Below are 54,743 nucleotides of genomic sequence, written 5' to 3'. Positions count from 1 at the left end.
ACGCCCGGTTACATTCCGAACCCGGAAGCTAAGCCTTTCAGCGCCGATGGTACTGCAGGGGGGACCCTGTGGGAGAGTAGGACGCCGCCGAACAACCCGCCCTTTTAGCTCAGTCGGTAGAGCGTCTCCATGGTAAGGAGAAGGTCAACGGTTCGATTCCGTTAAAGGGCTCCAACAAAAAAGGCCCCCGCCACCAGGCGGGGGCCTTTTTGCGTTCACGGGCTTCTTTCACCGCAACTGGTCGGCCGCCGCGTCGACGAACGCGCGCACAGCCTGCTCGAACCCTGACTCGATCGCGACGACCGTTTGGCGGTCCTCCGCACGGGTGATCTCACCGAGCCTGTCGGAGACGGCCTCCATCAGCCGACGTAGCTGCGGATCGTCCACCACGAGCTGGAGGCGGAACGCGGCCGTTTCGGCCGCGGCTCCCAGGCGGTCGCTTTCCAGGCGAGCCGTCATCAACGACTCTTCGTCGCGCGGGGAGCGGCGCTGCCGGAACCACAGGGTGATCTTCGCGCGTTTGAGATCCGTGACCGCCGCCGCGTAGCCGCTGTACGCGGAGAGACGCTCCTGGCGCAGTCGTTCCCGGCGGGCCACGGCCTCCGCGCGGTCGGCCGTGCGGCGCTGGAACAGGTAGGTGCTCAAGGAGCCGATCAAGGTGCCGGCAACGGCCACCACGCTGGTCAAGACTGTTTCCACGATGGTGAGTTGAGCACGCCGGGCCCACCGGAGGCCAGAGGCGGGGGCCAGTTGTATCGACCCGCAGCGTTGCGGACACGGCGGATGGGCGGGTGTCCGCTCGTGGCTTGAGGTGTAGGGCCGCAAGTATGCCGATTCGTCGAGCAGGGGTAGATGAAGCGTTCGACCTCGCCGTTTGTCTGGGCCGGTCGATGCCGCGGGGATGCCCTGGTTGCGGAGGAACGCGGCCTCGCAGGCCAGGAAGCCCGCGCAGGTCGCAGACGCGGGCTTCCGGTGCCGGCGGGGTGCGGTGTCGCCCTACGTAGCCTGGGCGGCCGGCCACTTGGTGAGGTCGCCCGTGATCTGGTTGATGCCGGTCTCGATGGTGACGTGGCACTCGTGCCGGCTGGTGTCACGCCGGATGGTCTCGTGCCGCCCTCGTCCAGCACTGCGACGGAGGCGAACCATGGATCGCCGCGATTCGGACGGCCGCCTCGAACCGAGATCCCGCCTCTGCGCAGGTCGCTCATTCCGGCGATGCCGAGCCGGCGGTAGCGGGTGGGGCAGCGTTCCGCGGCTCGTCACAGAGGCCGGCCGTCGTCCACGACACAGCGGGCAACGCGCAGGCGGCCGGTCCCGGTCAGCGGGATTCTGCACCGGGTGCGGACCGGCGTGCAGTGGCGTGACCCGCCCGAACGGTTCGGGCCGCGGAAGACGGACAAACGCGCCCGGGCCGCGACTATCTGTGGCGTCGGGGCATCCGGCACACGATCCCGGAGAAGACGTCCAGCCGGGCTGCCCGACTGCGCAATGGCTCATGCGGCGGACGTCCAGCGGGTTTCGACGAAGAGCGGTACAAGAAGCGCAACACCGTCGAGCGGGCCATCAACCGGCTGAAGCAGCACCGGGCGGTGGCCACCCTTACGGCAGGCGCCGTTATGTCTACCTCGGCACTGCGACGGCGGCAGCTCTCACCATCTGGCTCCGAAGCTGAGCCGGCGGACGATCACAGGGCGATCGGGCGGTGAGCCAGGGCCTGGTCGACCACCTCCGTCGCCGAAAGCTCCCTCTCATCAGGCCAGAAGATCAGACCACTGACGTGCCCAGTCGGACACTTGAGGGCTCTGTCGAGCACGCCCAACCAGCCATCGGCTTCGCCTGCATCGGCGTAGTCCGCGTTCATGATCCGCTGCACCAGGGTCACAGCTTCCCCGCGGCTCATCTCCACCACGCCCACCTCGACCCACCCCTCCAGAAGGGGGACTCAGCCCAACGAGCCGCGTGACCGACCGGACAAGTCCTAGTCGCCTTCGCGCTGGTGCGGGACGCGGAAGGCGAGGATCGCCATGTCGTCCGAGGCCGGTTCCGCTGCGAAGCGCTCCACCGCGCGCAGGACGCGGGAGGCGACCGCGCCCGCGGTGAGGCCGGTGCACGTGGTGAGGACCTCCGCGAGGCCGTCGTCGCCGAGCATGCGGGTGCCCTCGCGGCGCTCGGTCACGCCGTCCGTGACGCAGAGCAGCACGTCGCCCGGGTCCAGGGTGAGCGTCTCCTCGTAGAGGTCCAGGTCGTCGATCACGCCCAGCAGGGGCTGCGGCTCCGCGGCCGGGCTGACGTCGCCGTTGGGGCGCAGGCGCAGCGGGAGCGGGTGGCCGGCGCAGACGACCTTCATCAGGGCGCCGCCGTCGGGCTGGGGGTGGAGTTCTCCGTAGAGGAGGGTCAGGAAGCGGCTGCGGGCGCCCTCGTCCAGGATGGCCGCGTTCAGCCGTTCCAGGACCGCCGGGCCGCCGAGGCCCTCGCGGGCCAGGAGGCGCAGGGCGTGGCGGGCCAGACCGGTGACGGCGGCAGCCTCGGGGCCCGTGCCGCAGACGTCGCCGATGGCGAAGCCGTACGCGCCGTCGCGGATCGGGAAGACGTCGTAGAAGTCGCCGCCCACCTCGTTGCCCTCGCCGGCCGCCCGGTAGATCACCTCGACCTCCATGCCGGGGATCGCGGGGGAACCGGGCGGGAGGAGGCTGCGCTGGAGGGAGCGGCTGATGGCCGTGCGCTCGGAGTAGAGGCGGGCGTTGTCCAGTGCCAGGGCGGCCCGGCGGGAAAGGTCCTCGGCGAGTTCGAGGATCTCCTGGCGGAAGTGTTCCTCACTGGGCTTGCCGAGGGTGAGCATGCCGATCACGCGGTTGCGGGCGAGGAGGGGGAGGACCACCGTCTCACCGCCGACCGCCAGGGTTGCTTCCGGCCATGGGCGGGCGCCGGCCTCGCGGACCGGCTCGGGCGGGCTGACCCGGGAGAGCAGGTCCTTGAGGCCGTCGATGCGCTCCTCGTCCTCGTGGAGGACGTAGGAGAGGTACGGGTCCGAGGACTGGTCGGCGATGGTGTAGACGGCGCACCAGGTGGCGAGGGTGGGGACGGTCATCTGGGCCATGAGGGCCAGGGTCTGGTCCCGGTCCAGGGTGCCCGCCAGCAGGTCGGAGGCCTCGACGAGGAAGGAGAGCGAGCCGCGGCGCAGGCGCTCCAGCTCGCCGAGGCGGGCGGACTCGACGGCGAGGGCGATGCGGTCGGCGGCGAACTGGAGGCGCAGGGCCTGCTCGTTGGAGTACCGGCCGGGTACTTCGGCGGCGACGCCGAGGGAGCCGGTGAGCCGGCCTTCGACCTTGAGGGGCACGGTCACCACGGAGCGCATGCCGGTGGACTCCAGGAGCGGGACGGCTCCGGGGACGGCGGTGAGGTCGTCGTGGACGGCGGGCATGCGGGCCGAGCCGTACCGGCTGGTGCCGGCTTCGACGGGGACCCGGGCGAAGCGCTGGCGGGTGGAGGGCAGGCCGGTGGTCGCGCGGACCTCGAGTTCGGTCTCGTCGTCGGTGGCGAGCAGCAGGAAGGCGGCGTCGGCGTCGAGGAGGTCGCGGGCCCGTTCGACGGTGCGCTGGAGGAGGCCGTCGAGGTCGTCGGGGGCGGGGGAGCCGATGAAGACCTCGAAGGGGTCGGTGGGGCGGGGCTCGGTGAGCTGGCCGCCGTCGCCCGGTACCCGCACCGGGGTCTGGAGCAGGGCGCGCTCGTCGTCGTGGACGAGCAGGCAGACGATGGAGGGCTCGCCGTGGGCATCGCGTACCCGCAGGTGCGAGGCGTAAACGGGGATCACCCGGCCGTCGGCGCCGCGGATCCCGTAGCTGCCCTCCCAGCGGGACAGGCGCAGGGCCTCGGCGATGCCGGTGCCCGTGCCGGGAGTCTGGGGCCAGGCGGCGAGCTCGGCGAGCGGGCGGCCGACGGCCTTCTCGGCGGGGTAGCCGAAGATGTGCTCGGCGTCCTCGTTCCAGGCGGAGACGGCGTCGGCGGAGTCGATCTGGAGGACCGCGACGCGGACCCGGTTGTCGGCGAGGGGGAGCAGCTGGTCGGGGACGACGGGCCCGGCGGACCGGGTACCGACCGGCCGGTCTGGGAGGTCCAGGCGGAACCACACGTGCTTGTGGGTGCCGGTGTACTCGACGCCCCAGCGGGTGGCGAGGGCGGCGCAGAGCATCAGGCCGCGGCCGCTCTCGCGGTCGGGGTCGGCGTACGGGCGCTCGCCGGGGTGCTGGAGGGGCAGCTCGCGCTCCGGGTACCGGTCGGCGACCTCGACCCGTACGCCGTCCTCGGTGCGCAGGCACAGGACCTCTGCCCGGGTGCCGGCGTGGACCACGGCGTTGGTGACGAGCTCGCTGGTGAGCACCACCGCGTCGTCGACGATGTCCGCGAAGCCCCAGCCCTGCAGGGTGTCGCGGACGAACGCGCGGGCAGCGGCGACCGAGCGCCCGAGGGGGTCGAAGCTGGCAGCCGCCCGTGCCGTGATCACGATTCTCCTTCGACGCGGTTGGACATCGGGTGCCAGGTTACTTACCTTCGCCGTCGGCATGGTGCCGTCGTCGGGGAATCCACCCGCAGGGTACGGCCGGTGTGCGATGGTGCCGAAGTGTTATGGCCGGGTTCGGCCGGGGTGAAACACTGGGCAGGCTTGAAGAGCCGGGCAGGGACATTCGACGCCCGGTGGAACAGCGGTCGACCCTTTCGGGAGGGACACGGTGGAGTCTGGCGCGGTGGTGCGGCGTACGGGAACGCGGCCGAAGGGCGGGCGGTCCCGGCGAGGCGGCACGACGGAGGTCGATACCGCCGCTCTGAACCGGCTGCTCACGGCCCTGGTGTCGATGCGGGACGGAAACTTCCGCAAGCGGCTGACGGTGTCCGGCGAGGGCGTGATGGCGGAGATCGCCGCCGTCTACAACGAGGTCGCCGACCGCAATCTCCACCTGACCGGGGAGCTGTCCCGGGTACGGCGGATGGTGGGCCGTGAGGGCAAGCTGAGCGAACGGCTGGAAACAGGCGCCTGTGAGGGCTCCTGGGCGGCCGCGATCGACGCCTCGAACCGGTTGGTGGACGACCTTGCCCGGCCGGTGTCCGAGGTGGGCCGGGTGCTGTCGGCGGTGGCCGAAGGCGATCTCGACCAGCGGATGGACCTGCGGACGCAGACCCCGGAGGGGGTCGGGCATCCGCTGCGCGGGGAGTTCCTGAAGGTCGGGCGTACGGTCAACAACCTGGTCGACCAGCTGTCCGCGTTCACCGACGAGGTGACGCGCGTGGCGCTGGAGGTGGGGACCGAGGGGAAGCTCGGCGGCCAGGCCCAGGTGCGCGGAATGTCCGGTTCCTGGAAGGATCTGACCGACTCCGTCAACACGATGGCGTACCGGCTCACCGCTCAGGTGCGTGATATCGCTCTCGTCACGACGGCGGTGGCGAAGGGCGATCTGTCGCGCAAGGTCACGGTGCACGTGGCCGGCGAGATGCTCCAGCTGAAGAACACCGTGAACACCATGGTGGACCAGCTGTCCTCCTTCTCCTCCGAGGTGACCCGGGTCGCCCGCGAGGTGGGTACCGAGGGTGAGCTGGGCGGCCAGGCGAAGGTGCCCGGGGTCGCGGGTGTGTGGAAGGACCTGACCGACTCCGTCAACACCATGGCCGGCAACCTGACGGCCCAGGTGCGCGGGATCGCGCAGGTGACGACGGCGGTCGCGAACGGCGACCTGTCGCAGAAGGTCCGGGTGAGCGCGCGCGGCGAGGTCGCACAGCTGGCCGAAACGATCAATCAGATGACCGAGACGCTGCGGACCTTCGCGGACGAGGTCACGCGTGTGGCCAGCGAGGTCGGGGCGAAGGGCCTGCTCGGCGGTCAGGCGCAGGTGCCGGGCGCCGCGGGGACGTGGAAGGACCTCACCGATTCGGTGAACACGGTCTTCCGCAACCTCACCACGCAGGTGCGGGACATCGCGCAGGTGACGACGGCGGTGGCCAACGGCGACCTGTCGCAGAAGGTCACCGTCGACGTGGCCGGCGAGATGCTGGAGCTGAAGAACACCGTCAACACGATGGTGGACCAGCTCCAGTCCTTCGGTGCGGAAGTGACGCGTGTGGCCCGTGAGGTCGGCGTCGAGGGTGAACTGGGCGGTCAGGCGCAGGTGCCGGGCGCCGCGGGGACGTGGAAGGACCTCACCGATTCGGTGAACACCGCCTTCCGCAACCTCACCGGCCAGGTCCGCAACATCGCGCAGGTGACGACGGCGGTGGCCAACGGCGACCTGTCGCAGAAGGTCACCGTGGACGTCTCGGGCGAGATGCTCCAGCTGAAGAACACCGTGAACACGATGGTGGACCAGCTGTCGTCCTTCGCCGACCAGGTCACGCGGATGGCCCGGGACGTGGGTACGGAGGGCCGGCTCGGCGGCCAGGCCCGGGTGGAGGGGGTGTCCGGCACCTGGAAGGAACTCACCGACTCCGTCAACTTCATGGCCGGGAACCTGACCTCCCAGGTGCGCCAGATCGCCCAGGTGACCACGGCGGTGGCGCGCGGTGACCTGTCGCAGAAGATCGACGTGGACGCCCGGGGCGAGATCCTGGAGCTGAAGAACACCATCAACACGATGGTCGACCAGCTCTCGGCCTTCGCGGAGCAGGTGACGCGGGTCGCCCGGGACGTGGGTACGGAGGGTCGGCTCGGCGGCCAGGCGCAGGTGCCCGGCGTGGCGGGCGTGTGGCGGGATCTGACGGATTCCGTGAACGGAATGGCCGGGAACCTGACCTCGCAGGTGCGCAACATCGCGCAGGTCGCCACGGCGGTGGCGCGCGGTGACCTGTCGCAGAAGATCGACGTGGACGCGCGCGGCGAGATCCTGGAGCTGAAGAACACCCTCAACACGATGGTCGACCAGCTCTCGAACTTCGCGGAGCAGGTGACGAGGGTCGCCCGCGAGGTGGGTACCGAGGGCATCCTGGGCGGCCAGGCGGAGGTGAAGGGTGTCTCCGGCACCTGGAAGGACCTCACCCAGTCCGTCAACTTCATGGCGAACAACCTGACGTCGCAGGTGCGCAACATCGCCGAGGTGACCACCGCGGTCGCGATGGGCGACCTCTCCAAGAAGATCACCGTCGACGCGAAGGGCGAGATCCTCGAACTCGTCACGACCGTGAACACGATGGTGGACCAGCTGTCGTCCTTCGCGGAGCAGGTGACGCGGGTGGCCCGCGAGGTGGGCTCCGAGGGAATCCTGGGCGGTCAGGCCCGGGTGCGCGGGGTGACGGGCATCTGGAAGGACCTGACGGACAACGTCAACCTGATGGCGAACAACCTGACCTCCCAGGTGCGCAACATCTCCCAGGTCTCGGCGGCGGTGGCCAACGGCGACCTGACGAAGAAGGTCACCGTCGAGGCGCGCGGCGAGGTCGCGCAGCTCGCCGACACCGTCAACACGATGGTGAAGACCCTGTCGTCGTTCGCGGACGAGGTCACGCGGGTGGCCCGCGAGGTGGGTACGGAGGGCCGGCTCGGCGGCCAGGCGCACGTGCCGGGTGTCTCGGGGACGTGGAAGGACCTCACCGACTCGGTGAACTTCATGGCCTCGAACCTCACCGGCCAGGTGCGGCAGATCGCCATGGTCACGACCGCCATCGCCAAGGGCGACATGACCAAGAAGATCGACATCGATGCCCGGGGCGAGATCCTGGAGCTCAAGACCACCATCAACACGATGGTCGACCAGCTGTCGTCCTTCGCCGACCAGGTGACGCGGGTGGCCCGCGAGGTGGGTACGGAGGGCATCCTGGGCGGCCAGGCCCGTGTGCGGGACGTCGACGGCACGTGGCGGGACCTGACGGAGTCCGTGAACGAGATGGCCGGGAACCTCACCCGGCAGGTGCGCGCGATCGCGGCCGTGGCCACCGCGGTGACCCGCGGCGACCTGAGCCTCAAGGTCGACGTGGACGCGGCGGGCGAGATCCAGGTCCTCCAGGACAACATCAACACGATGATCGTCAACCTGCGCGACACCACCTTGGCCAACAAGGAGCAGGACTGGCTCAAGGGCAACCTGGCCCGGATCTCGGCGCTGATGCAGGGCCGCCGGGAGCTCGACGACGTGGCCTCGCTGATCATGAGCGAGCTCACGCCGGTGGTCTCGGCGCAGCACGGCGCGTTCTTCCTGGCGCTGCCGGCGGGCGGTACCAACGAGATCGGGACGGAGGGCGGCGCGGACGGCTCGTACGAGCTGCGGATGCGCGGGAGTTACGCGTACGCGGGAGGCCAGGTGCCCACCTCCTTCCGGCCCGGGGAGGGGCTGATCGGGACCGTCGCCGCGGAGAAGCGGACGATCCTCGTCGAGAACACCCCGCCCGGCTACCTGAAGATCTCCTCGGGGCTCGGCGAGGCGCCGCCGGCGCACGTGATCGTGCTGCCGGTGCTCTTCGAGGGGAAGGTGCTCGGCGTCATCGAGCTGGCGTCCTTCACGCCCTTCACGCAGATCCAGAAGGACTTCCTCAGCCAGATCGCCGAGATGATCGGCACCAGCGTCAACACCATCAGCGTCAACTCCAAGACGGAGATGCTGCTGAAGCAGTCGCAGGAGATGACCGAGCAGCTGCGCGAGCGCTCCGACGAGTTGGAGAACCGGCAGAAGGCGCTGCAGGCCGCCAACGCGGAGTTGGAGGAGAAGGCCGAGCTGCTGGCGCAGCAGAACCGGGACATCGAGGTGAAGAACACCGAGATCGAGGAGGCCCGGCAGGTCCTGGAGGAGCGTGCCGAGCAGCTCGCGGTCTCGATGCGCTACAAGTCCGAGTTCCTGGCGAACATGTCGCACGAGCTGCGGACCCCGCTCAACTCGCTGTTGATCCTGGCCAAGCTGCTCGCCGACAACGCGGACGAGAACCTCTCGCCGAAGCAGGTGGAGTTCGCGGAGACCATTCACGGCGCGGGCTCGGACCTGCTCCAGCTGATCAACGACATCCTGGACCTGTCGAAGGTCGAGGCCGGGAAGATGGACGTCTCGCCGACCCGGATCGCGCTGGTGCAGCTCGTGGACTACGTGGAGGCGACCTTCCGGCCGCTGACCGCGGAGAAGGGGCTGGACTTCTCGGTACGGGTCTCCCCGGAGCTGCCGGCCACCTTGCACACGGACGAGCAGCGCCTCCTGCAGGTGCTGCGCAACCTGCTGTCGAACGCGGTGAAGTTCACCGACAGCGGTGCGGTGGAGCTGGTGATCCGGCCGGCCGGGGCCGATGTGCCGGCGGCGATCCGCGAGCAGTTGCTGGAGGCCGGTTCGCTGCGGGAGGCGGACGCGGACCTGATCGCCTTCTCGGTGACCGACACCGGGATCGGGATCGCGGCGAGCAAGATGCTGGTGATCTTCGAGGCGTTCAAGCAGGCCGACGGGACGACCAGCCGCAAGTACGGCGGCACGGGCCTGGGCCTGTCCATCAGCAGGGAGATCGCCCGGCTGCTGGGCGGGGAGATCCACGCGGCCAGCGAGCCCGGCCGTGGGTCCACCTTCACGCTGTACCTGCCGCTGCACCCGAGCGAGCTGCCCCCGCAGGGGTACGCGCCGCCCACGCCCGGCGGCGGCCGGGGCGAGCTGTACCGCAGGCCGGCCGACGAGGCGCGGCCCGCGCTGCCTCCGGCGCCGGTGGCGCCCGTACCGGCTGCTCCGGCGCAGGCTCAGCCCCCGCGGGCGGCCCTGCCGGGCTCCGAGCGGGCGGGGCAGGGCCAGGGCGGCGCCGCGCTGTTCCGGCGGCGGCGCAAGTCGCTGAGCGACCTCGAGCCCCGTACGGCGGTTCCGGGGCAGCCGGGTGCGGTGGGGGCCGAGGACGCCTGGGGCAACGCGGAGGCGGAGCCTGCGTCGCCGCCCCGGACGTACGACTTCCACGGCGAGAAGGTGCTCATCGTGGACGACGACGTACGCAACGTCTTCGCGCTGACCAGTGTGCTGGAGCAGCACGGGCTGGCCGTGCTGTACGCGGAGAACGGGCGGGAGGGCATCGAGGTGCTGGAGCAGCACGACGACGTGACGGTCGTGCTGATGGACATCATGATGCCGGAGATGGACGGCTACGCGACGACCTCGGCGATCCGGCGGATGCCGCAGTTCGCCGGGCTGCCGATCATCGCGCTGACGGCGAAGGCGATGAAGGGGGACCGGGAGAAGGCGATCGACTCCGGTGCTTCGGACTACGTCACCAAGCCGGTCGATCCCGACTACCTGCTGTCGGTGATGGAACAGTGGATGCGCGGGAAGTGATCACCGGGTGAGCGGTCCGGCGCCGATCGCCGACCGACCGTGGCGGAGGCGGGTGTGGGAGGGTGGCAGGCGGGGAACCTTCGGCTCTCCCACCGCGTTTCTGCTTCGTGCACAGTGACATCCTGGTGACAGGGTGTGGCGATCTCGGGACTGGGGCTACGATGACCGGCACAAGGACGGACGGCGCAAGGATGCCGTCCTCTGGGGCGGGGCCCGGCGCACAGGCCGGAGCCAGGAGCCGGGGAGGCCCCGTGCCGGGGCGAGGAGGACAGGGCATGGTGCAGAAGGCCAAGATCCTCCTGGTCGATGACCGGCCGGAGAATCTGCTGGCGCTGGAGGCCATCCTCTCCGCGCTCGATCAGACACTGGTCAGGGCGTCGTCAGGGGAGGAAGCGCTCAAGGCGCTGCTGACGGACGATTTCGCGGTCATCCTGCTGGATGTGCAGATGCCGGGAATGGACGGATTCGAGACCGCCGCGCACATCAAGCGTCGGGAGCGGACCCGGGACATCCCGATCATCTTCCTGACCGCGATCAACCACGGTCCGCACCACACCTTCCGCGGCTATGCGGCGGGCGCGGTGGACTACATCTCCAAGCCCTTCGACCCGTGGGTGCTGCGGGCCAAGGTCTCGGTCTTCGTGGAGCTGTACACGAAGAACTGCCAGCTGCGGGAGCAGGCGGCCCTGCTGCGGCTCCAACTGGAGGGCGGCGGTTCGAGCGGCGTGGACGGCAGCAAGGAGACGGCCGGCCTGCTGGCCGAGCTCTCCGCGCGGCTCGCGGCGGTCGAGGAGCAGGCCGAGGCCCTGACCAAGCAGCTCGGCGAGGACTCGGCCGAGGCGGCGGTGGTGGCGACCGCGGCCCATCTGGAGCGCAAGCTGACCGGACTGCGGCGGGCGCTCGACGCGCTGGAGCCCGGGACCGGCGGGGGAGCGCCCGTACTGCCGCTGCAGGGCTGAGCCGCAAGCGGTCTGGCGGGGCGTCAGGTCTGGTGGTGCGTCAAAGCGGCTACGGGACGGGCGACACGAACGGGTGAAGGGGTGGGCACGCGTGTCCACCGGCATGGACACCGGTAATCTCGGCCCCATGGCCTCACGTACGTCCGGCAAGGGTTCCCAGAGCACCGCGGGCACCGCGAAGGGCCGCACCGGCCGTACGTCGGCGCCGGCGAAGAAGGCGGCTCCCGTGCGCAAGCCCCCCGCGAAGAAGACCGCCGCCGCCCGACGCGCCCCCGCCAAGAAGGCCGCGCCCAAGCCCGCGCCGTCCCCGACCGGGGGCGTGGTGCGGCTGGTGCGCGCCCTCTGGCTGGGCTGCGCGCACGCGGTCGGCGCGATCTTCAGGGGGATCGGCCAGGGTGCCAGGAACCTCGACCCCGCCCACCGCAAGGACGGCGTCGCGCTGCTGCTGCTCGCCCTCGCGCTGATCGTCGCCGCCGGGACCTGGTCGAATCTGAGCGGTCCCGTCGGTGATCTGGTCACCATGCTGGTCACCGGTGCGTTCGGGCGACTGGATCTGCTCGTGCCGATCCTGCTCGGCGTCATGGCGGTGCGCTTCATCCGCCATCCCGAACAGACCGACGCCAACGGCCGGATCGGGATCGGGCTCTCCGCCCTCGTCATCGGGGTCCTGGGTCTGGTCCACATCGCCTGCGGTGCGCCCGGCCGGGACGAGGGCACCACCGCCATGCAGAACGCCGGCGGGCTGATCGGCTGGGGCGCCTCCAAGCCGCTGATCTTCACCATGGGCGCGCCACTGGCCGTACCGATGCTGGTGCTGCTGACGGTCTTCGGGCTGCTCGTGGTCACCGCGACCCCGGTCAACGCGATCCCGCAGCGGCTGCGGCGGCTCGGCATCAGGCTCGGGATCATCGCCCCGAACGAGTACGACGAGGGTTTCGGGGAGGCCGAGGCGGGCGCCGACCGGCACGACCCGGAGCAGTGGCGGGCCCGCGCCGGCGCCGGTGCCGGTCCCGCCGACCCGGTGGACTCCGCCGAGGAGGAGGCCCTCGCCCGGCGGCGCCGGCCGAAGCGGGTCCCGTCCCGGCCGGCCATGGAGCGGGAGATGGACGCCGTCGACGTGGCCGCGGCCGCCGCCGCCGCGCTGGACGGCGTGGTCTACGGCGGGATGCCGCCCTCGCCGCTCGTCGCCGACCTCACCCATGGGATCTCCGCCCCGCCGGAGGCCGACGAGCACACCGCTCCCGTGCCGCCCGCCCGCGAGGAGCGCCCCGTGCCGTCTGCCGCGCCCGCCGCCGCCGGCCGGCCGCACGCCACGACCGCCGCGGCTTCCGGGACGCTGTCGGTGCCCGACCTGACCAAGGCCCCGCCGGAGAACCAGCCCCTGCCGCCGCGCGCCGAACAGCTCCAGCTGCGCGGGGACATCACGTACGCGCTGCCGTCGCTGGACCTGCTGGAGCGGGGCGGTCCGGGCAAGACCCGCAGCGCCGCCAACGACGCCGTGGTCGCCTCGCTGACGAACGTCTTCATGGAGTTCAAGGTCGACGCGAAGGTCACCGGCTTCACCCGGGGTCCGACGGTCACCCGGTACGAGGTGGAGCTGGGCCCGGCGGTGAAGGTCGAGCGGATCACGGCGCTGGCGAAGAACATCGCCTACGCCGTGGCCTCGCCGGACGTGCGGATCATCAGCCCGATCCCGGGCAAGTCGGCGGTCGGCATCGAGATCCCGAACACCGACCGCGAGATGGTCAACCTGGGCGACGTCCTGCGGCTCGCGGACGCGGCCGAGGACGACCACCCGATGCTGGTCGCGCTCGGCAAGGACGTCGAGGGCGGCTACGTCATGGCCAACCTGGCCAAGATGCCGCACGTGCTGGTGGCCGGCGCCACCGGCTCCGGAAAGTCCTCCTGCATCAACTGCCTGATCACTTCCGTCATGGTCCGTGCGACCCCGGAGGACGTCCGGATGGTGCTGGTGGACCCCAAGCGCGTCGAGCTGACCGCGTACGAGGGCATCCCGCACCTGATCACGCCGATCATCACCAACCCCAAGCGGGCCGCCGAGGCGCTCCAGTGGGTCGTGCGCGAGATGGACCTGCGCTACGACGACCTGGCCGCCTTCGGCTACCGGCACATCGACGACTTCAACCAGGCCATCCGGGACGGCAAGATCAAGCTGCCCCCGGGCAGCGAGCGGGAGCTCAGCCCGTACCCGTACCTGCTGGTGATCGTCGACGAGCTCGCGGACCTGATGATGGTGGCCCCGCGCGACGTGGAGGACTCCATCGTCCGCATCACGCAGCTGGCCCGCGCGGCCGGCATCCACCTGGTGCTGGCGACCCAGCGGCCCTCGGTGGACGTGGTCACCGGTCTGATCAAGGCGAACGTGCCGTCGCGCCTGGCCTTCGCCACCTCCTCGCTCGCCGACAGCCGGGTCATCCTCGACCAGCCGGGCGCCGAGAAGCTGATCGGCAAGGGCGACGGACTGTTCCTGCCGATGGGTGCGAACAAGCCGGTCCGCCTGCAGGGCGCCTTCGTCACCGAGGACGAGATCGCCGGGATCGTCCAGCACTGCAAGGACCAGATGGCGCCCGTCTTCCGGGACGACGTCACGGTCGGGCAGAAGCAGAAGAAGGAGATCGACGAGGACATCGGCGACGACCTGGACCTGCTGTGCCAGGCGGCCGAGCTGGTGGTCTCCACCCAGTTCGGCTCCACCTCGATGCTCCAGCGCAAGCTGCGGGTGGGCTTCGCCAAGGCCGGCCGGCTCATGGACCTCATGGAATCGCGCGGAATCGTCGGCCCGAGCGAGGGTTCGAAGGCGCGCGACGTCCTGCTCAAGGCCGACGAGCTGGACGGAGTGCTCGCCGTCATCCGCGGAGAGACACAACCGTGAGGCAATTTTGAGGAAATGGCGGGCAACCGTTTCCCCTGGACCCGCGTCCAGTTGAAGGAAGGTGGCGGCACCGCGTACGGCATCACGTACGGCGCGGGGGCCGCCGCACCGGAGGGGATGCTTCCGCGCCATTCGGATGGCGTAGGAAGTGCACCCTCCGGTTGCTCCACCCTTTCGTCACCCCCCTAGACTGGACATCCAGCAGGTGGCTACACGCTCGAAAGGCGCACTCGTGTCCATCGGCAACTCCAACTCCCCCGAAGAAGAGCGGCCTTCGACCGACGACGGGTCCGACGACCGGTCCGAGGACCGCATCGTCGAACGCTCCGTCGAAGGACCGTCCATCGGGACGGCCCTCAAGAAGGCCCGGATCGCCGCCGGGCTCACCGTCGAAGAGGTCAGTTCCACCACCCGCGTGCGCATCCCGATCGTGCACGCGATCGAAGAGGACGACTTCACGCGCTGCGGCGGCGACGTATACGCCCGCGGTCACATCCGTACGCTCGCCCGCGCCGTACACCTCGATCCGGCACCCCTGGTCGAGGCCTACGACGCGGCCCACGGCGGCCGGCCGGCACCCACCCCCGCCGCGCCGATGTTCGACGCCGAGCGGATCCGCCCCGAGAGGCAGCGGCCCAACTGGACCGCCGCCATGGTCGCCGCCATCGTCGCCGTGATCGGCTTCGTGGGCTTCACCGCCTTCGGCGGCGGCGAGGAGAAGACCAAGCGGCCGGTGGCGGAAGGTTCCGCCTCCCCGAAACCCGCGCCCAAGCAGTCCGGCGGCAAGCCGGCCGCCCAGCCCCCGCAGACCCCTCAGGCGCCCAAGCCGGAGCCTTCCGACAGCGCCATCGCCGCCGCGCCCAAGGACCTGGTCACGGTCGTCCTGACGGCCGACACCGGTGAGAGCTGGATCTCCGCGAAGGACCACAGCGGTCGCCTGCTCTTCGACGGCACCCTCGCCCGGGGTGAGTCCAAGACCTTCACGGACAAGGAGTCCGTCGACCTCGTGCTCGGCGACGCCGGGGTCGTGAAGCTGTTCGTGAACGGCAAGGAGATCAAGGACGACTTCCAGCCGGGCCAGGTGGAACGCCTCACATACACGAAGGAAGACCCCCTCCAGGGACAGCCCCAGGCGGGCTGACCCGAGGCCGCCCTAGGGCGGAACGCTTTGATCCGGATCCCCGGGGTGCCGCAGCGCACCCCGGGGATCTTGCGGTAGGGGGACTTGGGGCGGGGGCCGCCGTCGGGACGAAGTAGTCTTGAGTCCATGCCCGAACGCCGTACCGTCGCCCTTGTCACTCTTGGCTGCGCCCGTAACGAGGTGGACTCGGAGGAGCTCGCAGGCCGCTTGGCGGCGGATGGCTGGGAGCTCGTCGAGGACGCCGCCGATGCGGACGTAGCCGTCGTCAACACCTGCGGCTTCGTCGAAGCCGCCAAGAAGGACTCCGTAGACGCCCTGCTGGAAGCCAACGATCTCAAGGATCACGGCAAGACCCAGGCCGTCGTCGCCGTCGGCTGCATGGCCGAGCGCTACGGCAAGGAACTCGCCGAAGCGCTGCCCGAGGCCGACGGAGTCCTCGGTTTCGACGACTACGCGGACATCTCCGACCGCCTCCAGACCATCCTGAACGGCGGCATCCACGCCTCCCACACCCCGCGCGACCGGCGCAAGCTGCTGCCGATCAGCCCGGCGGCGCGCCAGGGCGCCGAGGTGGCTCTTCCCGGCCACGCGCAGGAGACGGCCGAGGAGCCGGCCGCGGCCCCCGCCGACCTGCCGGACGGGCTCGCGCCCGCCTCCGGGCCGCGCGCGCCGCTGCGCCGCCGCCTCGACAAGAGCCCGGTGGCCTCGGTCAAGCTGGCCTCCGGCTGCGACCGGCGCTGCTCCTTCTGCGCCATCCCCTCCTTCCGCGGTTCCTTCATCTCCCGCCGTCCCAGCGACGTGCTGGGCGAGACCCGCTGGCTCGCCGAGCAGGGCGTCAAGGAGATCATGCTGGTCTCCGAGAACAACACCTCGTACGGCAAGGACCTCGGCGACATCCGGCTGCTGGAGACCCTGCTGCCGGAACTGGCCGAGGTGGACGGCATCGAGCGCGTCCGCGTCAGCTACCTCCAGCCCGCCGAGATGCGGCCCGGCCTGATCGACGTGCTGACCTCGACCCCGAAGGTCGTCCCGTACTTCGACCTCTCCTTCCAGCACTCGGCCCCCGACGTGCTGCGCGCCATGCGCCGCTTCGGTGACACCGACCGGTTCCTGGAGCTGCTGGACACCATCCGCTCCAAGGCCCCGCAGGCCGGCGTCCGGTCCAACTTCATCGTCGGTTTCCCCGGTGAGAAGGAGTCGGACTTCGCCGAGCTGGAGCGTTTCCTCACCCACGCCCGCCTCGACGCCATCGGCGTCTTCGGCTACTCCGACGAGGACGGCACCGAAGCCGTCACCTACGACCACAAGCTGGACGAGGACACCATCGCCGAGCGGCTCGCGCACATGCAGCGGCTCGCCGAGGAGCTCACCTCGCAGCGCGCGGAGGAGCGGATCGGGGAGACCCTGGAGGTACTCGTCGAGACCGTCGTCCCGCTGGACGAGGCGGAGGACGGCGAGGGGGCCTACGGGCGCGCCGCCCACCAGGCTCCCGAGACCGACGGGCAGGTCGTGTTCACGGACGGCACGGGACTGGTGCCCGGGCGTATCGTCACGGCGAAGGTGGTCGGCACCCTGGGTGTGGATCTGGTGGCCGAGCCCCTGGGCGCGGAATTTGAGGAGGCGGCCGGATGACCGGAGTCCCGGCATCTGCGGCGGGCGGGACCGGCCGCCGGCCCGCGCCCGGCGCGAAGCTGGGAGCCGCGGCGGTCAATCAGGCCAGCCTGTGGAACATCGCCAACATCCTGACGATGATCCGGCTCGTGCTGGTGCCGGGCTTCGTCTTCCTGCTGCTGGCCGAGGGGGGCTACGACCCGGCCTGGCGGGCCTGGGCCTGGGCGGCGTTCGCCGTCGCCATGATCACGGACATCTTCGACGGGCACCTGGCCCGGACGTACAACCTGGTCACGGACTTCGGCAAGATCGCCGACCCCATCGCCGACAAGGCGATCATGGGGTCGGCGCTGATCTGCCTGTCCTGGCTGGGTGACCTGCCCTGGTGGGTGACCGGGCTGATCCTCGGGCGGGAGCTCGGGATCACGCTCATGCGCTTCTGGGTGATCCGCTACGGAGTGATTCCGGCCAGCCGGGGCGGCAAGCTCAAGACCCTGGCGCAGGGCACGGCCGTGGGCATGTACGTGCTCGCGCTGACCGGCGCGCTGGCGACCATGCGCTTCTGGGTGATGGCGCTCGCCGTCGTGCTGACCGTCGTCACCGGTTTGGACTACATCCGGCAGGCGGTCGTGCTGCGCCGCAAGGGCCTCGCCGCGGAGCGGGCCGCGACGTGACGGATGCGGCGGGGGAATCTTCCGGTGGCTGAGGGTGGAGCCGGGACGGCCGCGGTGGCGGGCGTGGCCACGGACGTGCTGCGGCTGCTCACGGAGAGTGGCCAGACCCTCGCCGTCGCCGAATCGCTGACGGGCGGCATGGTGGCCGCGGAGCTCACCGCCGTCCCCGGAGCCTCGCGCTCCTTCCGCGGCTCGGTCACGGCGTACGCCACGGAGCTCAAGCACCGGGTCCTGGGTGTGGACGCCGGGCTGCTGGCCGCCGAAGGCGCGGTGAACGCGCAGGTCGCTGCGGAGATGGCGGCCGGGGTGCGGCGCGTGATGGGCGCTACGTGGGGAATTGCGACGACCGGAGTGGCCGGGCCGGACCCCCAGGACGGGCAGCCGGTGGGCACGGTCTTCGTCGCCGTGGACGGCCCGGGGGGCAGGAAAACGGCCCGGCTGAGGTTGAACGGCTCCCGTGCGGAAATCCGTAGGGAGAGTGCACGGACAGTACTCGAACTGCTCTCAAGCCAACTTCGTGAGAATGCGCGGGGGCAGGATACGGAACAGAACGGGGGGATTTGATGTTTGCAGCCCTGAGTGAACACGACATCGCTCCCCGCACGGCCGCGGCGCGAGGCGGTACGGTGGGGCGTGAAGGATGCGGCTACACGGTCAGAGGAGGGAGCCACCGATGATTCTGCTCCGTCGCCTGCTGGGTGACGTGCTGCGTCGGCAGCGCCAGCGCCAGGGCCGTACTCTGCGCGAAGTCTCCTCGTCGGCCCGAGTTTCGCTCGGCTATCTCTCCGAGGTGGAGCGGGGGCAGAAGGAGGCATCCTCCGAGCTGCTCTCCGCGATCTGCGACGCGTTGGACGTACGGATGTCCGAGCTGATGCGCGAAGTCAGCGATGAACTGTCGCTGGCCGAGCTGGCACAGTCGGCCGCGGCAAGCGAACCGGTGAGTGTGCCGGTCCGCCCGATGCTCAATTCGGTGGCCATGGCTTCGGTCGCGGGACCGGAGCGGGTGACCATCAAGGCGCCTGCGGAAGCGGTGAATGTCGTAGCCGCGTGAGCGAGTACGTGAGCGTGTGAGTGTGGCCGGAGCCCCGGCCGGTGCGTGAGGCACCGGCCGGGGCTCCCGGCCGTTCTGGGTGCGGCGGCGGGAGGGGTGCGGGAGGATGGGGCCGTCCGGGTCCCGGCCCTCCCCCAGACTCCGTCTGGGGGTACCCCCAGGGAGGTAGCCGTGCGGCGGTTACTGCGCACGCCTGTGGCTTCGACCCTGGCGCTGGCGGTGGGGGTGCTGTGGTGGTGGGCCGTGCTGCGGCTGGTCCTGGCGCCCGATGAGTCCGGGCCCGTGGAGGGCGCGGTGGCCGTGGGCGGGTGGGGCCTGGGGCTGCTGCCGGTGCACTGTGTCCCCGGCCCGGTGCGCAAGGCCACCAGGGCCGCCGGGGACATCGGGGCTGCCAGGGCTACCACGGCATCGACACTCCGCCGTTCGGGCGAAGGATCTGGCCCGTCATGAAGGACGAGGCGTCCGAGGCCAGGTAGAGCACGGCCTGCGCGATGTCCTCGGGCTCGCCGACCCGGCCCAGCGGGGACATGCGGACCATCGTCGCCTCGGTCCGCTGCTGGGCCTCGGGGCTGTGGCGGCCGGTCATCGGGGTACGGATCCACCCGGGGGCGACGGCGTTGACGCGGATGCCGTGCGGGCCGGCCTCGGTGGCGAGCGTCTTGGTCAGCTGGACGACGGCGGCCTTCGCGGCGCTGTAGCAGAGCAGCCCCGGCTGGGCGGCGTCCACCGCTCCGGAGGCCATCGTGACGATCGAGCCGGGGCGCCCCGAAGCGATCATGGACCGTGCGGCTTCCTGGCAGGTGCGCAGGACTCCCTTGAAATTGACGTCCAGGACCCGGTCGAGGTCCTCGTCGGAGGTCTCCAGGACGCTGCTGGTGTGCATGACCCCGGCGATGGCGGCGGCGATGTCGAGCGGGCCGGCGGCGGTGACGGCGGCCCGCAGCGCCGTCCGGTCGGTGACGTCGAGGGGATGGACCGTGGCCGCGCCGCGGCCGGCCCCGGCCACGAGGGCGGCGGTTTCGGCGAGGCCCTGTTCGTCGCGGTCCGCGCAGTGCACGTGTGCGCCCGCCCCGGCGAGGAGGACGGCGGTGGCGCGGCCGATGCCGCTGGCGGCGCCGGTTATCAGGGCGGTGCGGCCGGTGAGGTCGTACGGGGCTGTGGGCATGCCGGGACCGTACGAGTGGAGCTGACGGCCCGTCAACTAGCCTGTCGGGCCTGATTGGCAGCGGGGACACCAGTACGTGGGGCGGCCGTCCTGGGGGGCCTCGCGGATCGGGGTGCCGCACCGCAGGCAGGGGCGGTGGGTGCGACCGTAGACGAAGAGGTCCTGGCCGGGGCGGCGGCTGCCGGTGGTGTTGCGGGGGCCCGGCCGCTCGCCGGTGTTCGCGGACAGCAGGCGGTGGGCCGCGGCGGCGAGGCGGGGGAGGGTGGCCTCGGGGAGGGTGCCGACCGGGGTCCAGGGGGTGACCTGGGCCAGGAAGCAGAGCTCGGCCTTGTAGATGTTGCCGATCCCGGCGAGGTTGCGCTGGTCGAGCAGGGCTTCGCCGAGGGGGCGCCCGGGGGCGGCGAGAAGGTTGGCGGCGGCCCTGTCGGGGTCCCAGTCGGGGCCGAGGAGGTCGGGCCCGAGGTGGCCCACGGCCCGGTCCTCGTCGGCGGTGCGGATCAGCTCCAGGACGGGGAGGCGGTAGCCGACCGCGGTGTGCTCGGAGGTCCCGAGGACGGCCCGGATCTCGTGGGCGGGGCCGCCGTGCCACTTCGCGCCCGCGGGAAAGACGTGCCAGGCGCCGTCCATGCGCAGGTGGCTGTGCAGGGTGAGCCCGCCTTCGAAGCGGGCGAGGAGGTGTTTGCCGCGGGGGGTGACGTCGAGGGTGGTGCGGCCGGTGAGGTCGGCGGTGGCGAAGCGGGGGACGCGGAGATCGCAGCGCGTGAGCTCCCGGCCGGCCAGGGCGGTGTGGAGGCGGGTGGCCGCGCGCCGGATGCTGTCACCTTCGGGCATGGCCCCATTGTCGCCCCGTGGGGCTGTGGGGCTGTGGGGCTGTGGGGCCGTACGGGGCCGTACGGGGCGAGCCCCCGCGGCGGGGTACCGTCGCGGGGGCTCGCCCGGGTATGGCTTCGGGTCTGCCGTCAGACGGAGCGCAGGGCGGGGTGGCCGCTGCTACTTCCAGACGAGGCCCTTGTTGTTGCTCAGCGAGTTGTACGGCTCGCCCCAGTACTCGGCCGCGGAGACCTTCGTCTGGGCGGAGGGGGCCAGGGCCACCGCGCAGCTGGTCTGCGTCTGGCCGTTGGTGAAGCCCTTCGGCAGCGACTCGTTCGGGCACTTCTCGAACTTGCCGATGACCGACAGGCCCTGGGCCTCGCTGCCGTCGCCGAGCAGGCCCTTGATGTGGCCGACCGAGGAGAACGACAGGTCCGTCGTACCGGTGTTCTTGACCGTGTAGCGGATGTAGTACGGGACCTTCCCGCTGACCTTGTCGCCGAGCTTCAGCGCGTCCAGGTCCGAGGGGCTGCCCTGCTCGATCGCGGTGACGGTGAGGGCGATCTGGCCGCCCTTGTTGCTCCCGTAGCTGAACGGGACCGTTGCGGCCTCGCCGAGCTTGAACGTCTGGCCGGACTTGGCCGTGCCCGCCGCCCCGGCGGGGGCGTCACCGTAGCCGCCGGCCGACGGGCTGCCCGAGGTGCTCGGCTGGGCCGGCTGCGAGGGCTGTTCGGACGGGGCGGCCGAAGAGGTCGGAGCGGACGGCTGCGCCGGGAGCTCCTCGTTGCCGTTCTTGCAGCCGGTGAGGGCCAGGGTTCCGGCGACCGCCAGGCCGACCGCGCCCAGGGTGGTTCTGCGCATGCTGATGGTGCTCACTCTTCTTCTCCCCCATGACTGCGCATCGCCCGACGCGATGCCTGTGATCATCTTGATAAAGCATGGATAAGGATCTTTGCCAGCCGAGTGGGGGGTGGCGGCGGTTTCGTGACATGCCCAAGACATAAGTGACTCAGCCGGGACGGTACGGAGCCATCACGAGCGCAGGCGCAGGCCTCTCGGGGTGGCGTGGAAACCGGCCGACTCCAGGGCGCCGCCCAAGGGTGAGCTCAAGGCTGCGGCGGTATTGATCCGTTCCACCGTGAGGGCCGGGAGGGTACCCGCGCGGGAGGCCGTGGCGAGGGCCTCGACGGCCGCGGTGAGGCGGGGATCGCCGGGGTCCGGCCAGGCCAGGAGGGTCTTGCCGCCGCGTTCCAGGTACAGGGTGAGCTCGCCGTCGACCAGGACCACCAGGGAGCCCGCCTTGCGGCCGGGCTTGTGGGTGGCCCCGCCCGGCGGCTCCGGCCAGGGCAGCGCCGCGCCGTACGCGTTCGCCGGATCGGCGGCGGCCAGCACCACCGCCGCCAGCGGCGGAGGGGTCCGCTCGGCGGCCCGCAGGCGGTCCACCGCACCGTCCATCGCGAACTGCGCCGCGCCGAGCCCCTCGACCACATAGCCCCGGCGGGCCTGGCCGCTGTCCTCGAAGGCCGACAGGACGCGGTAGACCGCGCTGAAGCCGCCTTCCACCCCTTCCGCCGAGACCGCGCCCCGGGTCACCACCCCGTGCCGGTCCAGCAGGGTGCGGGCCAGGGCGTGGGCCCGGTGGGTCGGGTCGGGCGCCTGCGAGGGCAGGAGCGACCAGCGGCCCGAGACCGTGGGCGGGCCGGTACGGGACGCGGTCGCGCTGAGCGTGCCGTACCGCCCGCGCGGGACCGTCCGCCGGGCGCGGTGGGCCGTCGAGCCCGCCGTGCGGCCCGAGCCCAGCAGGGCCCGCAAGGGGCTCAGGGTGTCGTTGGTGAGCCGGCCCGACCAGGCGAGGTCCCACACCGCCTCGGAGAGGGCGACATCGGACACCTCGGGGAACGCCGCGCGGACCGCCTCGGCGATCTGGCGGAAGAACAGGCCGTACCCGCCCGAGAGCCGGTCGAGGACCGCCTGGTGGAGGGGGGTCAGCTCCAGGGGGTGCGGCGGGGGCAGGAGCAGCGGGGCGGCGTCCGCCAGGTAGAGGGAGATCCAGCCGTCCTTGCCGGGGAGCGCGCCGGCGCCCGCCCAGACCACCTCGCCGGCCGTGGTCAGTTCGTCCAGCAGGCCGGGGGAGTAGCCGCTCACCCGGGACGGGAGGATCAGGCGCTCCAGCGCGGAGGCCGGGACCGGGGCGCCCTGCAGCTGCTCGACCGCCCGGGCCAGGCCGTCGATGCCGCGCAGGGCTCCGCCCAGGTGCTGCCACTGCGGGAGGAAGGTGGCCAGCGAGGTCGGCGGGACCGGTTCCAGTTCCTGGCGCAGCGCGGCCAGCGAACGGCGCCGGAGCCTGCGCAGCACCGTCGCGTCGCACCACTCCTGGCCGATGCCCGCCGGGTGGAACTCGCCCTGGACCACCCGCCCGGCCGCGGCGATCCGGTGCAGGGCGCCCTCGGTGACCGCCGTGCCCAGGCCGAAGCGGGCGGCGACGGCGGCCGTGGTGAACGGCCCGTGGGTGCGGGCGTACCGGGCCAGGAGATCGCCCAGCGGGTCCTTGACCGGCTCGGTGAACGCTTCCGGGACGCCGACCGGCAGTGCCGTGCCCAACGCGTCCCGCAGCCGGCCCGCGTCCTCGATCGCCGCCCAGTGGTCCGCGCCGCCGATCCGGACCGCAATGGCGCGGCGGGCGGACGACAACTCCCGCGCCCAGGCCGGATCGGCCCCGCGCTCGGCCAGCTGGTCCTCCGTCAGCGGCCCCAGCAGGCGCAGCAGGTCGGCCACCGATTCGGGGTCCTTGGCCCGCCGGTCCTCGGTGAGCCACTGGAGCTCCCGCTCCAGCTCCTCCAGTACCTCCGCGTCGAGCAGTTCGCGCAGCTCCGCCTGACCGAGGAGCTCCGCCAGCAGGCGCGAGTCCAGGGATAGCGCGGCCGCCCTGCGCTCGGCCAGGGGTGAGTCGCCCTCGTAGAGGAACTGGGCGACGTACCCGAACAGCAGCGAGCGGGCGAAGGGCGAGGGCTCGGGAGTGGTGACCTCGACCAGGCGGACGCGGCGCGCCTCGATGTCCCCCATCAACTCGGTCAGGCCGGGCACGTCGAAGACGTCCTGCAAGCACTCGCGTACGGCTTCCAGCACGATCGGGAAGGAGCCGAACTCCGAGGCCACCTGGAGCAGTTGGGAGGCACGTTGGCGCTGCTGCCACAGCGGGGTGCGCTTGCCCGGACTGCGCCGGGGCAGCAGCAGCGCGCGGGCCGCGCACTCGCGGAAGCGGGAGGCGAACAGCGCCGAGCCGCCGACCTGTTCGGTGACGATCTGGTTGATGTCGCCGTGGTCGAAGGCGACATCGGCCGCGCCCAGCGGGGCCTGCTCGTCGTCGAACTCGAAGCCGGCGGGCCGGGAGGGGTCGTGGTCCAGGAGGTCCATGGACAGCAGGTCGGCGTCCGGGAGGCGGAGCACGATCCCGTCGTCGGCGTGCATGACCTGCGCGTCCATGCCGTACTTCTCCCCGAGGCGGGCGCTCAGCGCCAGCGCCCACGGGGCGTGCACCTGCGCGCCGAAGGGCGAGTGGACGACCACCCGCCAGTCGCCGAGCTCGTCGCGGAAGCGCTCGACCACGATGGTCCGGTCGTCCGGCACGTGCCCGCAGGCTTCGCGCTGCTCGGCGAGGTACGCCAGGACGTTCTCGGCGGCCCAGGCGTCCAGGCCGGCCGCGAGCAGCCGCAGCCGGGCGTCCTCGTCGCCGAGCCCGCCCAGCTCGCGGAGGAACGCCCCCACCGCGCGGCCCAGTTCGAGGGGGCGGCCCAGTTGGTCGCCCTTCCAGAACGGCAGCCGGCCCGGCACGCCGGGCGCCGGGGTGACCAGGACGCGGTCGCGGGTGATGTCCTCGATCCGCCAGGAGGTGGTGCCCAGGGTGAAGACGTCCCCGACGCGCGACTCGTAGACCATCTCCTCGTCGAGCTCGCCGACGCGGCCGCCGCCCTTCTTGGGGTCGGAGCCCGCGAGGAAGACGCCGAACAGGCCGCGGTCGGGAATGGTGCCGCCGGAGGTGACCGCGAGGCGCTGGGCCCCCGGCCGGCCGGTGACGGTCCCGGCGACGCGGTCCCAGACGACGCGCGGTCTGAGCTCGGCGAACGCGTCCGAGGGGTAGCGGCCCGCCAGCATGTCCAGCACCGCGGTGAACGCCGACTCCGGCAGCGCGGCGAAGGGAGCCGCCCGCCGCACCAGGGCCAGCAGGTCGTCGAGCTGCCAGGTGTCCATCGCGACCATCGCGACCAGCTGCTGCGCCAGGACGTCCAGGGGGTTCGACGGGATCCGCAGGGACTCGATCGAGCCGGTGCGCATCCGCTCGGTGACCACCGCCGCCTGCACGAGGTCACCCCGGTACTTGGGGAAGACCACACCGGTGGAGACCGCGCCCACCTGGTGCCCGGCGCGGCCCACCCGCTGCAGCCCGGAGGCCACCGACGGCGGGGACTCGACCTGCACCACCAGGTCCACGGCGCCCATGTCGATGCCCAGCTCCAGGCTGGAGGTGGCCACCACGGCGGGCAGCCGGCCCGCCTTCAGGTCCTCCTCCACCAGGGCCCGCTGCTCCTTGGAGACCGAGCCGTGGTGGGCGCGGGCCAGCAGTGGCGGGGCACCCCGGGCGGCGCCCGACTGGGCCATGATCTCCGCCGGGGGAGATCCCTCGGGCAGCTTCTCGCCCACGGCCCGCTCGTACGCGATCTCGTTGAGCCGGTTGCAGAGCCGCTCGGCGAGGCGGCGGGAGTTGGCGAACACGATCGTGGAGCGGTGCGCCTGCACGAGGTCCGCGATCCGCTCCTCCACATGCGGCCAGATGGACGGCCTGTCGCCGCCCTCCCGGCCCTCGGTCGCCGGAGAGCCGCCCAACTCGCCCATGTCCTGCACGGGGACGACCACCGACAGGTCGAACTCCTTCGCCGACGGCGGCTGGACGATCTCCACCCTGCCGCGCGGCGCGAGGTACCGGGCCACCTCGTCCACCGGCCGGACCGTCGCCGACAGCCCGATCCGGCGGGCCGGGCGCGGCAGCAGCTCGTCCAGCCGCTCCAGGGACAGGGCCAGGTGAGCGCCGCGCTTGGTCCCGGCCACGGCGTGCACCTCGTCCAGGATCACGGTCTCGATCCCGGTCAGGGCGTCCCGGGCGGCCGAGGTCAGCATCAGGAACAGCGACTCGGGCGTCGTGATGAGGATGTCCGGCGGCCGGGTGGCCAGCGCCCGCCGCTCGGCGGGCGGGGTGTCGCCGGAGCGGATCCCGACCCGGATCTCGGGCTCGGGCAGCCCCAGGCGCACGGACTCCTGGCGGATACCGGTCAGCGGGCTGCGGAGATTGCGCTCCACGTCCACGGCCAGGGCCTTCAGGGGCGACACGTACAGCACGCGGCAGCGCTTCCTCGGCTCGGCCGGCGGCGGGACAGAGGCCAGCTGGTCGAGGGCGGCGAGGAAGGCGGCCAGGGTCTTGCCCGAGCCGGTGGGCGCCACGACCAGGACGTCCGACCCCTCCCCGATGGCCCGCCAGGCGCCTTCCTGCGCGGCGGTGGGCGTCACGAAGGCCCCTGTGAACCAGGAGCGGGTCGCGGGGGAGAACGATGCGAGCGCGGAGCCGGACATGCCCCCATCGTGCACCCCGGCACTGACAACGGGCCGGACCTGCGGGAACACCCCCCCTCCCGGGTCGGGGGCCACCACCGGACCCGGCCGGGGAGGGCGCAGAATGGGGAGATGGGGACGGACGAGGGGCGCCGGGAGTGGGCCCGGCACTGGCAGTACCCGGAACTGCCCGGGCTGGACCTGCTGCGCGCCCACTACGTACGCCACACCTTCCCCCGCCACGCCCACGACGGGTACGTCATCGCGGCCGTCACCGGCGGCGTCGAGGAGATCGGGCTCCCCGGCGCAACCGTGCGGGCCGGGCCGGGCAGCGTGGTCCTGATCAACCCCGAGGTGGCGCACACGGCGCGCGCCGGCGTGCCCGAGGGCTGGGCGTACGCGACCCTCTACCCCTCCCGCGCGCTGATCACCGAGGTCGCGGCCGAGATCGGCACCCTGCGCGGGACCCCCGGCTTCACCGCCGACATGGTCGCGGACCCCCAGGGCTCCCAGGCGATCGCCGAAGTCCACCGGGCCGCCGAGGCCGGGAACGCGCTGGCGGCCGACACGCTGCTGCGGGGCGTGGTGGCGCGGATGCTCCGCCGGCACGCGGGCCCGATGCCCGGCCGTCCGGTACGGCGCGCGGGCACCGCCGACGCCGAGCGGGCCCGGGCCGTCCTGGAGGGGCGCCTCGCGGACCCGCCGTCACTGGAACAGCTCGCGGCCGAACTCGGCACCAGCCCCTTCGCGCTGCTGCGCGCCTTCCGCGACCGCTACGGCATGCCCCCGCACACCTGGCTGACCGACGCCCGGGTCCGCCGCGCCCGCCGCCTGCTGGACGGGGGCACCCCGCCGGCGGAGGCGGCCGTGCTGGTCGGCTTCACCGACCAGCCGCACTTGAACCGGCACTTCACCCGGATCGTGGGGGTGCCGCCGGGGGCTTATCGGCGCGGTCGAACAGGCGGCGCCGTTTGACCGGAGCGGGCCACACGGCCGCGGCGCCGAGGTGGTAGCCCAGTTCGCGGTAGGCGTCGAACTGGGTGTGGTCGAACCACTGGTCCATGGTGCTCTGACGAGGGAACGCCTTCTCCTTGAGGGCGTAGCTCAACAGCTCGTACGGCATGTCCGGGGTCAGGCTGGCCTTCGCGACGATGATGGTGCCGTACCTGGTGAGCGGCTTGCCCTCCTCGAACTCCACGCCCTCCGGGTACTTGATGACGCCCTTGACGAGGCAGCTCGCGGAGAACCGGGTGTTGAGCGCGGCCATCGGCTCCGTCGGCTCCACCCGCTCGGCGCTGCCCGGCACCAGCTTCAGCACCTCCTGCTGGTCGAAGGTGATCTGCACGCCCAGGTCCTCGTACGCGAGCGTGACCGCCTGGGCGAGGGTCGTGGCCAGCGGAGGCGAGTCGCCCGAGGAGTCGATCACGTACACCGTCCGGCAGCGCAGCCGCAGCAGCTCCACCAGACCCAGGTTGTCGAAGTGCCCGCCGTCGGTGCACAGCAGCATGGGGCTGGAGTCCGAGTACCGGCCGGCCAGCTCCTGGAGCTGGTAGCGGAGCCGGCGTACCCGGGGCAGCCGCGGCATGATCCAGTCCGGGCCCCGCTGCGCCACCTCCGCCAGGTACAGCGGGTTGGGGACCCACGTGCCCAGGCGCAGGTTGGACAGGGCGAGCAGCCGTTGCGCGGCGATCGACTGGGTGCCCATCGCCGAGGCGAACGCGGCACCGGAGACCGCGACGGCCGACTGCACGGTGAGGTCGCGGCCGACCAGCGGGGGCGCCGTGTTCTCCATCGTGCTCGTCCGCACCCACCCGGTGTCCGGGCCGCCCACGTAGTCGTGGGAGAAGGTGAACGGCACCGCGGGCCGCCCCGGCGCGGTGCGGTTGCGCAGGGACAGGGCCGCCGAGGCGACGAAGATGGTCTGCGGGAACGTACCGTCCCTGCCTTCCACCCGCCTGCCGTGCGAGGACAGCTTGGTCTGCTCGGCGTTGTAGTCGTACGGCAGGGCGCCGACCGAGCCGTCGCGCAGCACGGCCCGGCGCACCGCGAACGCGCCGGCCAGCCGCTGCCGGTAGAAGGGGTGCAGGCTGAAGGTGGTCTGATCGATGGCGAGGGCCGAGAAGAGCAGCAGGACCGGCAGGCCCCACCGCCACCATCCGCTCCAGTCGGGCGCGTAGACGGTGGACCAGGACAGGAGCGCCAGACCGAAGAACGCGACCAGGGTGAGGACCAGCCAGACCACGAGGGTCTGCGCCCAGCCGGCGCCGGTCTGGGTCGCGATCGACTTGGCATGCGAGAACCGGCCCGCCTTGTCGCCGTCCGGTCTCACCTTCGTCACCCGGTCCTTGGAGGCGGTGAACAGGCCGCCCAGTCCGGTTGCGGCGGCCGTCAGCGCACCGAAGATCGAAATGCCCTTGGGGCCCTCCGGGAAGATGTCCTCGCGGTTGGCCAGCCAGGCGAAGAACCACAGCACCGTCGGCAGGATCACGGCGAACACGGCGATGGCCGCGGCCAGGGCCAGGACGAACCTCACGGTGCTCCGGACCCAGGCCGGGCGCGACTTCCCGCCGCGCCCCCTGACCAGTGACGCCACCACGGACACCACGGCGGCGAGCGCCACGAGGGCGATGAGGGGGGTACCCAGTTCATCGTGCAGCTGGTCGGACAGGGTGGGGAAGGAAGCGGTCGGGTCCGTGCGCAGCCGGTCCAGATCCGTCAGGGGGACGCGCTGGTAGAACGCGCTCAGATACACGCCGACGACGACGAACGCCAGCGCCAGCAGCCCCAGCGACACGCACAGCCCGCGCAGGATGACGCCCGCGGCCAGCAGTTTCTCCCTCGGGCTGTCCGCCAGGTACTTCGCGTGCCGCCGGATGTGGTCCTCTTCGGGACTGCCGGGCGCGAACACGTCGCGCACGGTGGCGAGACCGGCGGCGGCGGGATGCGCCGGCTGCTCGCCGGTGAGGGCGAGCTGGAACGCCCCGGACGTGTAGCCGCCGCCCGAAACGGAGACCAGGTAGCGGGCCTTGGCCAACACGCCCCCCTCGCGCAGGGCCTGCAGCGCGCCCAGGGTGACCGATGCGGAGCGGATGCCGCCGCCGGAGACGCAGATCCCCACCTCCGCCGGTTCCCGCCCGGGCAGTCGGAGCGCGCGGGTGCGCCAGCGTTCCCTGACGCTGTCCGGCGGTTGCGCCGGGCCGGAGGGGGCCGACCACTCGCTCAGGGGGGTGGTCGTGTGCGGCGCGGCGGGCGGAGTGACGATGTCCGGGTCGTTCCAGGGCACACCGCGGTTCGCGAGCTCGTGGGCCTTCTGCACGAGCGGGCCCCGGGGCGGGGGAGGGGCGGCGGCGGGGGAGGCGGCGGGAGGTGTGCCCGGCGGCGTGCCCGGTGTGCCCGGCGTTGCGGCTCCGGCGGTCTTCACCGTGGCCCTGGGGAACAGGAGGAGCCGGGCCGCCAGTGTGAGGGCGATCCACAGCGCCGCCACCGTGACCGGGCCGACGAGCGCCCACTTCAGCAGCGCGCACCAGGACGCCTTCTGCCAGTCGCCGTCCGCGCCCGTGCCGAGCCCGTCCAGGGCCCGGTACAGGAGGACGTTCTCGCTGATGTCCGCCGCAGCCATCACCCCGGTGGCGGCGAGGCCCCGGAGCATGAACCTCCGCGACACCTTGCGGTACAGGAAGCAGCTGCCCAGGCCGAACACCGCGAGTAGCGCCAGCGTGTATCCCGGGACGAGGAGGAACGAATCCAGCCACAGGGCTCTGCGGAACGGCTCGCGGTGTCCGCCGGGGAGCGGGCACCACAGACTCTGCCCGTAGATGATCCGGCAGGCCCGGTCCCAGCTGCCGGCGAGCTGGAGCGGCACCTCGTCGGGGAGCGTTCTGTGCCGGTCGAAGTACAGGCCGATCAGAACGCCCCCGGCGATCAGGCCGACACAGCACACCCACGCGGCCCACTTGGCATACGAAGGACGTACGACAACTCGTGTCGGAGCACTCTCCATGAGCTCACCGTAGCGATCCGGGTGCGGAGCGTGATGGTACGCGCGCAAGAACGTACAAGACCCGGGCACCACGCCCCGCGTAGCTTCAGGGCGTGGGAGAACATCAGATGGTCATACAGGAGGCCCCCGAGGGGGTCGCCGCCGGGCGGCCGCGGGCCGCCGTCGTGCGGGACGCGCTCGGGGTGGGGGTGGCCGTCGGGCTGTCCGGGTTCGCGTTCGGGGTGACCGCCGCGGGATCCGGGGTCAGTGTGCTGCAGGCCTGCGTCCTGAGCCTGCTCGTCTTCACCGGAGCCTCGCAGTTCGCGCTGGTCGGGGCGCTGGCTGCCGGCGGCAACCCGTTCACCGCCGCCGCCGGGGCCTTCTTCCTCGGGACGCGCAACGCCTTCTACGGGCTGCGGCTGTCGCAACTGCTGGCGCTGCCGCGCGCCGTACGGCCCTTCGCCGCCCACTGGGTCATCGACGAGACCACCGCCGTGGCGCTGGCCCAGCGGGACCGCAGGTCGGCCCGGCTCGGGTTCACCGTCACCGGGCTCAGCCTCTACGTCCTGTGGAACCTCACCACCCTGCTCGGGGCGCTCGGCGCCGAGGCCATCGGGGACACCGCCGCGTGGGGTCTGGACGCCGCCGGACCCGCCGTCTTCCTGGCCCTCCTCGCGCCGATGCTGAAGTCCTCCACCGAGCGGGCCGTCGCCGGGCTCGCGCTCGTCCTCGGACTGGGATTCCTGCCCGTGCTGCCCGCCGGGGTACCCGTGCTGATCGCCGCGCTGGCCGCGCCCGCCGTGCTGTGGATGAAGGGACGCCGCTCGTGAACGTCTGGATCGCCATCGGACTCACCGTCCTCGGCTGCTACGCCGTCAAGCTCGCCGGGCTGCTCGTCCCCGCCGGGGCCCTGGAGCGGCCGCTGGTGCGCCGGCTCTCCGCCCTGCTGCCCGTCGCCCTGCTCGCCGCGCTCACCGCCCAGCAGACCTTCAGCACCGGCCACGAGCTCGTCCTCGACGCCCGCGCGGCCGGACTCGCGGCGGCGGCGCTCGCGCTGCTGCTGCGGGCGCCCTTCCTCGTCGTGGTCGCCGCCGCCGTCGTCGTCACCGCGGGGGTACGGGCCCTGGGAGGCTGACCCCCCTCCCGGTCGGCAGGCGCCCGTACGCGCGCAGCGTGAGCAGAGCCTCCAGCGTGGCGATCGGGCGCCGCTCCAGCGAGCTGCCCGGCGCCCAGGCCCTTCGGTGTACCGGCCAGCCGCCGTCCGGCTGCTGCTCCGCGGCCAGGAAGTCCAGCGAGCGGTGCATCTCCTCGTCCGTGAACCAGCCGCGCGCCACCGACTCCGGGCGCCGCGCGAAGTCGTGCGGGAAGAGGTGCTCGCCGGGCGCGTAACCGGGGGCCGCCGGGTACTCCGCCCGCCGCACCGGATCGAGCACCGCGAGCCGCCGCTCGCGCACCAGCCGCCCCAGCCGGTCCGCGGCCGCCACCGCCCGTGCCCGGTCGGGGGCGCCGTCGAGGAAGGCCACCGCGCTCTGGACCTCGTACGGATGCGAGTGGTGCAGGCTTTCGACCCGGTCCCAGCAGAAGTCCGTGGCCCGGAACAGCCAGGCGTGCCAGATCTTGTTGCGGTGCAGCAGGCCGACGACCGGGCCCGTGGTCAGCAGTTCGCCCGGCGGGTCGTCGTACACCGGGTGGTAGGGGGCGGCGGGGTAGCCGTGCGGGGCCGCCGAGACCACCGGAAGGGCGCCCTCCGGGGTGGAGACCCGGGTCAGGTGGCGGCAGAGCCTCTCGATGCGCTGCCCGGCGCAGCGGCCCAGGCCGTCCAGGACGCGCAGCGCGTGCGCGGTGTGCAGGGGGTGGCTGAGCGGGCCCCGCAGGTCCGGATCGAGGGCGTGTCCGTAGCCGCCGTCGTCGTTGAGGTAGGAGCCGAGGGCGGTGTCCACCGCGTCGGGGTCCCCGTCGAGGAAGTGGAACGCGAACCGCCGCTGTTCCAGCACGCGGGCCGTGAGCCAGATGAACCGCTCGGCGCGGGCCAGCGGGGCCGTGGCCGCCGGAGCGGCCGCTGGGGGAGCTTGGTCTCCAGACATGCGAGAAACCGTAGGACGCCGTGGTGCGGCGACGGGGGACGAACGGGGTGGGTGCACTCTCCGGGGCGGAATACTGGTGGCATGCGGTTGACGATTTTCTGGGAGCGGATGGCGGAGCACTTCGGTGCGGCCTACGCGGACTCCTTCGCGCGGGACCACGTCATGACGGAGCTCGGCGGGCGCACGGTCCACCAGGCGCTCGACGCGGGCTGGGAGGCCAAGGACGTGTGGCGCGCGGTGTGTTCGGCCATGGACGTGCCCGCCTCGCTGCGGTGACGCCGCGCTGACCCGGCTGACCGGGCCGAGGGGGCCGACCGGGCGTTGACGGGGCGGTCCGCGAGACGCCGCTACGAGGCGCCGCTTCGGGGTACCGCTTCGCTGTACGCGCCGACGGTGGGACAGACTTGGTGGCGTGGCAGCCAGTGATGAGACGACGACCGACCAGCCCGCAGACGCCCATGGCGCGCCACCGCGGCCGGCGGATCCGGCCGGGGCCACCGGCTCCAGCGGCCCCACCGGCCCCCCGGACGCCGCCTCGTCGCCAGGCGCCCGAGGGCCCGCCGGTCCGGGGAGCCCGGCCGGGACGGCCCCCGGCGGAGCGGACGCGCGGATGCCGCGCTGGCTGCCGCGCGCCGTGGTCCTCGTACTCGCCCTGGTCGCCTGCTTCCAGCTCGGCAGCTGGGCCTTCCACCAGCTCATAGGGCTGCTCGTCAACATCCTGATCGCGTTCTTCCTCGCGCTCGCGATCGAACCCGCGGTGTCCCGGATGGCGGCCCGCGGCATGCGCCGCGGGCTCGCCACCTTCCTGATGTTCCTCGCCGTGTTCGTCGCGACCGCGGGCTTCCTCGCGCTGCTCGGCTCGATGCTCGCCGGGCAGATCGTCGAGATGGTGGAAGGCTTCCCGGGCTACCTCGACCGGGTGATCAACTCCATCAACACGACGTTCCGCACCGAGCTGTCCCGGCTGGAGATCCAGGACAGCCTGCTGCGCTCCGACTGGCTGCGCAAGTACGTGCAGAACAGCGCGACCGGCGTGCTCGACGTGTCCGCCACCGTGCTCGGCGGGCTCTTCAAGCTGCTGACGATCGGGCTGTTCTCCTTCTACTTCGCGGCCGACGGACCGCGGCTGCGGCACGCGCTGTGCTCCGTACTGCCGCCCGCCAAGCAGTCCGAGGTGCTGCGCGCCTGGGAGATCGCCGTCGCCAAGACGGGCGGCTACCTCTACTCGCGCGGGCTGATGGCCCTGATCTCCGGGATCGCGCACTACATCGTGCTGGCGGTCCTCGGCGTGCCGTACGCGCCCGCGCTCGCCGTGTGGGTGGGGCTGGTCTCCCAGTTCATCCCCACCATCGGCACCTACCTCGCGGGCGCGCTGCCGGTCCTGATCGCCTTCGCGGTCGATCCCTGGTACGCGTTGTACGTCCTCGGATTCGTGGTGGTCTACCAGCAGTTCGAGAACTACGTCCTGCAGCCCAAGCTGACCTCGAAGACCGTGGACATCCACCCGGCGGTCGCCTTCGGGTCGGTCATCGCGGGCACCGCCCTGCTGGGCGCGGTCGGGGCGCTCGTCGCGATCCCGGCCGTCGCCACGCTGCAGGCGTTCCTCGGCGCGTACGTGAAGCGGTACGCGCTGACGGAGGGCGCGGCCGCCTCTACTTCCCGTCCCCGGCGCCGAGTACGGCTGCCAAGGCGTCGGTGACGGTCGCCTCGGCGGCAGCCTTGTCCACGCCGAGGCCGCTGAGCAGGCCCTCGCCGTTCTCCAGCTCCAGGAGCGCGAACAGGATGTGTTCGGTGCCGACGTAGCCGTGGCCCAGGCGCAGGGCCTCGCGGAAGGTGAGCTCCAGGACCTTCTTCGCGGACGCGTCGAACGGGACGAGGTCGGGTACCTCCGCCTGGCGCGGGGGCAGCACGGCGGCCACGGCGGCGCGTACGTCGTCCGCCGCGACCCCCTGGGCGTTCAGGGCGAGCGCCGCGAGGCCCTCGGGCTCGGACAGCAGGCCGAGGACGAGATGGTCGGTGCGGATCTCGGTGCCGCCGGCCGCGCGGGCCTCGTTCTGCGCGGCCATGACGACGTTGCGGGCGCGCGGGGTGAAGCGGCCGAAGCCCTGGTTGGGGTCGAGGCCGGGGTCGCCCTCCTTGTCCGCCTTGGGGACGAAGCGCTTCTGGGCGGCCTGGCGGGTGACGCCCATGCTGCGCCCGATGTCGGTCCAGGAGGCGCCGGAGCGGCGGGCCTGGTCGACGAAGTGCCCGATGAGGTGGTCGGCCACGTCACCGAGGTGCTCGGCGGCGACGACGGCGTCGCTGAGCTGCTCCAGGGTGTCGCTGTGGACCTTCTTGATGGCCTCGATCAGGTCGTCGAGGCGTACCGGATTGGTCATGCGAACGGGTTCCACGGAAGGGTTCGTCATGAGTGCAACCCTAGGTTGACAGTGGAGGCGCGTCAACCTTGGGTTGTCAGTCGTGGGTGGGGGTGCAGGTCGGCGCCCCCGCCGCGCGCCGCCGAGTCCGTGACGCGCGCGGCGAGGGCGGCCCCCGGCGGCCCGTGTCGGTGCCGCCCGGGTCCTGTCGGCGTACTCGGCCCGCCTCCGCGGCCGGGCCGCCCCCGCGCGTGGCGCGCTTGACAGGGAAATCGAACATCCATTCTGATGGGTTATCCACAGCCGAACCGGTCGTGGAGGCGCATTGTCAGTGGCAGGCATTAGCGTCAATGGCGTGAAGCGATCGACTCAAGCAAACCGGGTGGAACCCATGGCAGGCACCGACCGCGAGAAGGCTCTCGACGCCGCGCTCGCACAGATTGAACGGCAATTCGGCAAGGGTGCGGTCATGCGCCTCGGCGACAAGCCGAACGACCCCATCGAGGTCATCCCCACCGGGTCGACCGCGCTGGACATCGCCCTCGGCGTCGGCGGGCTGCCCCGCGGCCGCGTGATCGAGGTGTACGGTCCGGAGTCCTCCGGTAAGACGACCCTGACCCTGCACGCCGTGGCCAACGCGCAGAAGGCCGGCGGCACCGTCGCCTTCGTGGACGCCGAGCACGCGCTCGACCCCGAGTACGCGAAGGCCCTCGGCGTCGACACCGACAACCTCATCCTGTCGCAGCCGGACACCGGCGAGCAGGCGCTGGAGATCGTGGACATGCTCGTCCGCTCCGGTGCCCTCGACCTGATCGTCATCGACTCCGTGGCGGCCCTGGTGCCGCGCGCCGAGATCGAGGGTGAGATGGGCGACTCGCACGTGGGTCTCCAGGCCCGCCTGATGAGCCAGGCGCTCCGGAAGATCACCGGTGCGCTCAACCAGTCCAAGACCACCGCGATCTTCATCAACCAGCTCCGCGAGAAGATCGGTGTGATGTTCGGCTCGCCGGAGACCACCACCGGTGGCCGCGCGCTGAAGTTCTACGCCTCCGTGCGTCTGGACATCCGCCGCATCGAGACCCTCAAGGACGGCACGGACGCGGTCGGCAACCGCACCCGCGTCAAGGTGGTCAAGAACAAGGTCGCGCCGCCGTTCAAGCAGGCCGAGTTCGACATCCTCTACGGCCACGGCATCAGCCGCGAGGGCGGTCTGATCGACATGGGCGTCGAGCACGGCTTCGTGCGCAAGGCCGGCGCCTGGTACACGTACGAGGGCGACCAGCTCGGCCAGGGCAAGGAGAACGCGCGGAAGTTCCTCTGCGACAACCCCGCCCTCTCCGACGAGATCGAGCGGAAGATCAAGGAGAAGCTGGGCGTGGGCGTCCGCAAGGACGCCGAGACCGCAGAGGGCACTGCCGCGGCCGACGCCACGGCCGCCGCCGTGCCCGCCCCGGCGACGAAGGCCAAGACGACGGCCAAGGCCGCCGTGGCCAAGAGCTGACCCGTGCGGGAGCAGGAAGGGGGCGGTGAGGACCGGAGCGGCCGGGAGCGCCGCCAGGAACTGCCGCCCCAGAGCCCCGAGGAGCAGGCGCGGGCGATCTGTCTGCGCCTGCTCACGGGGAGCCCGCGCACCCGGCGCCAGCTCGCGGATGCCCTGGACAAGCGGGGCATCCCCGAGGAGGTGTCGCAGCAGGTCCTCTCCCGGTACGAGGAGGTGGGCCTGATCGACGACGCCGCCTTCGCCGGGGCCTGGGTCGAGTCCCGGCACCGCGGCCGGGGCCTGGCCCGGCGGGCGCTCGCACAGGAGCTCCGGACCAAGGGGGTACACGCCACCCTGGTGGAAGAGGCCCTGGAGCAGCTTGACTCCGACCAGGAGGAACAGACCGCCCGCGAGCTCGTGGAGCGCAAGCTCCGCGCCACCCGGGGCCTGGAGCGCGACAAGCGGATCCGGCGGCTCGCCGGAATGCTCGCCCGCAAGGGATACCCGGAGGGCATGGCCCTGCGAGTGGTCCGCCGCGCGCTGGAGGCGGAGGGCGAAGAAGCCGACGATCTGGGGTACCCGGGGTAGGACCGGACCCCGGCCGCCCACGCTGGACGGGGCCACGGCCACGGCCCAGGGCGTGCCGTCAGGGGGGAGCCGTCACCGGGAGGCCCGCCGACTTCCAGGCCTGGAAGCCGCCGGTCAGGTCCGTGGCGCGGTGGAGGCCCAAGGCGTGGAGGGAGGCTGCCGCGAGGCTGGAGGCGTACCCCTCGTTGCAGATCACCACCACCTGGAGGTCATGGCTCGTGGCCTCCGCGACGCGATGGCTGCCCCGCGGGTCCAGGCGCCACTCCAGTTCGTTGCGCTCGACCACCAGCGCCCCCGGGATCAGGCCGTCGCGGTCCCGCAGCGCCTGGTAGCGGATGTCAACCAGGAGCGCGCCGGAGCGGGAGGCGGCGTACGCCTCCCGCGGGTCGAGGCGGGTGTAGTTCGCGCGGACCCGCTCCAGCAGTTCGTCGATGCCGACCGGGGCGCTCACTGCCAGTCCGCCGGACGCTCGACGTGCTCCAGGCTGAGCACCGGTCCGCTGCGGCTGTAACGACGGATCAGCGGGAGCGGCGGGTAGTAGGCGTGCACGGAGATCGCGTGCTCGTCCGGGGACTCGTTCAGGACCTCGTGCACGTGGTGCTCCCCGAAGGCCCGCCCGGTGCCCGCGCCCAGGCTGCGGCTGCGGTCCAGTCCGGAGTCGAGCTCCAGGGACCGCCACCCCTCGGAGGGCAGGCGTACGGCGAGCGCGTGCTCGGTGAGCCGGCCCCGGGCGGTGGCGAACGCGCCCCGCGACTCGGCGTGGTCGTGCCAGCCGGTGCCGGTCCCCGGTGGCCAGCCGATCAGCCACGCCTCGCTGCCGGAAGGCCCGTCCAGCCGGATCCAGGTGCGGCCCTGCGGGTCGAGCGGCAGGGAGGCGACGAGTTCGGCGTCGGCCGCGGTGCGCAGGGCGAAGCCGAGGAGTTCGGCGGACGTAGGGCCCCCGGCCAGCACGGGCTCAGGGGTGTAGGCGGGTGCAGACATGGAAGTGGACCGTTCCTGGGGTTCGCGGAAGTGCGCGCCGGCCGGTGACGGCACGCGGCGCGCAGGGGGAAAGGCGAATCAGCAGGAAGGGCGACACACGCAGCCCGCGTAGCGGAGCAGGTCCATATGGACCCTCCGCCACAGGCGCACGTCGTTGCCGGTCATGTCCGCGAGTGAACCACGAGACCGCGGGACGGTCAATCGATCACCGCGGTCGGCGTCGTGGCGGACGAGGGGGCCGTTACCCGGGACACGGGCGCGCCCGCCCGGACCGCGTCCGCCGCCTCGTACAGTTCGGCCGGCCGCACGCCCGCGAAGGTCGCCGCCAGATGGCCGTCGGGCCGGATCAGGAGCACGGTGTGCGCCGGGGCCCCCGGGTAGCCGTCCGCGACCAGCAGATCGGTGCGGACCGGCAGCGCGCTCACGGCCGCCGCGAGGCGGGGCATCAGACCGGCGCCGAGCCAGTGGCGCCGGTCCCAGACCCCGGTGCCCGGCGCGACCAGGACCACCAGCAGCCGCCCCTGTCCCAGCAGGTCGCGCAGCGGCACGGTCGACCCGTCGGGCGCGGTCACCGGTACGTTCGCCACCGGGCCGCCGGGTTCCGTGGCCGTCGGGACCTCGCGTACGGCCACCGGCGGGGCGTACGCCGGCGCCGCACCCAGCGGCCCCCGCCCCAGGTGGCCGTCGGTGAGCAGGGATTCGGCGGATCGCGAGGCGCCGGGCAGGTAGGTGCGAAGGCCGCCGCCGGCGCGAAGCACCGGCATCGCCTGGTCGGCCGCGCGCAGCCGGGCGGCGACCGCGGTGCGCCGCTCGCCCTCGTAGCTGTCGAGCAGTTCCTCGGAGGCCCCCTGGTGCCAGGCCAGGGACAGCTTCCACGCGAGGTTCTCGGCGTCCCGCAGCCCCTCCTCCACCCCTTGGGTGCCGAGGGCGCCCAGCAGGTGTGCGGCGTCCCCGGCGAGGAAGGCGCGGCCGTCGCGCCAGCGACGCGCGAGGCGGTGGTGCAAGGTGTGGACCCCGGTGTCGATGAGGTCGTACGGGGGAGTCGTGCCCCCGCACCACACCGCGAGGGTGTCCCGGATGAGGGTCACCAGCGCGTCGGGCGTGACGAGATCCCCGCGCGCCGGGAGCAGCCAGTCCAGGCGCCACACCCCGTCGGGCAGCGGCCGGGAGGTGACCTCCTCGGGTCCGGACGGCGGGTTGCGGTGCAGCAAGGCCTCGCCGGGCCACGGCAGTTCGGTGCGCAGGGCGGCCACGGCGCAGCGCTCCACGGCGGTGCGGCCGGGGAAGCGGATGCCGAGCAGCTTGCGCACGGTGGACCGGGCGCCGTCGCAGCCGACCAGGTAACTCCCGCGCCACCACGTGGCCTGCGCGCCCCGGGTGTGCGCGGTGACCCCGCGGTCGTCCTGCTCCACGGAGTCCAGCCGGCTGTCGGTGACCAGCTGGACGAGCGGGTGCGCGGTGGCGGCCTCGCGCAGGCCGCGCGTCAGGGCGTGCTGCGGCAGGTGCAGCGGAGCCGGGCCGTCGTCGAAGGTGCTGCGCTGCGCGGGGCGGCTGCGCCGCATGGTGCGCCAGGCGGCGAAGTACGCCCCCTCGTAGCGCAGGGTCGTACAGCCCAGCCGGTGCGCCATGGCCGCGGTGTCGGCGTGCAGGACGACCGTACGGGCGGGACGGGACTCCTCGTTGCCGGGCCCTTCGTCGAGCACGACGGAGGGTACGCCCTGGCCGGCCAGGGCGAGGGACAGCGCCAGGCCCACGGGCCCCGCGCCGACGACGATCACCGGGTCCATGATGTGGCTCCCGGTGTCCGGTATGTGATCACAGAACGTATGCAACCGACTGAAGGTGCCCGCGTCAAGTGACACCCGTCCGGACAACGCCGTGTGGTGCGGCGGAAGAGTCCCGCCGCACCACACGTGTCGTGCCAGTGTACTGACCGGGCGTCAGGGTGCCTTGCCCACGCCGGCGGCGCCGCCCGCGTCGACTTCGGCCACATCGGCCTCGACCACGGCGCCCGTGCCCTTCTTCGACTGGCGCAGCCGCTTCTCCAGCCAGGAGGCCAGAGTGGTCAGGGCGAAGTTCACCACGATGTACAGCAGGCCGATCACGACCATGGTCGCGATGGTGTTGCTGTAGTTGGCGGAGATCTGCCGGTTCATCGACATCAGGTCGGCGAAGCCCAGGAACGCGCCGCCGAGCGCGGTGTCCTTGAGGATCACCACGAGCTGGCTGACCAACGCGGGCAGCATCGCCGTGACGGCCTGCGGGACCAGGATGTACGCCATCATCTGGCCCTTGCGCATGCCGATTGCCTTGGCCGCGTCCGTCTGGCCGCGCGGCAGCGACAGGATGCCGGCCCGGACGATCTCGGCGATGACCGCCGCGTTGTACAGGACGAGACCGGTGACCACCGCGTACAGCGGCCGCAGGTCGGAGCTGACCGTGCCGAGCATGACGTACAGCGCGGAGCTGAAGATCATCAAGATGAGGACCGGGATGGCGCGGAAGAACTCCACGACCGCGCCGACCGGGACCCGCACCCATGCGTGCTCGGAGAGCCGGGCGATGCCGAGGAGTGCGCCGAGCGGCAGTGCGATCACCATGGCGATCACGCCGGCCTTGAGGGTCTCACCGAGGCCGGGCAGCAGGAACGTCGTCCAGATCTGGCTGTCCGTGACGAACGGGGACCACTTGTCGGCCTCGAGCTGGTTCTTCTCGGCCATCCGGTCCAGGATCCACCACAGGGCCAGCGCGACGAGTACCGCGAAGACGCCTGTGTAGATCCAGTTGCGAACCTTGGCCTTGGGGCCGGGGGTGTCGTACAGAACGGAAGTCATCGCTTCACCGCCACTCGCTTGGCCACCCAGCCCAGCAGCAGGCCGGTGGGCAGGGTCAGCAGGACGAAGCCGAGAGCGAAGACCGCGAAGACAGCGAAGATCGCGTCCGCCTCGTTCTCCAGCATTTCCTTCATCAGCAGGGCCGCCTCGGCCACGCCGATCGTCGCCGCCACCGTGGTGTTCTTGGTGAGGGCGATCAGTACGTTCGTCAGGGGCCCGATGACCGCACGGAAGGCCTGGGGGAGCACGATCAGGGTGAGCACCTGGAAGAAGCTCAGCCCCAGCGCGCGGGCCGCCTCGGCCTGCCCCACGGGCACGGTGTTGATGCCCGAGCGCAGCGCCTCACAGACGAACGTGCCGGTGTAGGCGATCAGACCCAGGATCGCGAGGCGGAAGCCGATCTCCTTGGAGGTTCCGCCGCCGAGCGTGATGCTCAGGGTCTGGTACAAGCCCAGCGAGCAGCCGAGGATCAGCAGGGTCAACGGCGTGTTGCGCACGACGTTGACGTACGCGGTACCGAAGCCCCGCATCAGCGGGACCGGACTGACCCGCATCCCGGCCAGCATCAGGCCCCAGATCAGGGAGCCGACCGCGGAGTAGAGGGTGAGCTGAACGTTCACCCAGAACGCTCCGAGCACGTCGTACTGCCCGGAAGTAAGAAAGTCGAACACGTTGCCCTGCGCTCTCCCCAGGATGGCCGGTGAGGCACGCCGCCGCCCCAGACCGGCGGGCGGCGGCGTCCCTCACCGATGAATCAGCTGCCTTCGGTGATCTGCGGGGCCGGGTCCGCCTTGTAGCCGGCGGGACCGAAGTTCGCGTCCACCGCCTTCTGCCAGGAACCGTCCTCGACCATCTTCTTCAGCGCGGCGTTGACCTTGGTCTGGAGCTCCTTGTCGCCCTTCTTCAGACCGATGCCGTAGGGCTCGTCGCTGAGCTTCAGACCGGCGAGCTTGAACTTGCCCTTGTTCTTCTCCTGCGCCGCGAAGCCGGCGAGGATCGAGCCGTCCGTGGTGACCGCGTCGACGGCCTTGTTCTCCAGGCCGGTCAGGCACTCGGAGTAGCCCGGGTACTCCTGCAGGTCGGCCTCGGGGGCCAGCTTGGTCTTGACGTTCTGCGCGGAGGTGGAGCCGGTGACCGAGCAGAGCTTCTTCTTGTTGAGGTCCTCGGCCTTGGTGATCGAGTTGTCGTCGGCGCGGACCAGCAGGTCCTGGTGGGCCAGGAAGTACGGGCCGGCGAAGTCGACGCGCTGCTTGCGCTTCTCGTTGATCGTGTAAGTGGCGACGACCAGCTTCACGTCACCGTTGGAGATCAGGTTCTCGCGCTCGGCGCTGACGGCCTGCTTGAACTCGATCTGGTCGGGCTGGTAGCCGAGCTCCTTGGCCACGTACTTCGCGACGTCGACGTCGAAGCCGGTGTACTTGCCGTCCGGGGTCTTGAGGCCCAGACCGGGCTGGTCGAACTTGATGCCGACGACGATCTTGTCCTTCTTGGCGTCACCGGACGCACCGCCGTCACTGGCGGCCTTGTCGCTGCCGCCACAGGCGGTCGCGGTCAGGGCGAGAGCAACGGCGACGGCCGCGGCCGCGGCAGCCTTGGAGATCTTCATGGTGAACTTCCCTCGGATGAGACGTTGTTGAACGACGAGCGACGCGTACGGGCGCATGCGCGGGCAGGCCGAAGCCGGCCCGGCGGTGGTCCGTCACCGGATGACTACCAGACCGGACTCTCAGTGGTGCAGGATCTTCGACAGGAAGTCCTTGGCCCGGTCGCTGCGCGGGTTGCTGAAGAACTGCTCGGGGGCGGCCTCTTCGACGATCTTTCCGTCGGCCATGAAGACGACGCGGTTGGCCGCGGAGCGGGCGAAGCCCATCTCGTGCGTGACGACCACCATCGTCATTCCCTCCCGGGCGAGCTGCTGCATGACCTCCAGCACCTCGTTGATCATTTCCGGGTCGAGCGCCGAGGTCGGCTCGTCGAACAGCATCACCTTCGGCTCCATGGCCAGCGCACGGGCGATCGCCACGCGCTGCTGCTGGCCGCCGGAGAGCTGCGCCGGGTACTTGTCGGCCTGAGAGCCGACACCGACCCGGTCCAGCAGGGCCAGGGCCTTCTCGCGCGCCTCGGCCTTGTCCGTCCCGCGGACCTTGACCTGGCCCAGCATGACGTTCTCCAGCACCGTCTTGTGCGCGAAGAGATTGAACGACTGGAACACCATGCCGACGTCGGCGCGCAGCCGGGCGAGTTCCCTGCCCTCCGAGGGCAGCTCCTTGCCGTCGAGCGTGATGGTGCCGGAGTCGATCGTCTCCAGCCGGTTGATGGTCCGGCACAGCGTGGACTTGCCCGATCCCGAAGGACCGATCACCACGACGACCTCACCGCGGGCAATGCTCAGTTCGATGTCCTGAAGCACGTGCAGCGCGCCGAAGTGCTTGTTGACGTTGCTCAGTACAACCAGGTCGTCCGCGGCACCGGCCGCGTCCTGCACGTCCTTGGTCACTGATACTCCGCTCATCGGCTTCTTGCTCCGTCCTCCTCGGTTGGGAGGACAGTAGTGACGTGACGCGCACAACGTCATCACATCTGAGGGAGAATTGAGCATAACGATCCGGCCTCGCCCGGATACGCTCCGTGCGCGGCACCGGCGTGGCACCCGGTTCCGTCGTACCGGGTCCATAACGGTAGGCGCGCCGGACCGGAACCCCCTTGACGTGGGCGTCCGCATCGGCATGGATGCAGGGTGGCCCTGCAACGTACGGAATCCGAAGACCGAGAGAAGGAGAGGGGGACGACTTGAGACTGCTGCTCGTCGAGGACGACGACCACGTCGCCGCCGCCCTGTCCGCGATCCTCGCCCGGCACGGCTTCCAGGTCACCCACGCCCGTAACGGCGAGGAGGCCCTGCAGGCCCTGCTGCCCGCCGGAGCCAAGCCGGCCGCGCCTCCGTACGGGGTGATCCTGCTCGACCTCGGCCTGCCCGACCAGGACGGCTACGAGGTGTGCGGCAAGATCCGCAAGCGCACCGCCACGCCCGTCATCATGGTGACCGCGCGGGCCGACGTGCGCTCCCGCATCCACGGCCTGAACATGGGCGCCGACGACTACGTGACCAAGCCCTACGACACCGGCGAGCTCCTCGCCCGCATCCACGCCGTCGCCCGGCGCACCGGCGCCTCCGAGGAGGCCGCCGCCACCGGGGCGGGCAACCCCGCCGTCGTCAGGCTCGGCCCCGTCAGCATCGAGCTGCCCACCCGCCGGGTCAGCGTCGACGGCGCGGACGTACCCCTCACCCGCAAGGAGTTCGACCTGCTGGCCCTGCTCGCGCAGCGGCCCGGCGTCGTCTTCCGCCGCGAGCAGATCATCAGCGAGGTCTGGCGCACCAGCTGGGAGGGGACCGGGCGCACCCTGGAGGTCCACGTCGCCTCGCTGCGCTCCAAGCTGCGCATGCCCGCCCTCATCGAGACCGTCCGCGGGGTGGGCTACCGGCTCGTCGCCCCGGCCGCCCCCTAGCGGGGTCCCGTCGTGCGCGCCAGGCTCCTCCCGCTGCTCGTCGTCCTCATGGCGGGCACGCTCCTCGCGCTGGGCTTCCCGCTCGCCGTGAGCCTGGCCGCCGGGCAGCAGCAGCGGGTGGTCGTCGACCGCATCGACGACAGTGCCCGCTTCGCCGCCCTGGCCCAGTTCGTCATCGACGCCGAGGGCGCCGGATCCACCGGCGCCGGCGAGCGCCGCGACATCCTCCAGCTCGAACTGGCCCGCTACCAGGAGCTGTACGGCATCCGCGTCGGCATCTTCCGCCGCGACGACAACGCCATCGCCCGCTCCCCCAGCTGGTGGGAGCTGCCCGAGGGCGGAGAGGGCCGCCGCGCCTTCGAGGAGGCGCTCGCCGGGCGGCGCAGCCACGATCCGCCGCAGGTGTGGCCCTGGCAGGCCCACGGCAAGCTGCTCGTCGCCTCCCCCGTGGTCCTCGACGGGGACGTGGTCGCCGTCGTCGCCACCGAGTCGCCCACCGACCTCATGCGCGCCCGGATCCTCAGGGGCTGGCTGCTCATCGCGAGCGGGCTCGCCGCCGCCATGCTGGTCGCCTTCGGCGCCGCCCTGCGGCTCACCAGCTGGGTCCTCAAGCCCGTGCGGACCCTCGACGCCGCCGCCCACGGGATCGCCACCGGGCGGATGAACTCGCGGGTCGCGGCCGCCGGCGGACCGCCGGAACTCCAACGCCTGGCCGCTTCGTTCAACGAGATGGCCGACAACGTCGAAGAGGTACTGGAGCAGCAGCGGGCGTTCGTCGCGGACGCCTCCCACCAGCTGCGCAACCCGCTCGCTGCGCTGCTCCTGCGGATCGAGCTGCTCGCCCTCGAACTCCCCGAGGGCAACGAGGAGATCGCTTCCGTGCGCGCCGAGGGCAAGCGCCTGACGCAGGTCCTCGACGACCTGCTGGACCTGGCGCTGGCCGAGCACACCTCCGCCGAGATCAGCCTCACCGACATCGGGGCGCTGACCGCCGAGCGCGTCGCCTCCTGGCGTCCGTACGCCGAGGAGAAGGGCGTACGGCTCACGGAGGCGGGCCGGTCCGCCGTCGCCGGCTGGGCCGACCCCATCGCCCTGTCCAGTGCGCTCGACGCCGTCATCGACAACGCCCTGAAGTTCACCCCCGCGGGTGAGGAGGTCGAGGTGTCCGTCGAGGCCGCCGGGCGCAGCGTCCGCGTGGTCGTGGCCGACCGCGGCCCCGGCCTCAACGAGGACGAGCTGCTCCGTGTCGGCGACCGGTTCTGGCGCAGCGGCCGCCACCAGAACATCAAGGGCTCCGGGCTCGGCCTGTCGATCTCCCGCGCCCTGCTAGCCGCGGGCGGCGGGTCCCTCACGTACGAGACGAACCCGCCCCACGGGCTGCGGGTGACGGTGACCGTGCCGCGCACCGACCCCCACTCCTCCTGACGGACCTACCAGGCGAGGGCGGTGCGGGCCGGGGCGGAGACCGCGTAGAGCTCGTCCACGGCCCGGACCTCCAAGGCGGCCGCGGGCTCCCGGCCGGACCGGGGTACGGCGGCCAGGTAGAGAGCGGTGCCACAGGTACCGCCGAGAAAGCGCCGGGTACCGTCGGGCAGGACCCGGGACACCTCGTAGTGCCGGACCGGACCGGCCGCCCGGCGCCACGACAGGCGCAGCCAGACCCGGTCGTCCTGGCGGGCCGCGGCGTCCACGGTCAGGGCGGCGGGGGACGCCGGGCGCCGGCCGGCGGCGGCGTCGCGTAGCGACAGGGCCCCGAGCCGCCAGACCACGGGTCTCTTCCCGCGTCCGGTGATCCGCACGGCCAGTCCGTACGCCGTCTGCCCGGCCAGGGCCCCGAGCCCGATCCGCGACCGGTGCCAGTCCAGCCCCGACCCCGCGCCGGGGGTCCGCGCGCGGATCCACGTGTACGGGACCCGCTCGCCCGGAGCCGCCGGCTCACGGGTGGCCACGCCGACCTCCACCGCGACCGGGCCCGACTCGGTGGCGTGCACCAGCTCCAGGACGGTGGACCGGGTGAGGGGGAGCCGGGTGGAGTGCAGCCCTACGGCCGCCGGTGCGGTCAGGGTGCCCTCGACGAGCAGGCTGGAGCCGCCGCGCCAGGCTCGTGCGAAGTCCAGGGTCACGGCGGGCCGCTCACCGGCGGTGTCCACGACCCAGCGGCGGCCCGGCAGCCGGTCCTGGAGCCCGAGGTGGTTCCAGGGCGTGTCGGACACGGCCACGCCGTCCTCGTACCAGCGCTCCCCGTGCCCGGTGTTGAAGGCGCAGGCGAAGGGCAGCGCGGTGACCGTGGACCGGTCGGCGACGGCCGTGGCGGGGGCCCGCCAGTCCGTTTCGGGCACCGGGCGGGCGGGGTCCAGCGACTCCCCCGTCCAGAACCGGTCGTCGGCGCGGTGGAAGGCCCCGGGGGAGCGGTCGGTGAGGTGGTTTCGGGTCCACTCGGGCCGGTAGAAGCCGTAGCTGACGACGTGGTCGCCCTCGCGAGGGATGATCGCGTCCCAGCGGACGGCGGAATTCCAGCCGTTGGCCTCCGTGTCCACGGCGGCCCACAATTCGTGGCGCGAGCGGCCGAGGCGCTGCGCGAGCGCGCCGGACGCGGCCAGGGTCTGCGGCGTCCAGCGGAAGTCGACGAACATCGTGTCCGCGACCCTCCCGGCACGGTCCTCGAAGAACTCCTGGTTGAGCTCGTTGAGGGCGCCCTGCCAGCCGACCCGGCCGGTGGTGTCCATTGCGTCGTACCAGGTGATCCGCAGGCCGTGGGGCTCGCCCGCCGCGCGCAGGGCCCGGAGGAACTCCTGCATCCTGGAGGCGAGTTCGCTGTCGCCGCCGTCGGTCTCGGCATTGACGAACCAGCCGTCGAAGCCGTATGCGCCCGCCACCCGCACCAGCTGCTCCGCGATCGGGAAACGGCCCAGGGAGTCGCGCTGGACCAGGTCGCGGGTCCACTGGAGGTCCCCGCCGTAGGGCGCGGGCGGCAGGAACACGTTGCCCAGGACGCGGACCCCGTTGCGGTGGGCGGCGTCGACCACGGGCGCGTTCGGCGCGAGCACGATGCCCTCGCCGGAGGAGCCGCCCCAGAAGACCAGCTCGTCGATGTACGCCCAGTGCGTGAGCGCGTAGTAGTCGGCGGTCGCCGAGCCCTGGGACGGGTTCTGCGCGGTGGGCCCGAAGGAGACGAGGGAGGCGATCTTGGCCTGCCCGGCGCGGGCGCCCGGATGCGGTGGCACCGGCGTGAAGCGCGGCGCGAGCGGCACGGTCGCGGTGTTGTGGGCGAGATCGGGGTCGCTCTCCGGAGTCCACCGCTTGAGCGAGCGCCACACGACCCCGGGGCCGGGGGCGCCCTCGGGGAGCGAGTCGGGGAACCAGTACGAGGCGTACGGGGCCAGGTCGGCGGGGGCCGGTGGGGCCGGTGGGGCCGGGGCAGCGGGCGCGGCCCAGGCGGCGGGCGCGAGGGCCGGGGCGCCCAGCAGCGCGGCCGCCCCGGCCCCGGCGGCCAGTACGGCGCGCCGGGTCGGCGGCCGAACGGAGGAGGGCACGGGCACGGGCGCGGGCTCGGGCGCGGGCTCGGGTGTACGGGGATCGACTCCGTTGCCGGTCTCGGACATACGGGCTCCTCCGGAAGGGGGCGTCAGGTCAGGTCGGGGACGCGCAGTACCTCGGTGATGCCGCGTGCGGAAAGGTGCGCGGGATCCTCGGCGAGCTCGGCCAGCACCACCGCGGGCCGTACCCCGTCCGCGGTGAGCGCCGCCCAGGCCTCGAAGAACGCGCCGCCCGGAGCGCAGACCGAACGCCGCGGCGCCGCCTCCGCCCCGCCGACGTCGACCGCCAGCGCGGTGGACCGTACGGCCGGCCGGTGCTCGCGGCCCCGCCACCGCTCGGTGATCCGCGCGATGGCGGCGCCGGCCGGCTTGGTCCGGCGGTCGTTGGTGAGCAGGCCGAGGCCGTACTCCAGCTCCGGGAAGTCGGCGAGCCCGCGCGACACGTCGTGCGAGCACCACCAGGTCACGCCCCACACGTCCGGGCAGTCCAGCGCGTTCGCCACGGTGGCCTCGGTGAACCGGGCCGCGCGCTCCTCGCCGATCAGCGGCGCGGGAGCGCCGACCTCCTGCAGCCACACCGGCCGGTGCGGGTCCAGCGCCCAGGCCTTCGACAGCTCGATCAGGTACGCGGCGTGGTGCTCGGTCGCCGTCCCCGCCGGTCCGTGGCGCTGTGCGGTGCCGTTGAACACCCAGGAGTGCACGGCGGTGGCCGCACCCAGCCGCGCGGCCTGGGCGACGGTGAAGGGGTGCCCGTCCCGGTACCAGGCGGCGTCGTACTCGGCGTGCAGGTGGAACCGCCCGGGCGCCCCCTCCTCGCAGGCGGCGAGCATCCGCTCCAGCCAGTGGCCCGCCTGCTCCCGGGTGATCACGTCGGGGTCGGGGTGGGGGGCGCCGGCGAACTGGTTGATCTCGTTGCCCACCGTCATGCCCAGGAAGTTCGGCCGGTCGGCGAGGGCGCCGGCCAGCGTGCGCAGGTACTCCTCCTGGCCGGCTACCACGTCCGGGTCGGTGAAGATGTTGCGCCGGTGCCAGGTCCGGGTCCAGGCGGGTAGGAAGTCGAAGCTCGACAAGTGGCCCTGCAGGCCGTCCACGCCGACGTCGAGGCCGCGCTCGGCGGCCGCATCGGCGAGCGCGACCAGCTGCTCGACCGCGCGCGGCCGGACCAGCGTCCGGTTCGGCTGGAACACCGGCCACAGCGGGAACACGCGGACGTGGTCCAGCCCGAGCGCGGCGATCGAGTCGAGGTCGGCCCTGACCTCGTCGAGGTCGAAGTCCAGCCAGTGGTGGAACCAGCCGCGGGACGGCGTGTAGTTGGCGCCGAATCGGAGCGCGTGTCCGTGCACGAGGCGTCCTGGAGTTCTGGGGAGTTCACCGGGTGGGCCACAACCTGCCGGTGCGGACGGGGAAAGTCAACAGCGCCTCAAGGCCGCTTACTTATGCGCTTCAGTCCTGCTGGCACAAGGGTTCTGTTCATCAGAACCTCTGGAAACTAATGCGCTTTAGCTGCGCCCGGCCGCAAAGTGACGGACGAAAATGGACAGCGGTATTTCGGTCACGGCCTCCCGCCGGGGCGCGATCGCGTACGGTCTGGCCATCGCAGTCCGCGTCACCGGAGGATGAGGCAGGCCATGGCCCGCAGACCCACGATCAAGGACATCGCCCGCCGGGCGGGGGTGTCGGAGAGCGCCGTGTCCTTCGCGCTCAACGACCGGCCGGGCGTGTCCCAGGACACCCGTGCCCGGATCCGCCGCGTCGCGGAAGAGCTCGGCTGGCAGGCCAACAGCGCCGCCCGCGCGCTGTCCGGCGAGCGCTCCGGGGCCGTCGGACTCGTCCTCGCGCGGCCCGCGCACACGCTCGGGGTCGAGTCCTTCTTCCTCCAGCTCGTCTCGGGCATACAGGAGGTGCTCTCCGCCGCCCGGACCGCCCTGCTGTTCCAGGTCGTCGAGGACATCGACGCCGAATGCGCCGTCTACCGCCGCTGGTGGGCCGAGCGGCGGGTCGACGGTGTCCTCGTCGTCGACCCGCGCATGACGGACCCGCGACCGGAGCTCCTCCGGCAGCTGGCCCTGCCGGCCGTCATGGTGGGTGGAGAGCCCTCCCGCGACCCCTCCCGCGACCGCTCCCGCGACCCCTCCCGCCCCGCGGACACCCTCTCCTCGGTCCGGGCCGACGACGCCGGGGCCATGGCCCAGGTCCTGGACCACCTCCACGGGCTGGGCCACCGCCGGATCGTCCACATCGCCGGGCTCCCGGGCCTCGCCCACACGGCCCGCCGGATCGAGTCGCTGCGGACCGAGGCCGCACGCCGCGGCCTCGGTCCCGACCGGGTGCGCTCCGTGGTGACCGACTACTCCGACGCCGAGGGCGCGGCGGCCACCCGCCGGGTCCTCGCCGAGCCCGAGCCCCCCACCGCGCTCGTCTACGACAACGACGTGATGGCCGTCGCCGGGATCGCGGTCGCCGCCGAACTGGCCGTCCCCGTACCGGGCAGGCTCTCGATCGTCGCCTGGGACGACTCCGCGCTCTGCCGGGTCACCCACCCCCGGCTCACCGCCCTCGTGCGGGACACCGCGGGCTTCGGCCGCCTCGCCGCCGAGGAACTCCTCGCCGTCCTCGCGGGAGGACCGGCCGGGGTGCGCCAGAGCGAGCAACCGCGCCTGCAACCGCGCGAGAGTACGGCCGCGCCCGCGGCGCATACTGAATCCTGACCCCTTCCTGGAGCCGCCACCGTGACCACCCCCACCACCGCCCCCCGCCCCACACCGCGAGCCGGCGCCGCGGCCGACGGCCTGACGGTGGCGATCGACATCGGCGGAACGAAGATCGCCGGGGCGCTGGTGCACCCCGACGGCACGATGTCGGCCACGACCCGCCGCCCGACCCCGCGCGGTGCGGACAGGGACGAGGACGCCGTCATGGCGGCGGTGGCCGAGGTCGTCGCCGAGCTGTCCCGCTCGCCGCTGTGGCCGTCGGCGGTCCGCTGCGGGATCGGCAGCGCCGGCCCGGTGGACGCCTCCCGGGGCACGGTCAGCCCGGTCAACATCGGGGCGTGGCGGGAGTTCCCGGTCCAGGCCCGGGTCGAGGCGGAGCTCGCGGCGCGCGGGGCACGAGGGGCGCGCGGGGCGGCGGTGCCGACCGTACTGGCCGGTGACGGCGTGGCGATGACCGCGGCGGAACACTGGCTGGGCGCGGCCCGGGGCCACGCGAACGCGCTGTGCATGGTGGTCTCCACCGGCGTCGGCGGCGGCCTCATCCTGAACAACCGGCTCCACCCCGGCCCCACCGGCAACGCCGGTCACATCGGCCACATCAGCGTCGCCTTCGACGGGGAACCCTGCGCCTGCGGCGGCCACGGCTGCGTCGAGTCGATCGCCTCCGGCACCGCCATCGCCCGCTGGGCCCTGGCCCAGGGCTGGACCCCGGCCGAGCCAGGCGGCGACGCCTCGGCGGCCGGCGTGGCCGAGGCCGCCGAGGCGGGCGACCCGGTCGCCCTGGCCGCCTTCGACCGCGCGGGCCGCGCCCTGGCGGCCGCCATCGCGGCCACCGCGACCCTCGTCGAGACGGACATCGCGGTCATCGGGGGCGGTGTCGCCGCCTCCGGCGAGACCCTCTTCGCCCCGATCCGCAGGCACCTCGCCGCCTACGCCACGCTGTCCTTCGCGCGCGGTGTGCGGGTGGTCCCGGCGAGCCTGGGCACGCACGCGGGCCTGATCGGAGCGGCCGCCGCCGCGACGATGCTCCTGCCGTCCTCGTGACGGCCGGGGCTCAGGGCTTGACCGAGCGGTAGTACCGCATCGCGCCCTCGTGCAGGTCGAGAGGGGCGGTGTAGATGGCCGTCCGGAGGTCCACGAGCTGCGCCGCGTGCACCTCGTGCCCGATGCCGTCGCGGCTGAGGATCACCGTCCGCGTGAACCGCTCCGTCAGCTCGGGGTCCATCTTCTCCGTGGTCACCAGCAGGTTCGGCACCGCCAGGGTCGCCACCGCGCTGGTGTTGCGCGCCCGCGCGTAGGCGTCCTGCGGCATCACGGCCGCCCGGTAGTAGCGCGCCGGGCTTCCGCTCGCCTGCAGCGGCTCCACCAGGTCGCCGAGCTGCACGAGCCGGATGTCGAACCGTTCCGAGAGCTCGCGCACCGCGTTCGTGGGGAGGCCGCCGGACCAGAAGAACGCGTCGATCCGGCCGGCCTCCAGCTCGGCCGGCATGGTGTCGATGCCGATGGACACCGGGGTGATGTCATGGGCCGAATCCAGCCCGGCCGCCGTCAGCAGCCGGTCGGAGATCAGCCGCACCCCGGATCCCGCCTGGCCTATCGCGACGCGCTTGCCGCGCAGGTCCCGCGTCGACTGCACCGGCGACCCGGCGGGGACGACCAACTGCACGTAGTCGTCGTAGAGCCGCGCGCAGCCGCGCAGGTCGTCCGCCCCGGGCTTGCGCTCCTGCCGGTACTTGGCGACCGCGTCGGCCGTGGCCACCGTGAAGTCCGCCTCCCCGGCGGCCACCCGCTGGAGGTTCTGCTGCGAGCCCTCGCTGGTCTCCAGCCGCACGCTCATCCCGGGCATGTCCTGCCGCAGCTGCTGCTCCAGCAGCTGCCCGTACCGGTGGTAGACCCCCGTCCTGACGCCCGTACTGAAGGTCAGCTCACCCTTGAGCTCCGGCTTCCCGAACGGTTTCAGCCACCAGAGCAGGACACCGAGCACGGCGAGTACGGCCACCAGGGCCCGCAGGGCTTGGCGCCTGCTGATCCGGGGCGGTACGAGAGGCATGGCCGCGATCCTGCCACCCGGGCGCCGTCCTGTCACGAGGAGGCAGACCGGAGCGCTCCCGGCTACCGCCTACCCTTGTGGCATGACCAGCAGCAGCGACCGGAGCACGGCAGTGGACGTCAAGGGAACATACGAGGTGCGCACCTACGGGTGCCAGATGAACGTGCACGACTCCGAGCGGCTGGCCGGTCTGCTGGAGGGAGCGGGCTACACGCGCGCGCCCGAGGGCTCCGACGGCGACGCCGACGTGGTGGTGTTCAACACGTGCGCCGTGCGCGAGAACGCCGACAACAAGCTGTACGGCAACCTCGGCCGGCTCGCCCCGATGAAGACCAAGCGCCCCGGCATGCAGATCGCCGTCGGCGGCTGCCTCGCGCAGAAGGACCGCGACACGATCGTCAAGCGGGCCCCCTGGGTCGACGTCGTCTTCGGCACGCACAACATCGGCAAGCTCCCCGTGCTGCTGGAGCGCGCCCGCATCCAGGAGGAGGCGCAGGTCGAGATCGCCGAATCGCTGGAGGCGTTCCCCTCGACGCTGCCGACCCGCCGCGAGTCCGCGTACGCCGCCTGGGTCTCGATCTCCGTCGGCTGCAACAACACCTGCACCTTCTGCATCGTCCCGGCGCTGCGCGGCAAGGAGGAGGACCGCCGTCCCGGCGACATCCTCGCCGAGGTGGAGGCCCTGGTCGCCGAGGGCGTCTCGGAGATCACCCTGCTCGGCCAGAACGTGAACGCGTACGGCTCGGACCTCGGCGACCGCGAGGCCTTCAGCAAGCTGCTGCGCGCCTGCGGGCAGATCGAGGGCCTGGAGCGGGTCCGCTTCACCTCCCCGCACCCCCGCGACTTCACGGACGACGTGATCGCGGCGATGGCCGAGACCCCGAACGTGATGCCGCAGCTCCACATGCCGCTGCAGTCCGGATCGGACCCGATCCTCAAGGCGATGCGCCGGTCGTACCGGCAGGAGCGGTTCCTCGGCATCATCGAGAAGGTCCGCACCGCCATCCCGCACGCGGCGATCTCCACCGACATCATCGTGGGCTTCCCCGGTGAGACGGAGGAGGACTTCCAGCAGACGATGCACACCGTGCGCGAGGCCCGCTTCGCCAGCGCCTTCACCTTCCAGTACTCCAAGCGGCCCGGCACCCCCGCGGCCGACATGGACGGGCAGATCCCCAAGGAGGTCGTCCAGGACCGCTACATGCGCCTGGTCGCCCTCCAGGAGGAGATCTCCTGGGAGGAGAACAAGAAGCAGGTCGGCCGCACCCTGGAGGTCATGGTCGCGGAGGGCGAGGGCCGCAAGGACGGCGCCACGCACCGCCTGTCGGGCCGCGCCCCCGACAACCGCCTGGTCCACTTCACGAAGCCGGACGCCGAGGTCCGCCCCGGTGACGTGGTCACCGTGGACATCACCTACGCGGCCCCCCACCACCTGCTCGCCGAGGGCCCCACGCGGACCGTGCGCCGCACCCGCGCCGGCGACGCGTGGGAGAAGCGCAACGCCGCCCCGGCCCAGCCGGCGGGCGTCATGCTCGGCATCCCGACCCTGGGCGTCCCGGCCCCGCTGCCGGCGGCGGTCTCGGGCTGCGCGATCGACTGACGCCGTCCCGGCGCGGACGGCTAGGCTGCGGATCATGCTCGTAGCCGCTGCCGTCTGTCCCGCCCCGCCGCTGCTCGTGCCGGAGGTCGCCGCGGGGGCCGCCGCCGAACTCGGCGACGCCCGTACCGCCTGCTCCGACGCGCTCGCGGTGCTCGCCGCCTCCCGGCCCGACCTGCTGGTCGTGGTCGGGGCCGCCGACCAGGACCACCGCGGGCCCTACCCGCAGGGCGCCCGCGGCACCTTCCACGGATTCGGCGTCGAGGCCGGCGTACAGCTCGGAGAGGGCGAGGAAGGGCCGCGCCTGCTGCCCCCGTCGCTCGCCGTCGGCGCCTGGCTGCTGCGCCGCGCGGGCTGGGGCGCCGCCCCCGTCGAGGGGCTCGGCGTCGGGGAGCCGATGGAGACCGCCCGGTGCCTCGAAGCAGGCCGGGAGCTCGCCGCGCGCGACGCCCGGGTGGCCCTGCTGGTCATGGGCGACGGCAGTGCCTGCCGGACCCTGAAGGCCCCCGGCTACCTCGACGAGCGCGCCGCCGCCTTCGACGCGGCCGCCGCCCGCGCGCTGGGCACGGCCGACGTCGCCGCGCTCACCGCACTCGACGCGCGGCTCGCGGCCGAGCTGCAGGCCGCCGGCCGGGCTCCGTGGCAGGTGCTGGCGGGCGCGGCCGAGGGAGCGGGCCTCGACGGGCGGCTGCTGTACGAGGACGCGCCGTACGGCGTGGGCTATTTCGTCGCCGCCTGGTCGTAGGGGCCCTTTCCGGCCCCGCACGCGCGACGAAGGGGCGGGGGGGCCGGGGCGGGGGCCCGCCCCCATACCGGCCCGCCGGACGGAACGGGCGGGCGCGGGGGGGGGCCCCCCCCGGGGGGGGGGGGGGGGG

At 72.3% G+C, this 54,743-nt stretch carries 44 protein-coding genes, 1 tRNA gene and 1 rRNA gene; 24 read left to right on the top strand and 22 right to left on the bottom strand.

Translation table 11 applies throughout. The features are described from left to right. Nucleotides 1–93 (top strand): 5S ribosomal RNA (rrf, locus tag ACFCZ1_RS31540); the annotation flags it as partial. Nucleotides 94–98: 5 nt separating this feature from the next. After that, nucleotides 99–174, top strand: a tRNA-Thr gene (locus ACFCZ1_RS31535). Between the two features lie 54 nt (nucleotides 175–228). Here the strand turns inward: ACFCZ1_RS31535 and ACFCZ1_RS31530 are convergent. From ACFCZ1_RS31530 to ACFCZ1_RS31515, 4 genes are all read right to left on the bottom strand, one after another. Then, nucleotides 229–687 carry a hypothetical protein gene (locus tag ACFCZ1_RS31530; RefSeq protein ID WP_376681687.1) on the bottom strand — a complete coding sequence of 153 codons (459 nt, stop codon included), beginning with the start codon at nucleotides 685–687 and terminating at the stop codon, nucleotides 229–231. A gap of 309 nt (nucleotides 688–996) precedes the next feature. After that, nucleotides 997–1,146 (bottom strand): hypothetical protein, encoded by a 150-nt coding sequence (locus ACFCZ1_RS31525; protein ID WP_376681686.1) that lies wholly within the window; start codon nucleotides 1,144–1,146, stop codon nucleotides 997–999. Between the two features lie 538 nt (nucleotides 1,147–1,684). Beyond that, nucleotides 1,685–1,900 carry an e9imm peptide gene (locus ACFCZ1_RS31520; RefSeq protein WP_376681692.1) on the bottom strand — a complete coding sequence of 72 codons (216 nt, stop codon included), beginning with the start codon at nucleotides 1,898–1,900 and terminating at the stop codon, nucleotides 1,685–1,687. Nucleotides 1,901–1,978: 78 nt separating this feature from the next. Continuing rightward, on the bottom strand, nucleotides 1,979–4,561 hold the full coding sequence (locus ACFCZ1_RS31515) for a SpoIIE family protein phosphatase (RefSeq protein ID WP_376681685.1): 2,583 nt from the start codon (nucleotides 4,559–4,561) through the stop codon (nucleotides 1,979–1,981). Nucleotides 4,562–4,727: 166 nt separating this feature from the next. On the opposite strand from ACFCZ1_RS31515, the gene ACFCZ1_RS31510 reads away from it, so the two are divergent. The 9 genes from ACFCZ1_RS31510 to ACFCZ1_RS31470 all read left to right on the top strand — a co-directional run bounded on the left by ACFCZ1_RS31510 (nucleotide 4,728) and on the right by ACFCZ1_RS31470 (nucleotide 19,038). Further along, nucleotides 4,728–10,259, top strand: coding sequence for a HAMP domain-containing protein (locus ACFCZ1_RS31510; protein ID WP_376681684.1), 5,532 nt, complete (start codon nucleotides 4,728–4,730; stop codon nucleotides 10,257–10,259). A 275-nt stretch (nucleotides 10,260–10,534) separates the two neighbouring features. Further along, complete coding sequence (locus ACFCZ1_RS31505) at nucleotides 10,535–11,218, top strand: two-component system response regulator (protein WP_376681683.1); 684 nt, start codon at nucleotides 10,535–10,537, stop codon at nucleotides 11,216–11,218. A 127-nt stretch (nucleotides 11,219–11,345) separates the two neighbouring features. Further along, nucleotides 11,346–14,111: a DNA translocase FtsK gene (locus ACFCZ1_RS31500; protein WP_376681682.1), complete on the top strand. Its 2,766-nt coding sequence runs from the start codon at nucleotides 11,346–11,348 to the stop codon at nucleotides 14,109–14,111. Between the two features lie 232 nt (nucleotides 14,112–14,343). Then, on the top strand, nucleotides 14,344–15,252 hold the full coding sequence (locus ACFCZ1_RS31495) for a helix-turn-helix domain-containing protein (protein ID WP_376681681.1): 909 nt from the start codon (nucleotides 14,344–14,346) through the stop codon (nucleotides 15,250–15,252). A gap of 126 nt (nucleotides 15,253–15,378) precedes the next feature. Continuing rightward, complete coding sequence (rimO, locus tag ACFCZ1_RS31490; protein WP_376681680.1) at nucleotides 15,379–16,884, top strand: 30S ribosomal protein S12 methylthiotransferase RimO; 1,506 nt, start codon at nucleotides 15,379–15,381, stop codon at nucleotides 16,882–16,884. Then, on the top strand, nucleotides 16,881–17,537 hold the full coding sequence (gene pgsA, locus ACFCZ1_RS31485; RefSeq protein ID WP_376681679.1) for a CDP-diacylglycerol--glycerol-3-phosphate 3-phosphatidyltransferase: 657 nt from the start codon (nucleotides 16,881–16,883) through the stop codon (nucleotides 17,535–17,537). Before rimO ends, pgsA begins: the two co-directional genes overlap by 4 nt. Before the next feature lie 3 nt (nucleotides 17,538–17,540). After that, nucleotides 17,541–18,101 (top strand): CinA family protein, encoded by a 561-nt coding sequence (locus ACFCZ1_RS31480; RefSeq protein WP_376681678.1) that lies wholly within the window; start codon nucleotides 17,541–17,543, stop codon nucleotides 18,099–18,101. Between the two features lie 109 nt (nucleotides 18,102–18,210). Next, on the top strand, nucleotides 18,211–18,588 hold the full coding sequence (locus ACFCZ1_RS31475; RefSeq protein WP_376681677.1) for a helix-turn-helix domain-containing protein: 378 nt from the start codon (nucleotides 18,211–18,213) through the stop codon (nucleotides 18,586–18,588). 171 nt (nucleotides 18,589–18,759) lie between these two features. Continuing rightward, on the top strand, nucleotides 18,760–19,038 hold the full coding sequence (locus ACFCZ1_RS31470) for a hypothetical protein (RefSeq protein ID WP_376681676.1): 279 nt from the start codon (nucleotides 18,760–18,762) through the stop codon (nucleotides 19,036–19,038). On the opposite strand, the gene ACFCZ1_RS31465 is transcribed toward ACFCZ1_RS31470, so the two are convergent. The 4 genes from ACFCZ1_RS31465 to ACFCZ1_RS31450 form a co-directional block, all read right to left on the bottom strand. Beyond that, nucleotides 18,986–19,753 (bottom strand): SDR family NAD(P)-dependent oxidoreductase, encoded by a 768-nt coding sequence (locus tag ACFCZ1_RS31465; RefSeq protein ID WP_376681675.1) that lies wholly within the window; start codon nucleotides 19,751–19,753, stop codon nucleotides 18,986–18,988. The two genes, ACFCZ1_RS31470 and ACFCZ1_RS31465, sit on opposite strands and share 53 nt — an antisense overlap. A 36-nt stretch (nucleotides 19,754–19,789) precedes the next feature. Beyond that, complete coding sequence (locus ACFCZ1_RS31460; RefSeq protein WP_376681674.1) at nucleotides 19,790–20,584, bottom strand: Fpg/Nei family DNA glycosylase; 795 nt, start codon at nucleotides 20,582–20,584, stop codon at nucleotides 19,790–19,792. A 159-nt stretch (nucleotides 20,585–20,743) separates the two neighbouring features. Further along, a complete protein-coding gene (locus tag ACFCZ1_RS31455) occupies nucleotides 20,744–21,439 on the bottom strand; it encodes a hypothetical protein (RefSeq protein ID WP_376681673.1) in 696 nt (231 codons plus the stop codon). Between the two features lie 156 nt (nucleotides 21,440–21,595). Then, nucleotides 21,596–26,185 carry an ATP-dependent helicase gene (locus tag ACFCZ1_RS31450; RefSeq protein WP_376681672.1) on the bottom strand — a complete coding sequence of 1,530 codons (4,590 nt, stop codon included), beginning with the start codon at nucleotides 26,183–26,185 and terminating at the stop codon, nucleotides 21,596–21,598. A gap of 111 nt (nucleotides 26,186–26,296) precedes the next feature. Here ACFCZ1_RS31450 and ACFCZ1_RS31445 point away from each other — a divergent pair, with 111 nt between their 5' ends. Continuing rightward, nucleotides 26,297–27,139, top strand: coding sequence for an AraC family transcriptional regulator (locus tag ACFCZ1_RS31445; protein ID WP_376681671.1), 843 nt, complete (start codon nucleotides 26,297–26,299; stop codon nucleotides 27,137–27,139). Here the strand turns inward: ACFCZ1_RS31445 and ACFCZ1_RS31440 are convergent. Next, entirely contained in the window at nucleotides 27,075–30,164 is a 3,090-nt protein-coding gene (locus ACFCZ1_RS31440; RefSeq protein ID WP_376681670.1) for a hypothetical protein, read from the bottom strand. The genes ACFCZ1_RS31445 and ACFCZ1_RS31440 overlap by 65 nt on opposite strands. 107 nt (nucleotides 30,165–30,271) lie before the next feature. On the opposite strand from ACFCZ1_RS31440, the gene ACFCZ1_RS31435 reads away from it, so the two are divergent. Beyond that, nucleotides 30,272–30,973, top strand: a complete 702-nt coding sequence (locus ACFCZ1_RS31435; protein WP_376681691.1) for an AzlC family ABC transporter permease — start codon at nucleotides 30,272–30,274, stop codon at nucleotides 30,971–30,973. Further along, complete coding sequence (locus ACFCZ1_RS31430; RefSeq protein ID WP_376681669.1) at nucleotides 30,970–31,278, top strand: AzlD domain-containing protein; 309 nt, start codon at nucleotides 30,970–30,972, stop codon at nucleotides 31,276–31,278. Before ACFCZ1_RS31435 ends, ACFCZ1_RS31430 begins: the two co-directional genes overlap by 4 nt. Here ACFCZ1_RS31430 and ACFCZ1_RS31425 read toward each other — a convergent pair. Further along, nucleotides 31,247–32,227 (bottom strand): hypothetical protein, encoded by a 981-nt coding sequence (locus ACFCZ1_RS31425; RefSeq protein ID WP_376681668.1) that lies wholly within the window; start codon nucleotides 32,225–32,227, stop codon nucleotides 31,247–31,249. The genes ACFCZ1_RS31430 and ACFCZ1_RS31425 overlap by 32 nt on opposite strands. An 81-nt stretch (nucleotides 32,228–32,308) precedes the next feature. On the opposite strand from ACFCZ1_RS31425, the gene ACFCZ1_RS31420 reads away from it, so the two are divergent. Then, on the top strand, nucleotides 32,309–32,503 hold the full coding sequence (locus tag ACFCZ1_RS31420) for a DUF3046 domain-containing protein (protein ID WP_266783889.1): 195 nt from the start codon (nucleotides 32,309–32,311) through the stop codon (nucleotides 32,501–32,503). A gap of 334 nt (nucleotides 32,504–32,837) precedes the next feature. After that, nucleotides 32,838–33,926: an AI-2E family transporter gene (locus ACFCZ1_RS31415; protein WP_376681690.1), complete on the top strand. Its 1,089-nt coding sequence runs from the start codon at nucleotides 32,838–32,840 to the stop codon at nucleotides 33,924–33,926. Here the strand turns inward: ACFCZ1_RS31415 and ACFCZ1_RS31410 are convergent. After that, nucleotides 33,880–34,635, bottom strand: a complete 756-nt coding sequence (locus ACFCZ1_RS31410; protein WP_376681667.1) for a Clp protease N-terminal domain-containing protein — start codon at nucleotides 34,633–34,635, stop codon at nucleotides 33,880–33,882. The genes ACFCZ1_RS31415 and ACFCZ1_RS31410 overlap by 47 nt on opposite strands. A gap of 340 nt (nucleotides 34,636–34,975) precedes the next feature. Here ACFCZ1_RS31410 and recA point away from each other — a divergent pair, with 340 nt between their 5' ends. Further along, nucleotides 34,976–36,085, top strand: coding sequence for a recombinase RecA (gene recA / locus ACFCZ1_RS31405; RefSeq protein WP_376681666.1), 1,110 nt, complete (start codon nucleotides 34,976–34,978; stop codon nucleotides 36,083–36,085). Nucleotides 36,086–36,088: 3 nt separating this feature from the next. After that, the gene (gene recX / locus ACFCZ1_RS31400) at nucleotides 36,089–36,652 is read left to right on the top strand and encodes a recombination regulator RecX (RefSeq protein WP_376681665.1); all 564 of its coding nucleotides are present in this window, start codon (nucleotides 36,089–36,091) and stop codon (nucleotides 36,650–36,652) included. 58 nt (nucleotides 36,653–36,710) lie between these two features. Here recX and ACFCZ1_RS31395 read toward each other — a convergent pair whose 3' ends face one another. The 8 genes from ACFCZ1_RS31395 to ACFCZ1_RS31360 form a co-directional block, all read right to left on the bottom strand. Next, nucleotides 36,711–37,103 carry a rhodanese-like domain-containing protein gene (locus ACFCZ1_RS31395; RefSeq protein ID WP_376681664.1) on the bottom strand — a complete coding sequence of 131 codons (393 nt, stop codon included), beginning with the start codon at nucleotides 37,101–37,103 and terminating at the stop codon, nucleotides 36,711–36,713. Beyond that, complete coding sequence (locus ACFCZ1_RS31390) at nucleotides 37,100–37,633, bottom strand: cysteine dioxygenase (protein ID WP_376681663.1); 534 nt, start codon at nucleotides 37,631–37,633, stop codon at nucleotides 37,100–37,102. Before ACFCZ1_RS31390 ends, ACFCZ1_RS31395 begins: the two co-directional genes overlap by 4 nt. A 78-nt stretch (nucleotides 37,634–37,711) precedes the next feature. Continuing rightward, the gene (locus ACFCZ1_RS31385) at nucleotides 37,712–37,798 is read right to left on the bottom strand and encodes a putative leader peptide (protein ID WP_311318651.1); all 87 of its coding nucleotides are present in this window, start codon (nucleotides 37,796–37,798) and stop codon (nucleotides 37,712–37,714) included. A 32-nt stretch (nucleotides 37,799–37,830) separates the two neighbouring features. Next, the gene (locus ACFCZ1_RS31380) at nucleotides 37,831–39,420 is read right to left on the bottom strand and encodes an FAD-dependent monooxygenase (protein WP_376681662.1); all 1,590 of its coding nucleotides are present in this window, start codon (nucleotides 39,418–39,420) and stop codon (nucleotides 37,831–37,833) included. A 153-nt stretch (nucleotides 39,421–39,573) separates the two neighbouring features. Continuing rightward, entirely contained in the window at nucleotides 39,574–40,467 is an 894-nt protein-coding gene (locus ACFCZ1_RS31375; protein ID WP_376681661.1) for an amino acid ABC transporter permease, read from the bottom strand. Continuing rightward, nucleotides 40,464–41,138, bottom strand: a complete 675-nt coding sequence (locus ACFCZ1_RS31370) for an amino acid ABC transporter permease (protein WP_376681660.1) — start codon at nucleotides 41,136–41,138, stop codon at nucleotides 40,464–40,466. Before ACFCZ1_RS31370 ends, ACFCZ1_RS31375 begins: the two co-directional genes overlap by 4 nt. 83 nt (nucleotides 41,139–41,221) lie before the next feature. Further along, nucleotides 41,222–42,073 (bottom strand): glutamate ABC transporter substrate-binding protein, encoded by an 852-nt coding sequence (locus ACFCZ1_RS31365; protein ID WP_376681659.1) that lies wholly within the window; start codon nucleotides 42,071–42,073, stop codon nucleotides 41,222–41,224. A 120-nt stretch (nucleotides 42,074–42,193) separates the two neighbouring features. Then, nucleotides 42,194–42,979: an amino acid ABC transporter ATP-binding protein gene (locus ACFCZ1_RS31360; RefSeq protein WP_376681658.1), complete on the bottom strand. Its 786-nt coding sequence runs from the start codon at nucleotides 42,977–42,979 to the stop codon at nucleotides 42,194–42,196. A 278-nt stretch (nucleotides 42,980–43,257) separates the two neighbouring features. Here ACFCZ1_RS31360 and ACFCZ1_RS31355 point away from each other — a divergent pair, with 278 nt between their 5' ends. Beyond that, entirely contained in the window at nucleotides 43,258–43,974 is a 717-nt protein-coding gene (locus ACFCZ1_RS31355) for a response regulator transcription factor (RefSeq protein WP_376681657.1), read from the top strand. A 12-nt stretch (nucleotides 43,975–43,986) separates the two neighbouring features. After that, a complete protein-coding gene (locus ACFCZ1_RS31350) occupies nucleotides 43,987–45,399 on the top strand; it encodes an ATP-binding protein (RefSeq protein ID WP_376681656.1) in 1,413 nt (470 codons plus the stop codon). Nucleotides 45,400–45,404: 5 nt separating this feature from the next. On the opposite strand, the gene ACFCZ1_RS31345 is transcribed toward ACFCZ1_RS31350, so the two are convergent. Then, the gene (locus ACFCZ1_RS31345; protein WP_376681655.1) at nucleotides 45,405–47,576 is read right to left on the bottom strand and encodes an endo-beta-N-acetylglucosaminidase; all 2,172 of its coding nucleotides are present in this window, start codon (nucleotides 47,574–47,576) and stop codon (nucleotides 45,405–45,407) included. A gap of 23 nt (nucleotides 47,577–47,599) precedes the next feature. Then, nucleotides 47,600–48,853, bottom strand: a complete 1,254-nt coding sequence (locus ACFCZ1_RS31340) for a glycosyl hydrolase (RefSeq protein WP_376681654.1) — start codon at nucleotides 48,851–48,853, stop codon at nucleotides 47,600–47,602. Between the two features lie 285 nt (nucleotides 48,854–49,138). Here ACFCZ1_RS31340 and ACFCZ1_RS31335 point away from each other — a divergent pair, with 285 nt between their 5' ends. Together ACFCZ1_RS31335 and ACFCZ1_RS31330 are read left to right on the top strand one after the other, a co-directional pair. Continuing rightward, nucleotides 49,139–50,218, top strand: a complete 1,080-nt coding sequence (locus ACFCZ1_RS31335) for a LacI family DNA-binding transcriptional regulator (protein WP_376681653.1) — start codon at nucleotides 49,139–49,141, stop codon at nucleotides 50,216–50,218. A gap of 21 nt (nucleotides 50,219–50,239) precedes the next feature. After that, nucleotides 50,240–51,265, top strand: a complete 1,026-nt coding sequence (locus ACFCZ1_RS31330; RefSeq protein WP_376681652.1) for an ROK family protein — start codon at nucleotides 50,240–50,242, stop codon at nucleotides 51,263–51,265. Nucleotides 51,266–51,275: 10 nt separating this feature from the next. On the opposite strand, the gene ACFCZ1_RS31325 is transcribed toward ACFCZ1_RS31330, so the two are convergent. After that, on the bottom strand, nucleotides 51,276–52,271 hold the full coding sequence (locus tag ACFCZ1_RS31325; RefSeq protein WP_376681651.1) for a TAXI family TRAP transporter solute-binding subunit: 996 nt from the start codon (nucleotides 52,269–52,271) through the stop codon (nucleotides 51,276–51,278). 82 nt (nucleotides 52,272–52,353) lie between these two features. On the opposite strand from ACFCZ1_RS31325, the gene miaB reads away from it, so the two are divergent. Together miaB and ACFCZ1_RS31315 are read left to right on the top strand one after the other, a co-directional pair. Beyond that, complete coding sequence (gene miaB / locus ACFCZ1_RS31320) at nucleotides 52,354–53,871, top strand: tRNA (N6-isopentenyl adenosine(37)-C2)-methylthiotransferase MiaB (RefSeq protein WP_376681650.1); 1,518 nt, start codon at nucleotides 52,354–52,356, stop codon at nucleotides 53,869–53,871. 34 nt (nucleotides 53,872–53,905) lie between these two features. Further along, on the top strand, nucleotides 53,906–54,613 hold the full coding sequence (locus ACFCZ1_RS31315; protein ID WP_376681649.1) for a class III extradiol dioxygenase subunit B-like domain-containing protein: 708 nt from the start codon (nucleotides 53,906–53,908) through the stop codon (nucleotides 54,611–54,613). Nucleotides 54,614–54,743 lie beyond the last annotated feature (130 nt).

Source organism: Streptomyces sp. NPDC056224, assembly GCF_042267665.1.
GTDB lineage: Bacteria > Actinomycetota > Actinomycetes > Streptomycetales > Streptomycetaceae > Streptomyces.
The sequence above is the reverse complement of the archived record's forward strand: the minus strand, read 5'-3'. Positions and strand labels throughout refer to the sequence as shown.

Coding starts and splice junctions, on each gene's coding strand:
- ACFCZ1_RS31525 (WP_376681686.1), bottom strand. CDS start 1,146: ATGGTTCGCCTCCGTCGCAGTGCTGGACGAGGGCGGCACGAGACCATC.
- ACFCZ1_RS31520 (WP_376681692.1), bottom strand. CDS start 1,900: ATGAGCCGCGGGGAAGCTGTGACCCTGGTGCAGCGGATCATGAACGCG.
- ACFCZ1_RS31515 (WP_376681685.1), bottom strand. CDS start 4,561: ATGCCGACGGCGAAGGTAAGTAACCTGGCACCCGATGTCCAACCGCGT.
- ACFCZ1_RS31505 (WP_376681683.1), top strand. CDS start 10,535: ATGGTGCAGAAGGCCAAGATCCTCCTGGTCGATGACCGGCCGGAGAAT.
- ACFCZ1_RS31500 (WP_376681682.1), top strand. CDS start 11,346: ATGGCCTCACGTACGTCCGGCAAGGGTTCCCAGAGCACCGCGGGCACC.
- rimO (WP_376681680.1), top strand. CDS start 15,379: ATGCCCGAACGCCGTACCGTCGCCCTTGTCACTCTTGGCTGCGCCCGT.
- pgsA (WP_376681679.1), top strand. CDS start 16,881: ATGACCGGAGTCCCGGCATCTGCGGCGGGCGGGACCGGCCGCCGGCCC.
- ACFCZ1_RS31480 (WP_376681678.1), top strand. CDS start 17,541: ATGCGGCGGGGGAATCTTCCGGTGGCTGAGGGTGGAGCCGGGACGGCC.
- ACFCZ1_RS31475 (WP_376681677.1), top strand. CDS start 18,211: ATGATTCTGCTCCGTCGCCTGCTGGGTGACGTGCTGCGTCGGCAGCGC.
- ACFCZ1_RS31465 (WP_376681675.1), bottom strand. CDS start 19,753: ATGCCCACAGCCCCGTACGACCTCACCGGCCGCACCGCCCTGATAACC.
- ACFCZ1_RS31460 (WP_376681674.1), bottom strand. CDS start 20,584: ATGCCCGAAGGTGACAGCATCCGGCGCGCGGCCACCCGCCTCCACACC.
- ACFCZ1_RS31450 (WP_376681672.1), bottom strand. CDS start 26,185: ATGTCCGGCTCCGCGCTCGCATCGTTCTCCCCCGCGACCCGCTCCTGG.
- ACFCZ1_RS31445 (WP_376681671.1), top strand. CDS start 26,297: ATGGGGACGGACGAGGGGCGCCGGGAGTGGGCCCGGCACTGGCAGTAC.
- ACFCZ1_RS31440 (WP_376681670.1), bottom strand. CDS start 30,164: ATGGAGAGTGCTCCGACACGAGTTGTCGTACGTCCTTCGTATGCCAAG.
- ACFCZ1_RS31435 (WP_376681691.1), top strand. CDS start 30,272: ATGGTCATACAGGAGGCCCCCGAGGGGGTCGCCGCCGGGCGGCCGCGG.
- ACFCZ1_RS31425 (WP_376681668.1), bottom strand. CDS start 32,227: ATGTCTGGAGACCAAGCTCCCCCAGCGGCCGCTCCGGCGGCCACGGCC.
- ACFCZ1_RS31420 (WP_266783889.1), top strand. CDS start 32,309: ATGCGGTTGACGATTTTCTGGGAGCGGATGGCGGAGCACTTCGGTGCG.
- ACFCZ1_RS31415 (WP_376681690.1), top strand. CDS start 32,838: ATGCCGCGCTGGCTGCCGCGCGCCGTGGTCCTCGTACTCGCCCTGGTC.
- ACFCZ1_RS31410 (WP_376681667.1), bottom strand. CDS start 34,635: ATGACGAACCCTTCCGTGGAACCCGTTCGCATGACCAATCCGGTACGC.
- recA (WP_376681666.1), top strand. CDS start 34,976: ATGGCAGGCACCGACCGCGAGAAGGCTCTCGACGCCGCGCTCGCACAG.
- ACFCZ1_RS31390 (WP_376681663.1), bottom strand. CDS start 37,633: ATGTCTGCACCCGCCTACACCCCTGAGCCCGTGCTGGCCGGGGGCCCT.
- ACFCZ1_RS31385 (WP_311318651.1), bottom strand. CDS start 37,798: ATGACCGGCAACGACGTGCGCCTGTGGCGGAGGGTCCATATGGACCTG.
- ACFCZ1_RS31380 (WP_376681662.1), bottom strand. CDS start 39,420: ATGGACCCGGTGATCGTCGTCGGCGCGGGGCCCGTGGGCCTGGCGCTG.
- ACFCZ1_RS31375 (WP_376681661.1), bottom strand. CDS start 40,467: ATGACTTCCGTTCTGTACGACACCCCCGGCCCCAAGGCCAAGGTTCGC.
- ACFCZ1_RS31365 (WP_376681659.1), bottom strand. CDS start 42,073: ATGAAGATCTCCAAGGCTGCCGCGGCCGCGGCCGTCGCCGTTGCTCTC.
- ACFCZ1_RS31360 (WP_376681658.1), bottom strand. CDS start 42,979: ATGAGCGGAGTATCAGTGACCAAGGACGTGCAGGACGCGGCCGGTGCC.
- ACFCZ1_RS31345 (WP_376681655.1), bottom strand. CDS start 47,576: ATGTCCGAGACCGGCAACGGAGTCGATCCCCGTACACCCGAGCCCGCG.
- ACFCZ1_RS31335 (WP_376681653.1), top strand. CDS start 49,139: ATGGCCCGCAGACCCACGATCAAGGACATCGCCCGCCGGGCGGGGGTG.
- ACFCZ1_RS31325 (WP_376681651.1), bottom strand. CDS start 52,271: ATGCCTCTCGTACCGCCCCGGATCAGCAGGCGCCAAGCCCTGCGGGCC.
- miaB (WP_376681650.1), top strand. CDS start 52,354: ATGACCAGCAGCAGCGACCGGAGCACGGCAGTGGACGTCAAGGGAACA.
- ACFCZ1_RS31315 (WP_376681649.1), top strand. CDS start 53,906: ATGCTCGTAGCCGCTGCCGTCTGTCCCGCCCCGCCGCTGCTCGTGCCG.